This is a genomic window from Lentzea sp. NPDC054927 (assembly GCF_053610285.1).
In genome coordinates this window covers 502,967-558,936 of sequence record NZ_JBSGXZ010000002.1, presented here as the reverse complement: position 1 = coordinate 558,936, position 55,970 = coordinate 502,967, and the positions used below count along the sequence as shown (strand labels likewise).

The window sequence follows — 55,970 nt, the reverse complement described above, 5'->3', positions numbered from 1 at the left end:
GCTGTGCCGACGGGTGCGTAATGCGAGAGCGCGCGGGTGGCACGACCGTCCAGGAATTTCTCCACGCGTTCCCGCGCCTTCACGAGCAGCAGTCCGACAGCGGTGAGCGTGGCGGCCATGCCGAATCCGTAACCGACGACCAGCAGGACGCCGAACCACGTGCGGCCCAGTGCCATGGCGCCGAGGAGCACGACGAGCGCGGACGGTGACGGAACCAGGCCGTTGGCAGCGCCCATGCCGATCAGGCTCGCGCGGCTGTACCCGTGGCCGTGCCCATGACCGTGTCCGTGGCCATGACCGTGCCCATGTCCGTGGCCGTGCCCGTGACCATGGCCGACGCCGGCCAGCGCTGGTTCGCGGGTCGTCGACAACGCGGACCGCAGCAGCATCACGCCGATCACCGCGATCAGCAGACCGCTGACCAGCCCGAGCCAGCGCAGCACCTGCTCACCGGCCAGCGCCGACGACGCACTGATGACCAGGCCGAGGACCAGCACGCCACCGGTGTGCGTGGCCGTGACCGAGGCGCCGACGATGAACGCGTCCCGCGGCCTGCCCTGACGACCGGCCAGGTAGGCGGCGATGAGCGTCTTGCCGTGACCGGGCAACGCCGCGTGCGACGCGCCGAGCAGCAACGACAGCAGAAGCGCGAGAAACCCGAGCCACGGCGTGAGTTCGTCGCTGCCCAGGATGTCGTTCAAAGCCGACGCGGTGACGCTCAACGACTGGATGGGGGATCCGGACGCCTTCTTCGGCTCCGATCCGCTGCCCGGTTCGGCGGTGAAACTGACCGAACGGACATCCATCGGGTTGCTGAGCAGGTCTTCCGGATACGTCCGCAGCTCGTTGCTGACGCTCTCGGTCGGCACCTGCGACTCGGCGAGCCTGATCCCGGTGCCGGCCGCGGTGATCTCCCGCCAGCCCACCCTGTCGACGTTCGACTCGTCGCGGAACTCGAGCTTGGCCGGCCTGTCGAGGTCGACCTTGGCGGTGAACTCGCAGACCAGCCTGGTGGTGATCAGATCGGCCTGGCCGACCGGGTGTTCCTTGATGGCGCTGGAGAGCGACCACGAGATCTGCCTGCCGTCCACCGTGGACCGGTCGGTGCGCGAGACCTCGTCACACCACTGCCGGGCGTCGCGGGTCTTCAGGTTCTCCTGCAGCGTCGGGATCTCCGCCACGTCGACCACGGATCTGAGGTCGACGCGGTCGGGGTGCAGGTGCAGCCCGTGGTAGTGGTTGACGCTGAAGTTGCCCAACGGGTGCGCGGACGCCTCACCGTTGATGAAGAAGATGCCTGCCAGCAGCAGGGCGACGACCAGGACGGGCCGGACGACCCAGCCCGACAGACTCACCGGCCGCCTCGCAGTTCAGCGAGCTTGCGACCCGCCTTCAGCGACTGCAGAGGGGAGAAGTTCGCATTCAGCCGCAACGCCTGCACCAGTGCTTCCTGTGCTTCCGCGACCCGGCCGAGCGCGGCCAGGATCATGCCGCGGTGGTAGGAGAACGTGGCGTTCTGCCAGCCCAGCGCGACGGCCCGGTCCGAGTAGCTCAACGCCTCCGCGTCGCGGCCGTTCACGTGCAGCGCCCAGGCCATGGCGTCGGCCACGAAAACGCTCTGCCGGCGGCTCCACTCGGCTTCCGCACGGCGCAGCGCCTGCATGCCATCACCGCGGTCGGCGGCGACGAGGGCCGCGGCCAGATCGTCGGAAGCACCCTGTGACTCCATCAGTCGCTGTTGCTCGGACAGCACGTCGTACTGCCTGGCGGCCTCTTCCTGCTTGCCGTTGGCCTCCAGCAGCTCCGCGTACTCCTGCAGGTACTGCGGCAGCGGCGCACGGGCCACGAGCCTGCGGTAGGCGTCCAGCGCCACCGGGGCGTCGCCCCGTGCCGCCTCGACCTTCGCCATGCCTTGAGTGAGAGTCATGTCGTCTCCTCTCGCCGCCAGTCCCTGCGCGTAGTGCTGAGCGGCTTCGTCGAGCCGGTTGTGGTCGAACGCGAGTTCGCCCAGCCGGTAACGGCAGAACGCGATCTCCTCGGGCGTCGCGGCAGCGGTCAGCGCGCGCGTCATCGCGTCGCGGGCGCCGTCGACGTCGCCGTGGAGTTCGAAGTGGAAGGAAGCGCGGGCGAACGACGCTGTGTTGGGCTTGAGGTCCAGCATCTTCTGCACCGCGTCCTGCGCGCCCGCGTCGTCGCCCAGTTGCGTCAACGCGTCGGCCAGCACGCCGTACGCCTCCGCGGAGGACGGCAGGGCGGCAATCGCTTTGTTCGCCCAGCCGCGGGCGGCGGGGAAGTCGTGGCGGGCGTTGGCCAGCGTGCCCATGCCGATGGCGGCCAGGCCCGTGTCACCCGCGTTCTTCAACGCGCCTTCCGCCTTGGCGTAGTACGTCGGGTCGGCTGTCACGCGCGCCAGCTCCACATAGGACGAACCGAGCTGCGCCCAGGCGTTCTTGTCCTGGGGCAGTTCGTGGAGGCGCTGCTGCAGCTGGTGCACCACGCGGTGCATCTGGTTCTGCTGCGCCACCGCGGGAACCACGTCGGTGACAGGGGGCGCGCCCCCGGCCCTGCTGTCGGCAGGACCGGAGGCGGCGAGGTAGGCAAGCGCCGCGGTGACCAGGAGAACCACCGCGACGGCCTGCCGTTGTTGGTACTTCACTTCGAGTGCGACCCGTACTTGCGGATCGATGCCTGACGCTTGCGCCACAGGAAGAAACCGGCGCCGAACACGAACGCCGAGCCCACCGCGGTGGTCATCGCCATCGGGTCCAGGTTGCCGATCTTGCCGACCGGGTTGACCGCGACGTCGGCCGTGGTGCCCGAGGCGTTGACGGCCGTGCCGTTGCGGGGCAGCCCCACGTACGGGAAGTTCGCCTCGAACGGCTGGTCGTTCGCGTCGACCTTGTCACCCGTGGCGAGCGCGTCGACGAGCTTGCCGGACGCCGCGGCACCCTCCATCGCCTGGACGGCGATGTCCACCACGTCGTCGGTGAGACGACGGCCGTTGGGGAAGCCCTGCGTGTCACCGGCGAGCAGGCCCAGGCGGTTCGGCTGCGGGTTCGGGTCGATCATCATGTTCAGCCGCAGCATCTCCGACGGGCGGAACCGCTTCGGGTCCACGTCGGCGTTGTTGACCTGCGAGTTGAGGTCCGCGTTGATCTGCCCGCCGAGCTTCTTCGTGATGCCGGTCAGGAAGATCTCCGCCAGGTCGTCGCGCTGACCCTGCGGTGCCGGGATCTTGTAGATCGCCTCGATCAGCTTCGGCAGCTCCGGGTTCACGACCCGGTCCACCAGCTCCTTCACGCCGGCGTCCTGGTCGGGGCGCAGGCCGTTGAACGCGTCCTTGAGACCCGCGGGGGCCACGACCTCGTTCACCAGCGGGTTGCCCAGGCGGGACACCTGCACGAAGTCGCCCTGCGCCTCCGCCTTGCCCGGCGAGAGCTTGAGCGAACGGCGCTGCGTGGTGCTCCAAATGCCGATGTTCGGGTTGCGGTGCGCGTCGTTCTTGAGCGCCAGCGCCTGCTTGGGCAGCTGGATCGCGATGGTGTTGACGTTGTAGCCGCGCAGCGTGTCCTGGCCGACCTCGCTCAGGTTGCCGCCGTAGAGCAGGTCGAACACCCGCAGGTCGGCGAAGAAAGCGTCCTCGGACGGTCCGACGTAGACCTTGCCGCCACCGGGGATCTGCACGCTCGCCTGGTCGCGCAGCTTCTTGAAGTCCGGCATCGACGCGGGACCGTTCGGTGACGGTGCCACCGGTGCGTCCTTGACGAGCTGGACCTTCTGGCCGTTCTCGTAGATGGCCTCGATGCTGTAGCGCTGCCGGAACAGCAGGTTCTCGTCGTCGAGCGAGTCCACGACACCGTTGGCGTACAGGAACGTGGTGTTCTTGCGCCGGTCGTCGTTCTGGAACTGCCAGCGCAGGACGACGTCGGCCTTCGCGTCACCGTCGTTGTCGATGTTGAAGTCGTACTGCGCGTCCTCGGCCCACGGGAAGAAGTTGGGGCCGCCGTTGGGTTCCTGGAACCCGGACCAGTTGCCGACCAGCGTCACGGTGTCCTTGTGGTCAGGACTCACGAACGCGTAGAGGTCCGTGTTGTCCACGGCCGGATCACCCGCGATGAGCGGTGCCTCGCGGTGTGACGAGGCAGTGGCGTTGGTACCGCCGAACATGGCCGCGTTGAGCAGTGTGGCGGCCACCAGCGCGGCCGCAGCCACCTGGCCGCGCCGACCGCTGAGGGCGTGCGGTGATGACATTTCTGGACAACCTTTCGGAGAAATGATTCAGGCCCAAGGGTTAGGCGCTGTGCATCAGCAGCGACGGTTCGCTGGAATGGCTTGCGTGAACGGCGTGGCTTGTCCACCTCGCTTGAGTGAAGTCGCGGATGCCTTCGACGAGTCGTTCGACGTCCTGCTCGGGCCGGACGACCAGCCGGGCGAACTTGCTGGTCATGCCGAGCTTGTTGCCGCATTCGCGGATGAAGACCTGGTGCTTGGCCAGCAGGTGGTCGCGCAGTTCGCGGCCGTCCATCCCGCCGCCGAGCTTCACGAACAGGAAGTTCGCCTGCGACGAGTAGACGGTCAGGTCGGGGATGCGCGACAGCTCCATGCCCATCCGGTAGCGGTCACGGCTGAGCAGCCGCAGGCTCTCGGCGTATTCCGCCTCGTGCTCGGCGAGCATGAACACAACGGTTTCCGCGAGAGAGTTGAGGTTCCACTTCGGCAGCGTCTTGCGCATCTTCCCGGCCAGTCCCGGGTTCGCGACCAGGTAGCCGAACCGGATGCCGTGCAGACCGAAGTTCTTGCCGAGGCTCTTCAGCACGACCACGTTGGGCCGGATGGACGCCTCAGCGGCCACGGACGGGTTGCGCTCCACCTCGACGAAGTCGATGAACGACTCGTCGATCACGATCAGGTCGAGGTCGCTGAGCTCGTCCATGAACCGGACGATCTCCCGGCGCGGCAGGTAGCCGCCGTCGGGGTTGTTCGGGTTGCAGATGACCGCGACCCTGCTGCCCCGCGTGCGGATGAACTTGATGTACTCGTCGATGTCCAGCTCGAAGTTGTTGCTCTCCTGGAGCAGGAACATGTCGACGCGCTTGTTGCTCTCCATCGGCTGGTCGGTCCACCGGCCGAAGGTGGGGATCGGGATCGCGATGCTCTCGTGGATCCACAGGTGGTCCATCCACGTGATGAGCTCGGTCGAGCCGTTGGACATCGCGAGCGTCGCCGGGTTCAGACCCAGCACCTTGGACAGCTGGTCAGCGATCTTGCTGGAGTCGCTCGGGTAGAACTTGAGCACCGACTCCAGGTTCTTCGACAGCTCCTCGAACATCTCCGGCGTCGGGAAGTACGGATTGCACGGGATGCAGAAGTCCACGAGCTCCCCGGCACCGGTCCGCGACAGCTCGAAGTAGGACGGGCTGTGCGCGGTCTGCTGGAAGAGACCCGAGTCCACACCATGCCGCACGCGACCACTCCGTCCTTCGATCCGTTACCGACAACGGGGCATACGTGCCGATGTTCATCCCGGTTCACGGGTCAGTTTCGGGAAGGTCTCGGAACGGTCTCGTACGCAACCCTGCGTAGTCCGATGCATCGTCTGATCGGACGCGGTTCGCCCCGGTGATCGAGACGCTCTAGCCGACATGGTCGATCGAGGGGGTCGTGATGCTGGGGAAGTTGCTGCTCGCGGTGTCGTTGCTGATGCCGGCGGAGCCCGCTGGACTGACTGTCCACACCGGACAGATCGACGGCGCGGAATACCGCGTCGAGGTTCCATCCCGTTGGAACGGAACGCTTTTGCTGTACAGCCACGGCACCTATCCGGCCGGCTACACCCCGCGGATCGAGATGGCGTCGCGGCCGGCGGCGCGCGACGAGCTGCTCGCTCGTGGATACGCTCTCGCGGCCTCCCGCTACCGGGTTCCGCACGGGCACGCGATCCCGGACGCGCTGCGTGACCAGCCCGCGCTGGTGTCCTGGTTCAGCCGCGAGGTCTCGAAACCCCGGCGCGTCATCGCCTGGGGGTCCTCTTTGGGCGGATTGACCTCGGTGATGCTGGGCGAGCGGTCGCGGTTCGACGGCGTCCTGGCGATGTGCGGGGCGCTCGGCGGGGCCGTCATGCGGTCCAACCAGCTGCTCGACCTGGGGTTCGTGTTCCGGACGCTGCTGGATCCCGGGTTGCAGGTCGCCCGGATCTCCGACCCCGCGGCGAACGAGACGCGGGCGGTCACGGCGATCGATTCGGCGCTGACGAGTGCTCACGGACGGGCCCGGCTGGCGTTGGCGAACGCCGTAGCGGGTATCCCGGCCTGGTCGCGGGTGCACGAGCCCCGTCCTTCCGAGGTGGTCGACGCCGTGACGCAGGCGGCCGTTCACGACCGAACGCTCGCGCGCTCCCTGGCGTGGGGGAGTGGACGGGCCGACATCGAGACCCGCGCCGGCGGCAACCCGAGCTGGAACACGGGTGTGGACTACCGGGTGTTGCTGGAGCGGTCCTCACAGAAGGAACTGGTGCTGGCGGCCTATCGGGAGGCGGGCGTGTCGTTGAACGACGATCTGGCGGCCCTTGGAGCGGCTCCACGGGTCACAGCCGATGCTGCCGCCGTGCGCTGGCTGCACTCGTTCGGTGATCCGTCCGGCCGTCCTCAGGCGCCGGTCGTGACGCTGCACGCGCTCGGTGACCCGACGGGCGTGGAGCACACCGGTGCGTACCGCGGACGTGATGTTCGCCAACTGTTCGTCAACCGCGCTGGACACTGCATGCACACGGCAGCCGAGGAACTCGTCGCTCTGCGTGTCCTGGAAGACCGGATCTCGTCCGGGCGCTGGCCGGCCTCCGACCTCAACGCCCTCGCTGGTCAGTACGGCCCTGAGATGCGGGTACTCCAGGACTGGACCACGACTCCACCCCGCGAGGAGACCGTGGCGCCCGGCTTTGTGACGCACCACCCAGGGCGGTTTCCACGTCCTTGACGGGCGTCCTGCGAAAAATTGTCGGTCCGTGCGGATACCCTGCTGGCAGTCCGCACACAACCTGGGAGAAATACCCGTGACCGCAGAGACCCTGTACGGGGCCGACGACCTTACGCATCTAGAAGGTCTGGAGGCCGTCCGCAAGCGGCCCGGCATGTACATCGGGTCCACCGACAGCCGGGGCATCAACCACCTCTTCAGCGAGATCGTCGACAACTCGACCGACGAAGGCGTCGCGGGCCACGCAACGAAGATCGTCGTCACGCTGCACGCCGACGGCAGCGTCCAGGTCGACGACAACGGCCGCGGCATCCCGACCGACGTGCACGCGAAGTCCGGTCTGTCCGGTGTGGAACTGGTGCTCACGAAGCTGCACGCCGGCGGCAAGTTCGGCGGCTCCGGCTACAAGACCTCCGGCGGCCTGCACGGCGTCGGTGCCTCGGCCGTCAACGCCCTCTCGCACCGGTTCGACGTCACCGTGCGGCTCGGCGGCAAGGTGCACGAGATGTCGTTCGCGCACGGCGTTCCCGGCGTTTTCGACGGCCCCGGCCCGAAGGCGAAGTTCACCCGCCAGGCCGGTCTCCAGGTCACCGGCAAGATGAAGCGGGGCGAGTCGACCGGCACCTCGATCCGCTATTGGTACGACGCCCGCTACTTCGAGAACAACGCCGCGCTGGACGTGGAAGCCGTCCGCACGAAGATGCGCAACACGGCGTTCCTCGTCCCCGGCGTCACCTACGTGCTGAAGACGGCGCTGGAAGACTCGATCTCCGAAGAGATCTTCCACTACCCCAACGGCCTCACCGACATGGTCGACTACCTGGCCCCGTCCGGCGACCGCGCCGTCTCCGGCACCCTGGTGATCACCGGCTCCGGCACCTACTTCGAGAACGCCGCCGACCAGAACGGCGTGATGCGGTCCAAAGTGGAGCGACAGGCCGAGGTCGAGGTCGCACTGCGCTGGGGCACCGGCTACGAACGCACCGTCGAGTGCTTCACCAACACCATCCGCAACATGCACGGCGGCACCCACCGCCGCGGTTTCGACCGCGCGGTGCTGAAGTCCGTCCAGGACGCCATCTCCAAGACCCGCGGGCTGCTCAAGCCCAAGGAGGACATGCCGACCCTGGACGACGTGCTGGAGGGCATGACGGCCGTCATCCACGTCCGCATCCCCGAACCGCAGTTCACCTCGCAGACCAAGGACGAACTGTCGACCGCCGGCATCACCAAGGTGCTGCAGGGCATCGTCGACCAGCAGGTCCGCGCGTGGACCGAGGACCGCAAGACCAAGGTCGAGGCCAAGACCGTGCTGCAGAAGGTCGTCGACGCCTCGCGCGTCCGGCTGACCCAGAAGCAGCAGAAGGACGCGGCGCGCCGCAAGACCGCGCTCGAGGGCGCGGCGATGCCCGCCAAGCTCGTCGACTGCCGCACGACCGGGGTGTCGCGAAGCGAGCTGTTCCTCGTCGAGGGCGACAGCGCGCTCGGTTGCTTCACCGCGGAGACGCAGGTCGCGCTGGCCTCGGGCAAATCGATGTCGTTCTTGGACCTTGTCGAGGACTGGCAGCGAGGCGTGACGCACTTCGGCTACGCGACCAACAAGGCCGGCCGCGTCGTCGTCGTTCCGCTGGTCGAGCCGCGAGTGACGAAGAACGACGCGCCGCTGGTTCGCGTGACGCTGGACAACGGCGAGTCGGTGCGATGCACGCCTGACCATCTGTTCCGGCTGCGTGACGGCTCTTACCGCCGCGCGGACGCCCTGCAACCCGGCGACTCGCTGATGCCGCTGTACCGGTCGGTTTCCTCGAAGGCTGAGGGGCACAACCTCGACGGCTACGAGCGGGTTTGGATGAACGACCGGCAGGAGTGGGTCTACACCCACTACTTGGCCGATGCGTACAACTTGCGCCACGGCTTCGACAGTGCTGAGGACGGCAACGTTCGTCACCACGTCGACGTGAACAAGCGGAACAACGACCCTCGCAACCTCAAGCGGATGACTTGGGAAGACCACGCAGCACTGCATGCCGCGATGATGGGCGAGCACGTGCACGCCGGCTATCGCGCATGGCTTGCTGCCGGTGGCAACGAGTTCAAGTCCGCGATGTTGTCCGAGCAGTGGAAGAACCCGGAGTTCCGGGCTTCCTGCCTGGCCAGGCTCGCGGAGCGGAACCAGGATCCGGAATTCCGTGCTCGCATCGAACAGGGCTTCCAGGACTGGTACTCGTCTCTCAGCGACGAAGAGAAGGCCGCGTACGCCGAGCGCATGCGTTCGTTGCAGGCCGATTACTGGGCAAAGCCCGAACACCGCGCAGCAGCTGCTGAGCGGGTGCGTGCGTTCTTCACACGGCCAGGCAAGCGTGAAGAGTGGCGTGAGCGCTCTTTGGCGCAATGGCAGGACGAAGCGCTGCGCGCATGGCGTTCACGCACGACGGTCGACCAGTTCTCGGATCCCGCAGAGCGGCAGCGCCAGCGTGACGCGGTTGTCGCCTGGCACGAGAACAACCCGGAGTTCGGTCGCGAGCACTCGGCACGCATGAAGGAGCGGATGGCCGACGCTTCGACCGGCCACCTGAAGAAGGTCCAGGAGGGCCGTCGCCGGTACGTGCAGTCGACTCCGCGCGCCGAGCGGGTCGCCAAGCAGGTCGAAGGCCGTCGGATCGCCGCGCTCAAGCGGATAGCGCCGATGCTGGACACGCCGTCGAACTTCGAGCTCGCGTTGTCCTACGAACTCGATCGCAAGGCGAACGCGAAGACCGGCCTGAAGTTCCTGAAAGTGCTGGCGCACTACGACGACGACTTCGCCAGGTTGCGCGAAGCGGCGTCGATGGTGAACCACTCGGTCGCTTCCGTGGAGGCATTGCCGGAGCGGGAAGACGTCTACGACCTGACCGTGGACGGCTACCACAACTTCGCTCTCGAAGCCGGTGTGTTCGTCCACAACAGCGCACGCATGGCGCGTGTGTCTGAGTACCAGGCGCTGCTTCCGTTGCGCGGCAAGATTCTCAACGTGCAGAAGGCCTCGCTGGCGGACACGCTGCGCAACGCCGAGATCGCGTCCATCGTCCAGGTCCTGGGCGCCGGCACAGGTCGCACGTTCGACGTCTCGCAGATGCGGTACGGCAGGGTGATCCTGATGGCCGACGCGGACGTCGACGGCAGCCACATCCGGACGTTGCTGATCACGTTGTTCGCCAAGTACATGCGGCCGGTGATCGAGGACGGGCGGCTCTATGCCGCGATGCCCCCGTTGCACAAGGTGATGACCCGCGGCCGCAACTCCGAGACGCACTTCACCTTCACCCAGCGTCAGATGGAGCAGAAGGTCGCGTCGCTGGAGAAGGCGGGCAAGCAGGTCGTCACGCCGGTGTCGCGGTTCAAGGGCCTGGGTGAGATGGACGCGGACGAGTTGTGGGACACCACGATGAACCCGGTCACCCGCCTCGTCCGCCGCATCACCATGGACGACGCCGAAGCCGCCGAGGAAGCCCTCGAACTGCTGATGGGCGAGAAGGTCGAGCCGCGCCGCAACTGGCTCGTCGAATCCGCCGCACGGGTCGACCAGTCGGCCATCGACCTCTAAGCCTTCCAGCGCTTCTAAGCCTTTCTGAGACAGACGGAGTTACGAAGTCATGGCACGCCGCAAGGGACCCACGACCAAGGTCGACCCCGCCGCGTTCGACCGGGCCGGCGCCCAGGTGCTCGACAACCCGCTCAAGACGGAGATCGAGGACTCGTACCTTGAGTACGCGTACTCGGTCATCCATTCGCGGGCACTGCCGGACGCGCGGGACGGCCTCAAGCCGGTGCACCGCCGCATCCTGTTCTCGATGCACGAGCAGGGTTACCGGCCCAACCACGCCTACGTGAAGTCGGCCCGTGTGACGGGTGACTGCATGGGCAAATATCATCCGCACGGTGACACGGCGATCTACGACGCGTTGGTCCGCCTGGCACAGGACTTCAGCCTCAACGAGCCGCTGATCGACGGGCACGGCAACTTTGGTAGCCCAGACGATGGACCGGCCGCGGCGAGGTATACGGAATGTCGCATGTCGCCGGTCGCCATGCAGCTCGTCGGTGAGCTCAACGAGGACACGGTCGACTTCCGGCCGAACTACGACGGCTCGCTGGAAGAGCCGGGCGTGCTCCCGGCGGCGTTCCCGAACCTGCTGGTCAACGGCACGTCCGGGATCGCGGTCGGCATGGCCACGAACATGATCCCGCACAACCTCCGCGAGGTGATCGGGGCGGCGCGGTGGCTGATCTCGCACCCGGAGGCGAGCCTCGACAAGCTGATGGAGTTCGTGCCCGGCCCCGACCTGCCGACCGGTGGCATCCTGCTGGGTCTCGACGAGGTCAGGAAGGCCTATGAGACCGGCCGCGGTGTGGTCCGGATGCGCGCGAAGGTCGAGATCGGCCTGCTCGAGGGCAGCAGGGGGCGGCAGGCGATCACCGTCACCCAGCTCCCGTACGGCGTCGGCTCGGAGCGGATCGTCGAGAAGATCACCGACGAGGTGAACAAGTCCAAGCGCCTCACCGGCATCGCGGACGTCAAGGACCTCACCGACCGCGAGAACGGCATCCGGCTCGTCATCGAGTGCAAGGTCGGCGTGAACCCGCAGGCGCTGCTCGCGGACCTCTACCGGCTGACGCCGATGGAGCAGTCGTTCGGCATCAACAACCTGGTGCTGGTCGACGGGCAGCCGCAGACGCTCGGCCTCAAGGAGCTGCTGGAGGTCTTCCTCAAGCACCGCTACGAGGTCGTCACGCGCCGCACGAAGTTCCGCCGCCGCAAGCGCGAGGAACGACTGCACCTGGTCGACGGCCTGTTGCTGGCTCTGATCGACATCGACAAGGTCATCAGGCTGATCCGGGGCAGCGAGAACGCGGCTGCCGCCAAGGACGGCCTGATGAAGCAGTTCAAGCTGTCGGAGATCCAGGCGTCCTACATCCTCGACACGCCGCTGCGCCGCCTGACCAAGTACGACAAGCTCGAGCTCGAGAACGAGCAGGAGAAGCTCCGGCAGGAGATCGCGGAGCTGACCGCGATCCTCGAGGACGAGGGCGTGCTGCGCAAGCTCGTCTCGACCGAGCTGGCCGCGGTGGCCAAGGAGCTCGGCGGCGAGCGTCGCACCAGCCTCATCGACGGTGACCTCAAGGAGGTGCTGGCGGCGTCCAAGCCCGCCGGTCCGCTGGAGGTCGCGGACGACCCGTGCCAGGTCATCCTGAGCGCCACCGGTCTCGTCGCGCGCACCGCCGCGGAGTCCGAGGAGGCGTCCGAGGGCAAACGCCGGGCGGGCCGGGTGAAACACGACGCCGTCGCGGCGACCGTGCACTCGACCGCACGCGGCCAGGTCGTCCTGATCACGAACCTCGGCCGCGCGTTCAAGACCGACGTGCTGCCGCTGCCGGTGCTGCCGGAGCAGAGCGGCACGGTGTCGTTGCGCGGCGGTATGGCGGCTTCGGAGCTGGTGCCACTGGAGAAGGGCGAGAAGGTCGTCGGCATCGCGCCGCTCGACCCGAAGGACTCGCCCGGCCTCGCGCTGGGCACCAAGCTCGGCACGGTGAAGGTGTGCGTGCCGGAGTGGCCGGTGCGGTCGGACGAGTTCGAGGTCATCACGCTCAAGGACGGCGACGAGATCATCGGCGCCACCTGGCTCACCGACGGCAGCGAGACCCTCGCGTTCGTCAGCTCGGACTCGTCGCTGCTGCGCTACGACGCGAAGCTCGTGCGGCCGCAGGGCCTCAAGGGCGGCGGCATGGCCGGCATCAACCTGTCCGGCGACGCGTACGCGGTGTTCTTCGGCGCCATCCGCACGGACGACAGCGAGCACGGCGAACCGATGGTCGTCACGTCGTCCGGGCAGAGCGTCAAGGTCACGCCGTTCAGCGAGTACCCGGCCAAGGGGCGTGCCACGGGCGGTGTGCGCTCGCAGCGGTTCCTCAAGGGCGAGACCCACCTGGTGCTGGCGTGGATCGGCACGCGCCCGGCTGGAGCGGACGACAAGGGCACGCCGGTCGAGCTGCCCGACATCGATCCGCGCCGCGACGGCTCCGGCCACGCGCATCCCGGCCCGGACGTGATCGGGCACCTGATCGAGCGGGACTAGCCGTTCAATCGGGGTGTCGACGCGGCGAGGACGAGGCTTCGGCCGATCTCCTCGCCGCCGAGCCCTGCCCGACGGTTCCATCGAGGTCGTCGATGATCGCTTTGACGATCATCTCGGGCGTCACCCCCGAGGCGTGCCAGTGCTCGATCGGTTGCAGTTCGGGCAGTCGGGTTTCGTCGAGCATGATCGGGAAGACCCGCATCTTGCCTCTCAGCCGTGCGTCGGCCATCCGCCGCACCTCGTCGAGGCAGTAGTTGCTGCCGATGTAGCTCGTCGACAGCAACGGCACGCCGATCGCCGACTGGGACAGGCTCTCCAGCAGGGACACCATCCAGTCCGAACCGAACGGGATGGTTCCGGCCACCTTGTAGTCGAACACCTGCTGGAACCGTTTCCGCAGCGCGTCGCCGATCTGTTTCGCGTACTCGGCGTCCTTGGCCGAGTAGCTGAGGAACACGGCTTCCTTCCGGGTGGACGCACGCTGGAAGTAGCGGCGAGCGTCCTCATGATCAGTGATCAGCCTCGGCTGCCTGTCGATCAGGTCGGTCACGGTTCGCAACTGCTCGCTCAGTTCGTCGACTTCGGACCAGCGCACGAGGTTCTCGTCATAGTGGTGTTGGAAGGTGCCGAACAGCGCCTTGTCCGCCTCGTGCACTGCCTCGCCCTGCCTGATGCGCACGAACGGTATGGCCTGTCCGCGCAGGTAGGCGATCAACGATCCAGACTCCGGCGTCGTGGTGTCCACGACCACCCACTCGCATTGGCGCAGCTCGACGGAGGTCTCCAGGTCCAGGGCGAGCGGCCAGTCGGGCTGCCACACCTGGTGAGCGGCTTTGAGGATCCCGGCCGCGGCCTCGCGTGGCTTGCCCGGTGGCATCACCAGTCCCACGGTGCCCTGACGCCACTCAGAAGGGGTGGCCGTCCGCGCGTGGCGTTCGAACGCGCGAACCACCCGGCGAAGTTCGTTGAGGCGGAGCGTTTCCTTGCCGCTGAGCAGCTCCTGGGCCTCGTACTGATGGCTGAAGGTGGCATCGGGGACCGGGAGCACTCCGCGCAGGCGCCGGTCCATGACGACCAGGTACGGCTTGCGGGCGCGGACGGCCATGTCCAGTTCGAGCCGGAAGTACCGGGTGATCCGCTGTGCCTCTTCCGGTGTCAGCCTCCTCAGCCGATCGCCGATCACCGGATAGACCCCGACGAACGCGTCGGCGGCGCGAATCATGCGCTCCAACCGGGTCGTGCTCGTGGCGGTGAGCCCCTCGTCCACCTCGAACTGCAGCGACAGGTGCTCGGACAACAGGTCGAACACGCGCAGGTTGACCTCTGCGGCCAGGTCGGTGTGGCTGAGGAAGCCGATGAGGTCCGGTGCGGCTACGTTCGACCCGGCGCCGAGACCTCGGCCAATCTCGCTCATGTCCAAGCTGCTTCCGGTGAACCCGCGGGAAGCAGCTCAGTGTCTACGACAGGACGAGTTGCTTCCGGCGAGTGGTTTCGACCATCGGGGGCGGTACCACTCGCACGAGATCAGGGCCGCGCGGAACGCGCGTGGAGGACACGACGAGATCGCCGGGTGGGGAGTCCGGAACAGCCTTCATCGCCAGGCCGGCGATGAGCTGCCGATGCGTGGCCGACTGCCTGGCGGAGTGAGCACGCCGTCCCAGCCAAACAAGCCGCCGCAGCACCTGAAGCAGGGACTCGAAGTGGCCTGCCAGCGCATTCTCAGCCTTGTGCAGCACGCTCGAGTACCAGGCGCGAACGTGTACAGGTACGTCGATGCTCCAGAAGTGGCGCCCCTTCGGGCGACCGGGAACGTGGGAGAAGAAGAGCCAGTGGGAGTGTGGACGTGGAGGAGAGATGCTGTCCGCCGCCGCCAGTACGCGGCGCTCGTCGTCGAGGTTCAGGAGGCGGTCGACCTCGACTTCGATGACCTGGCCGAGCTCGCGGCTGCTCAGGCCGGACGCGGCGATCGTCTCGGTGAACCAGACTCTGAAGGCGGCGTAAGCGGATTCCCAGTAGGTTTCCGGCTCCTGGGATCGAGAACTCCCGGAGAAGTACTTGCAGGTTGCGTGGACGAGTTGCGCGCCCTTGCCCGGCGACGGGCTCAGGCGGCTCCAGGGTTCGCTCGCCTCGCAGCCTGCTGCCACGGCGGCGAGTATGCCAGCCGGCGCACGACCTGCGGCACAGGACACGCCAACCGGCGCTGTCGCCGTCGACGAGCCCTGCGCCACGCGTGGGCGCAGAAGGTGCCGCTCCTCGAGATCATCACGGGCAAAGGGTCCGGCAAGCTCAAGGGCCGCGTGCTGGCGATGTTGAAGCAGCCGCGTTCGAAGCTGGCTGGACCGGGACTCTTCGGGGGTCCCGGCCCGGCCGCCGTGCCGCTAGTCCATTCTCAGACTGTCGACCTTCGCTTCCGCGATGATGCGTTCTGCTTCGTCCCGGGCCACGTTGCGCAGTTCCGCCAAAGCGCGCATGGCTTCCGCTCGGCGCGCCGACATGGCGAGCCGGAAATCTTCGCGAATCTCCTCGCGTTTGTCCGCGGCCTCCTCGTCGAGCACCCTGGCGCGTTGTTCGGCCTCTCCGACGATCATCAACGCCTTGAGTTGCGCGTCCCTGATGACGTCACGGCGCTCTTCCTCGGCCAGGGCGACCATGCGGGCCAGCCGTTCGGGCAGGCCTTTCGGGTCGATCGGGGTCAGGCAGATGCGGTGCAGGCCGTCCTGCAGTGCCGCGTTCTCCTCCTGGACCGTCATCAACCTGCTGGCCAGGGCGTCGGCCCTGGCTTCTGACGCGTCCCGGTCGGCGGTCACCAGACGCAGCTCGGCTTCCAGCTCGGCGACGTAGTCGTCCACCTCGTCGCGGTCGTAACCGCGCCAACGCAGTCCGAACCACGTGCGCAGCGGTACGAGCTCTGTCCTGCTCTCGACACTCACTTGCCGTCTCCTCTGCCTCCCGCGAGTCAGTCTTGACAAGGGGTACGTACGAGGTGCGGCATCGGTTCTAACGGGTTCACCAGGCACAATGTCGGCGTGAACAACAAACTGTGCCCGTGCGGTACCGGCCAGTCCTATGTGGACTGTTGTGGTGCGCTGCACTCCGGAGCCCGTACCGCGGGCACCGCGGAGCAGCTGATGCGTTCGCGTTACAGCGCTTTCGTGGTGTCCGATGAGGACTACCTGCTGCGGACGTGGGCCTCGAGGAACCGCCCGTCGAGCGCGGGAATCGACTCGACGGACCGCTGGTTGAAGCTCGAAATATTGGCCACGGAAAACGGCGGACTTTTTCAGAACGAGGGCGTCGTCGAGTTCCGGGCGCACTACGTCGGGGGCGTCGTGCACGAGCGGAGCAGGTTCGTCCGGGAGGACGGTCAGTGGGTTTACGCGGAGGCGGAGGCGGAGTGATGGACGCGGTGGTGAAGGTTCTGAACCGGTTCAACGGGCCGCCCGGAATGGGCAACGGCGGTTATTCGGCCGGTCTGCTCGCGGCGCACGTCGATTCCCCAGCCGTGAGTGTCCGTTTGCGCAAGCCCGTGCCGCTGGACCGCGAGATGGAGGTCCGCGGCGGGCAGCTGTTCGACGGTGAGACCGTGATCGCGTCGGCCGAGCCCGCCACGCTGGACCTCGACGTGCCCTCCGCGCCGACGCTCGACGAGGCGCGGAAGGCCGCCGCGAAGATGCCGTGGCGCGACAAGCACCCGTTCCCGACGTGTTTCGGGTGTGGTCCCGGCCGGGAGGACGGCATCGCCGCGCTGCTCGGCCCGCTGGACGGGCGCCCGGAGTGGGCCGGGGTGTGGCGGCCGTCCGAACTGCTGCCCAACGACGGGGCGACCGTGCTGCCGGAGATCGTCTGGGCCGCGCTCGACTGCCCGTCCGCGCAGCCGGTGGCTCCGGACGGCGGGCCCGCGTTCGTGCTCGGCACCTTCGTCGCGCAGGTGGAGCAGCCGGTCGAACTGGGCGTGGACCACCTGCTCATCGCGTGGGAACTTGGGCGCGATGGACGCAAGGCTTACTCCGCGTCGGCCATCATCGGCCCTCACGGTGTGTGCGGACGAGCGCGGGCCGTGTGGGTATCGATTGGATGAGGCCAAATAACCCGACTGGGTGACAAGAGTGCTCCGCGTCTTGATAGCGTGCACCCCCGTTGCCCGGTTAAGCCGAAAGGGCGAGTGAACGGGATGGCACGGAGGTGATCAGGCGCTTGATGGGCCGACGTGCCGCCGCCCATGGCGACCAGCAAACACAGACCCAGAGTGCAGGGCAGAGTTTCGGGGTTCAGGCCACGATCTCGAGCACCGACCACGACATGGATCTGTACCCCGTCGAGCAGCCCCCGGCAGCGGTGACGCCGCCGGAGCCGGTACCCCAGCGTTCGCCGTTCGCGGCGAGTTTCGTCGGGGCGACGCTCGTTGTTTCCGCACCTGAGGGCCCCAGTCAGGGGGCGTCGGGTCTCGCGCGCACGCTGCCGGTCGATCATGGCCGCACCGTGGTCGTGGTCGACTTCCCGAGCGGCGACCAGAGCACTTTCTGGCCGCACGTCGTGGCGGCCCTGAGCGGTCGCGGGCCGATCCGGCTCGCGGTGTCGCACGCCGGCACGATGCGCCCGACCGCGCCCGCGCAGTGGCTCGCCGAGCAGCTGCAGGCCGAGGTCGTGGCCCCGGACGGCGTGCTGACCACCGTGCCCGGTGCCGCGTTCGTCGTGGGCACCCAGGGCTACGGCAGCTGGCTGAAGTTCCAGCCGAACGCCTCCCCGGTGCCGTACGGCCGCCGCTTCCCGGTGCCGCAGTGGGAGGCGATGGACCCGAACTCCCCGTGGCCGACGGGCGAGATCGGCATCTCCGAACCCGTTCCGTCCGGACTGTGGCTGCGCGCGCAGCAGCCGCCGTTCGACCCGTCCGCCCAGGACTCGCGGCCGATCGTGGCGCTGCCGTGCCGCGACAACGTGCTGACCGTCGTCGTCGGCGGCCCCGGCCAGTCGGCGATCCCGACCGAAGAGGTCGTCCGGTTGCTGACCGCGCTGCCCCAGGCGGCCCGGTCGCGCGTGCGGCTCGTCCCGTACGGCATCGACACCGCTCTCGGGCAGTTGGTCGCGGACCAGGTCGGCGAGCCGATCGCGATGTTCACCGGCCTCCCGGTCGGCAACCTGCGCACCGGCGGGCCCGCGGTGATCGCGGTCGACCCGCGCGGGCAGCAGACGTGGCGGCCGTTCGTGACCGAGGTGACGTGCACGCCGAACGAGAGCGTTCCGGCGGTCTCCGGCTATCGCACGCCGGTGCAGGGCCTCTCCGAGGTCGCGCCCGGCGTGTTCTCGCTCGGTGACGGCGTTGTGCTCGAGGTCGTGCCGTCCGGTCTGTGGGTGCGTGAGCAGGAAGAGCCGTACAACGCGGCTGAGGTGCGTTCTCAGCCCGTTGACCCGGAGTGGGCGCGTCTGACTGTGGGCACGCCTGGGCGCACCACGCCCGGTGCGGTCGCGGTGCACGGCGCTGCTCTCGTGGAACGTCTCGAGCCCGAGGTGCGCAAGCTGCTGCGTCTCGTGTTCTGCGACTCCAAGGTGATCGCACCTCCGCCGCCTCCACCACCCCCTGCTCCCGCGGCTCCGGCGAACAACTCGCTCACCGGCAGTCCCGCGCAGATCGCGTCGGCGCTGGGTGCGGCCGCGCACGCGTTGTCGACGCGGGACACGCCGGACAACGGCACCGGCTTCTTCACCGCCGTGACGCCGGCCGAGCCCGAACCCGCCTACGCCACCATGGACCCCGGTCCGGCGATGGCGGCCGTGACGTCGCACGCGCTGGACGACCCGGACGAGGCCGCGTTCCCGTCGGACGACCCGGACTCCGCCCCGGTCCGGTTCCGCGTGGACGGCCCGCTGCCTCTCCAGCCGCTGGCCTCGTGGGAGGCCCCGCCGGAGAACAACGGCGAGCGCGAGACGGTGCCGCCCGACCACAGCAGCTCGGACGTGGAACGTGACACGGTCCGCAGGGCTCTGGGCGAGCGCTATGGCGCGCACGCGGCGACGGTCGTCCGCCTGCTCTCCCAGCGCCCGGACGCGGAGGAGGACCCGACCGCGTTCGAGGCCATGGTCACCGACCTGACGGCGCTGCTCGCGTGCGTGTCGCAGGACGAGGAAATGGTCGTCGACACGCTGCGCATGGGCCGCCTCGGCCGCTTGCGCCCGTACGTCGCGTGCATCGTCTCGGGCCTGAACCGCCTGCCCACGCACCAAGGCGTGGCGACGGTGTGGGGCATGAGCGGACCGACGGGCCCGCGTCGTTTCCGGTCCGGCGATGTGCTGGTCGAGCACGGCCTGCTCGACGCCATCGCGAACCCTGCCTCGCGCATCGAGGGCGCCACCGAGTTCCTGCTGTGGTCGGTCACCGGCCGCAGGGTCGAGGTGGCCGATCGGGTCGCCGTGGCCACCGAGGAACGCGTGGTCTTCCCGCCTGGCACGCCTTTCCGGGTGCTGGCGGTGGCCGAGGCCGAGGGCGATCACCCGCAGCAGGTGTTGCTGCAGGAGATCGCCGGGGCGGCGGCGGACCAGGAGATCGCGGGGATGCGGCCGAGCGTGCTGTCGCAGCTGGAGCGGGCGGCGGCGAACCTGCGGGTGCTGCCGGTGTCGCACCGGGTGACGGTGGAAGCCTGACCGCGCAGAAATTGTCAGACCTGCCTGAGACGATAGGAGTGGGGACTCGCCGCCCCCTGGAGGGGGTCGAGTCGGGATCGATTCCGAAGAGGGGCGGACGGTGAACGCGCACCTGGGCATCCGGTACGCGGAGCCACCGTCCGGCTCGCTTCGCCTTCGACCCCCGGTGGACTGTGACGGCGAGCCGGCGGGCGAGTTCGGCGACGCGCACACGCTGAACGTCTGGTCCCCAGAGGACGCCACAGTGGACGGTGCGGCGCCGGTACTCCTGTGGATTCACGGCGGCGCGAACACCGTTGGCTCGTCAGCACAACCGGAGTACGCCGGCGACGTGCTCGCCGGCCTCGGCGTGGTGTTCGTGAGCTGCAACTACCGGCTCGCGGCCGACGGATACGGTGCTCTGGAAGGCTTCCCGCACAACCGCGGGCTGCGTGACGTCGTCTCCGCGCTCAGGTGGATCCAGCGGAACATCGCACGATACGGCGGAGATCCGGGAAACGTCACGGTCGCCGGGCAGTCGTCCGGCGCGCAGACCGTCGCGAGCCTGATGGTGATGCCCGAGGCGAAAGGCCTGTTCCACCGGGCGATCGCGCACAGCCTGGCCGGGCGGTTCTTCACGCCCGCCGAAGCCGTCGAGGTGCAACGGAAAGCAGAACCGGGCGTCGTGCTGTACCAGCCGATCGTGGACGGCGACACCCTGCCGCGCACGCCGCTGGAAGGCCCGTACGACGTGGATCTGCTGGTGTGCCACACGGCGGACGAGGACCCCGAGCTGTTCCAGAAGCCGACCATGCGACTGGCGGACGAGCACGGCAGGGCGTTCCGGTCGATCTACGCCAAGGAACCGGCCCACCACGGCGCGGACGTCCCGGACATGTTCCGCGGCGACATCGCGCGGGCGTGGGCGAGGTTCGCCCGCGACGGGGATCCCGGGTGGCCGCGGCACGAGCTGCAGCGCTGGGTCAGCTCTCCGTCGTGAGGCCGAGCGTGCCGTCGAGTCGTGGCACGCACGCGCCGTCGCGTTTGTCGGCGGCCAGGAACTCGGTCAGGCAGCGGCCGAACTGCTCGTGGCCGCGGGCGTTGGGGTGGAAGGACTCCTGCAGCGCGTGTGAGGAGCGCTTGTCGTTCGTCAGGCCGTCCCAGTCGACGGTCAGCCTGGTGAACCACTCCTCGTCCTGATGGTCGGAACCACCCCGGCACGCCTCGTGACCCTCACCGGCACGGGAGAGGTCGAGGAAGCGGGCGTTGACCTTGTCCGCGGCCGTGCGCAGGCCGTTCGAGAGCTCCGGCACGGCCTCCTCGACGACCCATTCGAGGTCGGAGGTGCGCAGCGGGCAGCCGGAGAGGTTCTGCAGCGAGCGCGGCATCTTGGGGGAGACCGGCGCCGCGTACGACTGGACGATCAGCTGGTACGAGGAGTCGAGGTAGCTGGAGTCGCGCATGGTCTGGCGGACGGCGCGCAGCGTGTTCTCGACCTTGGGGACCATCCGGCGCACGCGCTTGGACCACTCCGCGGCGACCGACGACGTGCAGTCGCTGCGCTTGCCCCACGCCTCGAAGCACTTGTTGAGAACCTCGGCGAAGTGCGGGTCGTCGTTCGCGCCGATGGCCACGACGATCGCGACGACCTTGTTCGCGCCGGCGATCTCGCGCAGCTTGGGCAGCTGCTCGTTGCGCAGCTTCTCGGAGTTCGCGCCGGAACAGGCCAGGTTGATCTTCTGGTCGGCCTCGACGGCGGTCTTCATGATCGACGCCTCGCGTGAGCGGTGGCACCAGTTGCCGCCGTCCTCGCCGTTCGTGCCCTGCTCGTAGTCGCCGGCGCCCTCACCGGACATCGTGCTGTCACCGAGCGCCACGACCGCGGTTCTGGTCTCGCGGTCCGGTTCCGAGGGTGGCGGGAACGGGTGGTCGCTCACGATCAGCAGGATCGCGAGCAGGCCGATCGTCACGAGAGCAGGGACTTTCCGCATCGCGCGTCAGTTTACCGATCAACTTCCCGCGGTGTCCGGATCCGAGGGAGTTATGGCGTTGCCGCCACGCCCCGCAATGAGGAAGGTGGAGGTGTGGGGAAACTGAGGGAAATAGTGGTTGTTGGTTATGACCGCACTGCGTTGCTGGACCTGGCGGGACCGGTCGAGGTGTTCCAAGCAGCGAACCACGTGGAGCAGAGGTACCAGGTCACGATCGCCACGCTGGGGGGCGAACCGTTCACCGCGACCGCAGGGGTGCGGATCGAGGCCGGAGAAGATCTCTGCACGCTGGACCGCCCGATCGACACGTTGCTGGTCGTCGGTGGCTGGGGCTACGACGCGGCTGCTGCCGACCCGATGCTCACGACGAACCTGCGTCGGCTCGCGCTGAAGTCGCGCCGGATCGCCGGGGTGTGCACCGGGGCGGTGGTGCTGGCCGGCGCGGGGTTGCTCAGAGGCAAGAAGGCGACCACGCACTGGGCGTTCACCAACGAGCTGACCAACCGCGGCGTCGAGGTGGAGCCGGACGCGATCTTCGTGTGCGACGGGCAGGTGTCGACGTCAGCAGGGGTGACGGCCGGCATCGACCTCGCGCTCGCGATGGTCGAACAGGACCACGGACCCGCGCTGGCCCGCCGGATCGCCCAGTACCTGGTCGTGTTCCTGCAACGGTCGGGCGGGCAGTCGCAGTTCAGCGTGCACACCCGCACGCGGCCGGTGTCGGACGGTTCGTTGCGGGCGCTGCTCGACGACATCCACGCGGACCCGACCCGTGAGTGGACGGTGCCGGTCATGGCACGCAAGGCGATGATGAGCGTGCGGCACTTCGCCCGCGTCTTCTCTCGCAGCGTGGGCATCTCGCCCGCGCAATACGTCGAACGAGCCCGCGTCGAGGCCGCCGCCGACCGGCTGGCGAGCACCGGCGACTCGTTGGACCTCGTCGCCCGCGAATCGGGTTTCGGCTCCGCCGAGACCCTGCGCCGGGCCTTCCTGCGCGTGCTCGGCGTGTCGCCGGGCAGCTACCGCGCTCGCTTCCGGACAACTGGGGTTGCCTGATGGATGCCACTTTCGTGCTCTACCCGAACATGACGGCGCTCGACTTCGTCGGCCCGTTCGAGGTGCTGGCCAGCGTGCCGGTGATCTCGGCGCGGTTCGTCGCCGCGACGCTCGACCCGGTGAAGTCCGACAACGGGCTCGTCGTGACGCCGACCGACACGTTCGCCTCGCTGAAGTCGACGGACATCGTCGTGGTGCCGGGTTCCGGGCACTGGCGCGAGCTGCTGAAGGACTCCGGCGGCGTCGTCGAGTGGCTGCAGGAGGTCCACCCGACGACGAAGTGGACGACGTCGGTGTGCACGGGGTCGACGTTGCTCGCGGAGGCCGGGCTGGTGTCGAAGGCGACCACGCACTGGGCCGCGCGCGAGGACCTGGAGGTGCGCGGCGTCGAGGTCAGCACGGACCGGGTGGTGTTCGACGGCAAGGTCGTCAGCGGTGCGGGCGTGTCGGCGGGCATCGACATGGCGTTGCAGTTGGTCGAGGCCGAGTTCGGGGAGATGGTGGCGCAGGCGGTGCAGGTCGGCATCGAGTACGACCCGCAGCCGCCGCGCGCCTACGACTCGATCCCGCCGGAGATTGCGCAGGGCCTCAAGGCCGCGTTCGACTCACGTCAGGCCTGACTGGACGGCGAACACGACGAGCTGGGCGCGGTCTCGTGCGCCCAGCTTCACCATCGCCCGCGACACGTGCGTGCGCACCGTCGCGGGCGAGATCACCAGCACGGCGGCGATCTCGTCGTTGGACGCGCCGGACGCGACGTGCCGCATGATCTCCCGCTCGCGTTCGGTGAGCTTGTCCAGGTGCGGCACGGGCCTGGCCGAGGCACCGGACGCGAACCGGTCGATCACCCGGCGCGTCACGGACGGCGAGAGCAGCGAACCGCCGTCGGCCACCACGTGCACGGCGCGCAGCAGATCGGTCGGGTCGGAGTCCTTCACGAGGAACCCGGACGCGCCGGTCCGCAGCGCCTCGAACACGTACTCGTCGAGGTCGAACGTCGTGAGCATGACGATCCTCACCTCGGCGCACGCGGGATCGGCGCTGACGCGGCGCAGCACCTCGAGGCCGTCCATCAGCGGCATCCGGATGTCCAGGAACACCACGTCGGGCTTGGTGGACTGGATCAGCGACAGCGCCTCGCGGCCGTCGGCGGCCTCACCGGCGAACTGGACGCCGTCCTCGGTCTCGATCAACGTCCGCAGTCCCATCCGGACCAGCGGCTGGTCGTCGGCCACCACCACGCGAATCATGAGGGCAACGGTATCCGGGCGATCACCGCGAAGCCGTGCGATCCGTCGACCTGGAGCGTGCCGCCCAGCGCCTCGGCCCGTGAGCGCATGCCGGTGATGCCGTGGCCTTCGGCGAACTGGCCGGGCGTGCCGGTGTCGGCGACGTGGACGACCAGCTCGCCGCGCACGGTGTACACCTTCACCGACGCGGTGGCGCCGGGGGAGGAGTGCCGCAGGACGTTGGTCAGCGACTCCTGCACGATCCGGTAGACGGCCAGCTGGTAGGTGTCCGGCAGCTCCACCTCGTCGACCTCGACCGACAGGTCGAGTCCTGCCTCGCGCATCCGGGTGGCGAGGGCGGGGATGTCGGCGAGGGTGATGGTCGGCGTCAGCGGAGCCGACCCGCGCAGAGTGTCCAATTCGGACCGCAGACCGTCGAGGGCCTCCTTCGACGTGTCGCGGATCGCTTCCAGTGACGCGCGGGCCTTCGCGGGGTCCTTGTCCAGCACGTACAGCGCGACCCCAGCCTGCATGGCGATCACCGAGAGGCCGTGTCCGACGACGTCGTGGACCTCCTGGGCGAGCCGCAACCGTTCGGAGATCACGGCGCGCTCGCGAACGTCCACAACGGACCGGCGGCGCAACCTCATCAGCACACCGGCGGCGGCGGGCAGCAGGATCCAGCCGGCCGACCAGGTGATCCACGAGGTCACCGAGTCGTTCCACCACGGCAGGATGGCCAGCGCGTACACGAGGGCGCACACGGCGGCGTATTCGATGCGCGCGTACACCGCCACCGCGTACATCGCCGCGACGCCGCTCATCAGGATCGGCCCGAACGGGTAGGTCATCGCCAGGTAGATCGCGATGGACACGGTGGTCAGCCCGAACGTCCACAGCGGACGGACCGAGCGGAACAGCAGGCCCGCGGCCGCCACGGTGATGAGCACGTAAGCGAGGACGTCGAGGTCTTCCGCGCCGCCTTGCAGGCGTGCCGCGAAGCGCGTTCCCGCGAGGCCGAAGAAGAGCAGCGCCAGCGTCAGCGCCACGTCCTGCCATTTGATCCTGAACCGCATGGTGCCGACGATACGACCGGGGACGTACGCAGATGTGCGTATCTTGATGACGCTCCGGTGCGGACGACCCCGACGGTTCCGGGGAACACGATTGGTCCCATGATCGTGACGACGGAGAAGCTGACGAAGCGCTACGGCGACCGCGCCGTGGTGGACGAGGTCAGTCTGTCCGTGCGGCGGGGCGAGGTCTACGGGTTCCTCGGTCCCAACGGCGCGGGTAAGACGACCACGATCCGCATGCTGCTGGGGCTCGTGAAGCCCACCAGCGGTTCAGCCAGTGTCCTCGGTGAGGCACCGGGCACCCCCAAGGCGTTGCTGAAGGTCGGGTCGCTGATCGAGGGACCGGGTTTCTACCCGTACCTGTCCGGCCGCGACAACCTGCGCGTGCACGCTCACCGCAGGGGAGTGGGCAGGACGCACGTGGAAGCCGCTCTCGAGCAGGTGGATCTGGTCGGGGCGGCGGACGAGAAGTTCCGCCGGTACTCGCTCGGCATGAAGCAACGGCTCGGCGTGGCCGCGGCCCTGCTCGGCCAGCCCGAGCTGCTGATCCTCGACGAGCCGACCAACGGCCTCGACCCGGCGGGCATGGCCGACATGCGCGACCTGGTGCGGGCGTTGGCCGCACAGGGGCAGACGGTGCTGCTGTCGAGCCACCTGCTCGGCGAGGTCGAGGAGATCTGCGACCGGGTCGGCGTGATCTCGCAGGGCAAGTTGGTCGCCGAGAGCACGGTCGAAGAGCTGCGCGGCGACACCGTGCTGCTGATTCGCGCCGATCCGATCGAGAAGGCGCACGTGCTGATCGAGGGCAGCGAAATGCACGGCGATGTGCTGCACGTGCGTGAGACGGACGCGGGCGTGTTGATCCGGACCCTGGTCCACGCCGACGTGGACGTGCAGGAAGTCCGGCCGCTGCGCCGGACGTTGGAAGAGGTCTTCTTCGAGATGACGGGAGCGGCGTGATGGGCAGCGTCAAAGCAGAGCTGCTGCGACTGTGGAAGTGGCCGGCGACGTGGGTGCTGATCGGTGTCTGGCTGGTGATGACGCTGACGTTCGGCTACGTGTTCAACTACCTCGCGCTCAACGGCGGCACCAACACGCGTGACCTCTCGCAGCAGCAGCTGATCAGCTCGATGCAGCCGGAGAACGTGGGCGCGGCCGTCGTGCGCGGCCTGCCGATGTTCGGCGGCGCGATCATCCTGGTGCTGGCCGCGCTGGCGGTCGGCAGCGGATACGGCTGGGGCACCTGGAAGACGACTCTCACCGCCGGCCCGCGCCGGGTGTCGGCGATGGCCGGCACGCTCGGCGCGCTGGCCGTCATCGTGGTGGTTCTGGTGGCGCTGACCTTCGTGGTCGACCTGGGTGCGGCGATCACCGTGGCGTCGGTGGAGGGCTGGGACTGGAGCCTGCCCGGTGTTGACGCCTTGGAGGCGTTGGGGGCGTCACTGCTGATCGCCGCCATGTGGACGGGGTTCGGAGTGTTCCTCGGCGTGGTCACCAAGGGTCCCGCGCTGGCCGTCGGGCTCGGGCTGATGTGGGCGATCGTCACGGAGAACCTGTTGCGGGGCGTCGGTTCCCTGCTCGGGCCGGTCGAGTCGCTGACCAAGGTCCTGCCTGGTGGTTCCGCCGGCAACCTCGCCGGTGCCGTCGGCGGATCCGGCGCGCCCGGCGTGCTGAACGACCTGAGCGGCACCACCGCGGCGCTGTTCCTCGCCGGGTACGTGGTGTTCTTCCTGGGAGCGGCGACGCTGCTGAAGGTGCGCCGCGACCTCGTATAGGGCCACGGCGGCCCAGATCACGCCGAGCACGACCGCGACCCCGACGGGGTAGTCGCGGTCGTGCAGGCCTGGGTTGACCGGACCGCTGTACTCCCGCCACAGCAACGGAATCGCGAGGATCGTGACGATTCCGGTGGTGACCAGGCCGATGCCGATGGACGCGCGTTTGACGACGAGGCCGGACGCGCCGACGAGCGGGGCGATCAGGAAGTCGTGGAGCACCACTCCGCCGCCCAGCCAGGCCAGCAGTTCGACGGTGATCTGGGGGAGGAGCAGCCAGGCGCCCCAGGCCGCCAGCGCCACACCGGCCGCACCCAACGCGAACCTGATGCCGGTCATGCCTGTACCTCCAACGACGTGACCCACTTCGTCTGCAGGACACCTGGGCGGTTCGGGGCGATGAGCCGGCAGGGGTAGCCGTGGTCGAGGGTCAGTTCCTCGCCGTCGAGCCGGAGCGCCAGCAACGTGAGCGGGTCCTGGGCGAACGCCCCGGGCAGCGTGGTGGCCCGGTAGAGCCCGTCCTTCTCCAGCGACTCGACCCTGATGTCGCCCTTGTCGACCAGGTCGGCGACTCGGACACCGGTCCAGGTCGCGTTCTGGCTCCAGCCCTCGACGCAGGCGATCGGCAGCTCGACCGTGGTCTGGGGCATCGCTCGCAGGTCTGCCAGCGAGTAGCTCTTCGCACCGACCTTCAGGCGCCAGTCCTGCGGCACCACGATGTTCGCGGCTTTCGCCGTGCGGTTCACCGGCAGCGCGCCCGGTGATCGCCAGGCCAGCGCCGAGACGTTGCGCAACCATGGCACCGTGACACCCGCCGTCGCGACGACCGCGACACCCGTCGTCAGCGCGGTGGTGCGCAGGAAAGCCCGGCGGGACAGGATGGTCTTCTGTTCGGACGCGGGTTCGAGCGTGCGGCGGATGAGCGGGATCTTGACCGCGATGTGGACCAGGAGCGACCCGGCCACGATCCACGCGACCGCGTAGTGGGCGGTGGGGAAGTAGAACGACCACGGGTAGTTCTGCGCCGCGTTGAACAGCCCGGTGACCAGCTCGAAGAACGACGCCGCGATCAGCACGAAGATCGAGGCGCGCTCCAGGGCGTGCGGCACGTTCCTGATGAGCGGCCGTTCGAACAGCTTCGGGTAGACGCTCCACAACTTGGCCAGCAGCAACGGGATCGACGCGACCCCGGAGATCACGTGCACCCCCTGCGTGACCCGGTAGAGGTCGACCGGGCGGGTCGGCCACGGCCAGTCGTGCTGCACGCCGTGGCTGATCAGCCCGGTGACGAAGCACAGCCCGAACGTGATGCCGAGCCACGTGCCGACCCGGCTGGTGACGCCGGTGTGGTGGGCGGGAGCCTTGAACTCCGGTTGCTTCTCGAGCAGCTTCGCCGGGAGTTTCGCCGGGGGTTTCACAGCCGCTCCCAGCAGGCGAACCAGCGTCCGGCGCGTTCTGCCTGCCACAGCAGGAAGAACCCGTCCGCCGGCACCGACTCGGCGTCGCTCCAGGCCCACGGGAACCACTGACCCTTGCTGCCGAGCGTCCGCACCCGTGCCTGGCCGATCGTCAGCCCGGAGCCGGGTTGCTCGACCTCGACGACGACGGTGCCGCTGGGGCGCAGGAGTTGCCCGACACGACGCAGGAGCGCGGCCGGGTCGCCGCCGATGCCGATGTTGCCGTCGGCGAGCAGCACGTGCTGCCAGCGGCCTTCGCCGGGCAGGAGGTCGAACACGTCGCGGCGGATCGCGATGCCGCCACGGGCCGTGGTGCGCCGGACGGCTTCCGGGGAGACGTCGACGCCGAGCGCTTGGACGTTGCGGGCCAGGAGGGCGGCGACTAGGCGGCCGGGGCCGCAGCCGACGTCGAGGGTGGGGCCGGTGCAGGCGTCGAGGAGGACGTCGTCGCCGCCGTCGGCGTCGGCCTGCCAGCGGTCGACGGAGAGCTCACGCGGGGCCGTTCCGACGAGGTCGAGCCAGCTGGGGGTGCCGCGGAGGGCTTGGTCGAACATCATCGGGCCACCGCCGCGATCTGGGTCAGCGTGGCGGCGAACCGGCTGTGCGGTACGTGCGCGGCCACCGCGCGGGCGTCGACCATGGTGTCCACATCGGACAGGATCGGCAGGTTCCGCACGCGCAGTCCGTCGGGCGCTCCGGGGGTGCGCGTCCAGCCCTGCAACGCTTCCAGCGTCCGCAGTCCGGTGTCCGCCTGCGACATCGGCACGTCCCGCAGCACCTCGGCGCGCAGGGGGTCCCGCAACCCGAGTGCCCACCAGCCGCCGTCGAGCGCGAACCCGAGCGCGGCCTCGTCGAACTCGGCGCAGGACTCCAGCAACTCCGGCGTCACCTGCGGGGTGTCCATCCCGATCTGCAGCACCGGCATCCCGAACCGCGCGATGTCGGCGTGCGCGTGCACCAGCCGGTCGGCGAACGTCCAGCCGCGCTGCGGGATCACCACGCATTCCGCCAGCGCGTCCCGCACGTCCTCGCGTCGCACCACTCCGGCCAGCGCCACCACGGGCACCGCGCCGGACGTCGAGAGCGCGGCGTCGAGCGTGTCGAGCAACGAGGCCGCCGCCACGTCCGCGGCTTCCTCCGCGGTCAGTGGCGGGCACAGCCGGGTCTTCACCTGGCCGGGCACCGGTGACTTGGCCATGATCAGCAGGCAGAACCTCATCGCAGCACCCCCGCCATGTCGCGGGCCGCGCGCAGCGTGCCGCGCACCGAGCCCGACACCTTGGAACGCGTACCTGCGGCCCGCGGTCCGTAGGTCACGTCGACCTCGCGCACGCGCCAGCCCGCCTCGCCCGCGCGGACCAGCAGTTCCAGCGGATAGCCGAACGCGCGGTCCTGCAAGTCCAGCGCCAGCAACGCTTCCCGGCGGCACACGCGCAGGGGCGCGATGTCGTGCACGTTCAAGCCGCGGCGCCGCAACAGGCTGGAGATCACGGCGTTGCCGGCCCGCGCGTGCCACGGCCACACGCTCGAACTCACCGGCACCCGGCGGCCCACCACCAGGTCGGCGTCCGTCAGCAGGGCGGCCATGCGGGGCAGTTCGGCCAGGTCCAGCGAGCCGTCGGCGTCCGCGAACGCGACCAGTTCGGAAGTCGCGGCCAGCAGGCCGGTGTGCACGGCGGCGCCGTAGCCGCGGCGTGGTTCGTGCACGACGTGAGCGCCGAGAGAAGACGCGATGGCAGGGGAGCCGTCGACCGAACCGTTGTCCACGATGATCGCGCGGTATCCGGGAGGCAGGGAGGCGAGGACGGCCGGCAGTGCGGCGGCCTCGTCCAGACAGGGCAACACGACATCCATGTGTCCACCCTGGACCATGGGAAAGTGTTGTGGTGCTTACGGAATTGTGACGCACGAAAGAGTTCTTACGGTTGTCTTGCGTGCTCGGCGAGCACTCGCGCGAACCCCTAAGTTGGGCGCGGTGCGTCTAGTCATCGCCGGTCTGCTCGTCGCCGCCGCCATCATCGTCGGGTTCGTCGTCAACGCCCACGACCCGAGCCTCATCTTCGCCGCGGCGGCGCCACTTTTCGGCGACTGGCAGCCACACGTCGGCCTTGGCACGCCCATCGCGATCCTGATCGCGGTTCTCGTCGTCGCCAAGGGACCGGAGCTCGCTCAGCACCGGTTCGCGCTGCCGATCGCCTATGCCACCTCGGTGGCGTTCACCTTCAGCCTGGCGATGATCGACGGCTGGGGCCGGTTCGTCACCAGGCTCACCACCGACGACGAGTACCTGCACGAGGTGCCGGGCATCACCGACGTCCCGGCCGTGCTCCGCGGGTTCGCCGCGCGCATCCCCGACTTCCAGCCCGACTCGTGGACCACGCACGTCTCCGGGCACCCGCCAGGAGCGCTGCTGACGTTCGTCGCGCTGGACCGCGTCGGGCTGGGCGGGGGAGCGGCGGCGTCGCTCTTCTGCGTCCTGGTCGGGTCGCTCGCCGTGGTGGCGATTCCGTTGGCGATCAAGAACAACGCGGTGCTGCCGTTCCTGGTGCTGTTTCCCGGCGCGGTGTGGGTCGGGGCGTCGGCGGACGGCATGTTCATGGGCGTCGCGGCCGTCGGGCTCTACCTGCTCACCAGATGGCCGCTGCTGGGCGGCGTCGTGCTGGGCTGGTGCCTTTTCCTGTCGTACGGCCTGGTCCTGCTCGCACCACTCGCGCTCGCCGCCGTCTGGCGTCAGGGCGAGCTCGGCCGCCGGATCGGGCTGGCCGTCGTGGGTGCGCTCGCGGTCGTGGGGGCGTTCGCGCTGGCGGGATTCTGGTGGTACGAGGGCTACGAGCTCGTGAAACTCCGTTACTACCAAGGCATCGGCGACACCAGGCCGTACTGGTACTGGGTGTGGGCGAACCTCGCGGCGCTCGCGCTGGTCATCGGCCCGGCCGGCATCAAGGGCCTGCGCAAGGACAAGTGGGTCATCGGTGCGGCCGCCGCGATCCTGGCGGCCGACCTGTCCGGGCTGAGCAAGGCGGAGACCGAACGGATCTGGCTGCCGTTCGCCGTCTGGCTCCTGGTGGGCACGGCGCAGCTGGACAACCAGAAGAGGTGGCTCACCGCGCAGGCCGTCACGGCCCTGGCGGTGAACCACCTCGTGCTCACGAACTGGTGACCGGCTCCCGCTGCGCCGCGAAGGCGAACTCCCGCACGCCGTCCTCGAAACCGACTTGAGCCTCGAAACCCAGCACGTCCAACGCCTTCGCGGGGGAGGCGACGACGTGCCGGACGTCGCCGGCCCGCGCTCCGCCGACGATCGCGGGCGTCGGGCCGTTGCATGCCTCCGCGAGGGCGAAGGCCAGGTCACCGATCGTGTGCGGCGAGCCGGAGCAGACGTTCACGGCCTCGAAGCCGGGACGCGGGGACGACAGGGCCAGCGCGTTGGCCCTCGCCACGTCGGTGACGTGCACGAAGTCGCGGCGCTGCCGGCCGTCCTCCATCACCCGAGGGGCGACGCCGTTCTGCAGAGCCGACCGGAAGATCGACGCGACACCGGCGTACGGGGTGTCGCGCGGCATCCGGGGACCGTAGACGTTGTGATAGCGCAACGCCCACACGCTGCCGCCGGTCTGCCGGGCCCACGCCAGCGCGAGGTGTTCCTGCGCCAGCTTCGTCGCGGCGTAGGTGCTGCGCGGCTCCAGCGGAGCGTCCTCGGGCACCAGCTCCGGCACGACGAAGTCGCCGCAGAAACACCGAGGCTCGTACACACCCCGAGCCAGGTCGTCGGCGGACCGCTCGGCCCGGACGATCCCGTGCGACAGGCAGCGGTACCGCCCCTCGCCGTAGACGACCATCGACGACGCCAGCACCAGCCGGGACACACCCGCCCGGTACATCTCGGCGAGCAGCACCGCCGTGCCGAGGTCGTTGTGCCGCGCGTAGGAAGGCGCGTCGAACGGATCCACGCCGTGGCCGACCATCGCGGCCTGGTGGCAGACCGCGTCCACAGTGGACAAAAGAGGTCGTAGCACCTCGGGTGAGGTGACGTCGCCGACCACCAGTTCGTGGTCCAGCAGAGGAACAGTGCCGTGCGCCTCGGGCAGCAACGCGTCGAGCAGCACGCAGTCGTGGCCCTGTGCGGCCAGCTCGTCCGCGACGTGCGACCCGATGAACCCGGCCCCGCCGGTGATCAGTACTCGCATGCACCGACCGTAGGACCGCGCGGGGCAACCGGCGCCCCCGAGCGGCTAGCCGTCAGAACTCCGTAAGACCAGTTCGACGACGAACCGCGCGCCGCGAGGCGCACGATCCTCCACCCACACCCGCCCACCCAGCCGCAGGACGTGCTCGCGGACCAGCGCGAGCCCCAGCCCGCTGCCGGTGTCGTCACCCCGGCTGCCCGCCATCACCCCGCGCGCGAACCGTTCGAAGATCTGCTCGCGCAACGGCTCCGGCACCCCCGGCCCGGCGTCCTCCACCTCCAGCCGCACCTGGGGGCCGACCGCCCGCACCGACACCAGCACCGCACCACCCGCGTGCCGTTCGGCGTTGTCCAGCAGGTTCGTCAGCACCCGGTCGAGCCGCCGCCGGTCACCCTGCACGACCGCGGGCTCCAGTTCCAGAGCGACCGGCGACCGAGTCGCGATCACGTTGCGCACCAACGCGTCCAGCGCGATCTCCTCGGGCGGTGGATCGTCGGTCTGGTCGGCCCGGGAGATCTCGAGCAGGTCGACGACCATCCGCGCGAACCTGTCGACCTCGGAGGTCAGCAGTTCCAGCGCGGTCCCGGCGGTGCCGGGCAGGTGCTCACGGCGCCGGCGCAGCACCGCGCCCGCGTTCACCATCGTCGTCAACGGCGACCGCAGCTCGTGCGACACGTCCGAGGCGAACCTGGCGTCCCGCAACGCCCGTTGCTCCAACGCGTGCGCGGTCGAGTTGAACTTCGCGGCCAGTGCGGCCAGGTCGGGGTCGTCCTGGTCCGGCAGCCGGGCCCGGAGATCACCGCCGGCGATGCGCACCGCCGCGGAGCTCAACTCCGCCAGCGGTCTCAGCGCCCGTTTCGACGCCCACGAGCCCAGCGCCGCGCCGAGCAGCGCGGACCCGATCGTGCCCGCGATCAGCACCGCGCCGAGGAACCCGAACGTCCGGTCGAGCTGCTGCAACGGGAACAGCTCGACGTAGACGGCGTTGCCCGCCACCGGACGCGCCACGGCGATGACCGGGAGCCCGCCGACGGTGACCCTGGTCCGGCCGGGAGGGTGCTCCACCAGCTCGTCGGGCAACTGGGACGGCTCGACCATGCGGCCGGCCGTGACCATGCCCTCCGGGCTGAGCACCAGGATCGACGAGTCAGGGCCGGTGGTGAGCCCGGTCAGCAGCTCGTCGAGTCCCGGCGAGGACAGCGACTTCTCGACCAGCCGCACGTTCACCTCGGCCTGCCGGGTCGCGCTCGCCTCCCGTTGCCGCAGCATGTAGCCGGACGCGAGGTTCCACGTCGCGAACGCCAGCACGCTCGTCACGACCAGCAGGCCGAAGCCGAACGAGAGGGTGACCCGGCAGCGCAGCGTGAGTCTCACGAGCGGATCCGATAGCCGGTGCCGCGCACGGTGAGCAGGAGCGCCGGATCGTCGGGGTTGGCCTCGATCTTGCGGCGGAGTCTCCTTATGTGCACGTCGAGCAGGCGAGTGTCACCAAAGTAGTCATATCCCCAAACCTTTTGCAGCAACTGTTCTCTGGTGACGATTCGTCCACCCGCACCAGCGAGTTCCAGCAACAGGCGAAATTCCGTCCTGGTGAGATGAACGCGTTCACCCGCACGGTGCACAAGTCCTTCCTGCGGACGGATTTCCAGATCGCCGATCCGAACGGCGTCGTGGCCGGGACCGCGCCTGCGCAACAACGCGCGGATCCGGGCCGCGAGAACGCTGGCCATCAACGGTTTCGTGACGTAGTCGTCCGCTCCCGCCTCCAGCCCGGCGATCATGTCACGGGCGTCGGTGCGCGCTGTCACCACGATAATCGGCAGGTCACCGCGTGATCGGAGGGTGCGCACGACCTCCAGGCCGTCGACGCCGGGCAGGGTGAGGTCCACCAGCACCACGTTGAACTGTTCTGTCTCCAAACGCCGTAATGCCTCTTCGCCCGAACCCGCCTCGTCAAGAGTGAATCCCTCATCGGACAAGGCAAGGCTCAACGCCTGCCGGATTCGCTCGTCGTCTTCGACCAGTAGGACCCGTACGCACACAACGACTCCACTGTGTGAGAGCCGCGGCGACGGCGTCTCACACAGTGGAGTGAAAGTCGATCAAAAGCAAGAACGTTTCGGATCAGAATGCGGTTAGCGTGACTTTTGCCGAACGCGGGTTCGGTTCGTGGACAAGTGACTCGAACGCGCCGACGTCATCGAACGCGAACCCGTACGCCTTCCCGTCCACCATGTTCTGGTGCACGATCTTCGAGAACTGGTTCGTGGTCGCACGGGTGTAGAACTCGCTCGCGTTGTACGTCGGCGCCGTGTGGATGAAGCCGAGCGTCGACCGGTTGAGCGCCGCGCACAGCGACCGGGAGATCGCGCCGACGTCGTTGTTCGGGGCCGCGAGCCGGCCGTCGCAGTTGAAGACGTCACGGGTGGACGGCTGCTGGAACGACGCGACCTGCTGGCCGGACGTGTTGGTGAAGTTGAGGACCCCACCGCTGGTGCGGCCGGTGAACCTGCGGTTCGGCTCGTTCTGGAACGGGACCACGGTCAGTGGGGTGTTCTGGTAGGTCGCCCATGTGCTGCTGACGTAGTTGGCGTAGTACGACCCGGAGAACACGCCCGCGTCGAGACCCTTGCTCGGGTTCAGGACACGGAGCCGGGTGCCGTCACCGCGCGTGTAGACCAGCCGCGACCAGTCGCCGCCGAGTTGCTGGTGCTGGTCGAAGACGCGGTTGCGGCCGTTGGAGACCAGCTGGCCGGTGCGCTTGGTGGCGCCGGCCTGCGAGGTCGCCTCGACCGCGTGGGGCACCGAGAACATGTCCACCTGGGAGCTGTTCAACCACAACCCGCCGCCGTTGTAGGTGAACTCGCTCCAGTCGAACAGGATGTCGCGGTTCGGGTCGCCCGCGGCCCACGGCGCCGGTTGCACCAGGCCGTTCGGCACCAGGGAGAACTTCAGCTTGTCCCGGAAGGACATGTAGAGCCGGCCGCCGGCGAGGTTGAGCGGGATCTGCAGGGTCCGGCTACCACCGTTGCCGGGGCCGGGGATCGACACGTCCGGCGCGGGCGTGGGCGGGATGCCGCCCCCGGACCACGCGGTGAACTGGCCGTTCGCGTTCACGTACCCGAGCCGGCCGCCCATCTCGCCGAACACGTACAGGTGGACCGCGTCGCCGCGGCCGGAGTTGTTCGTGACGGTGAGCGGGAGCAGGTTCGGTGGGGCGGCTTGCACAGGCGCAGACATCGTTGTCAGCCCAAGTAGGGCCGATGTCGCGAGCAGCAGGAGCTTGCGCATCGACTATCTCCTCACTGAGACAGGGTTGTCGTGAGAGCGCTCTCATACCAGCGTGATCGTGTTGATATGTCAAGAATGGTCTTCATGCGCGCGCTGACGGTGGATCTTGCACGAGCCGGGTCGTTGTCGTTGACCGAACTGTCCGATCCGGTGCCCGGACCGGACGAGCTGCTGGTGGAGGGCGTGGCGATCGGGATCTGCGGGACGGATCGCGAGATCGTGCGCGGCGAGTTCGGGGTGGGAAGGACTCTCGTGATCGGGCATGAATCGCTGGGCCGCGTGATCAGCGGACCGGGGTTCGAGCCCGGCTCGCTGGTCGCGGGGGTGGTGCGGAGACCGGATCCGGTGCCCTGCGCGGCGTGCGCGCGCGGCGAGTTCGACATGTGCCTGAACGGTCAGTACACCGAGCGCGGGATCACCGGCCTCGACGGCTACGGCTCGACGTTGTGGACGGTTCCCGCTGCTTATGCCGTCGCTGTCAGTTCCTCGACAGGGGTGCTGGTCGAACCGGCCTCGGTGGTGGTCAAGGCCTGGGAGCAGCTCGATCGGCTGGCGCGGTTCCCGTTCGAGAGCGTGCTGGTGACCGGGGCGGGGCCGATCGGGCTGCTGGCGGCGTTGATCGGGGTGCAGCGCGGGCTGGACGTGCACGTGTTCGACCTCGCCGCCGACGGGCCGAAGCCGGCGCTCGTGGAGTCGCTGGGCGCGACCTATCACCGGACGCTGCCGGAGCACCGGGTCGTGATCGAGGCGACCGGGGCGCCGTCGCTGGTCGCCCAGGTGCTCGGGCGGGACCTGGTGTGCCTGACCGGGGTGCCGTCCACTGAGGTCGTTCCCGTCGATCTCGGGCAGGTGAACCGGGATCTGGTTCTGCACAACGGAATCGTGTTCGGGACGGTCAACGCGAACGTGCGGCACTACCGGGAGGCGTCGGCGGTGCTCGACCGCGCGGACGATGCCTGGTTGTCGGCGATGATCACTCGGCGAGTTCCGCTCGAGTCCTACGCGGAGGCGTTCGAGTCGCGGCCCGGCGACGTGAAGGTAGTGCTGGAGCTGTGAGTGCGGCCGCCGCCACGATCCCGGCGGCGAGCAGCAGTGCCTGGTGGTAGCCGTGGTGGAGCAGGGGAGTGGCGAGGAGCGGGCCGATGATCTGACCCGCCGAGTAGCCCGTGGTCAGCACCGCGGCCGCGCGCGGGAAGCCGAGTTCGGCACCGGCCTTCAGCGAGGAGCCCGCGACGACGAGGAACGTGCCTCCGAACAGGATCACGGAGAGCAGCGCCGCCGTGGTGCCGCCGATCAGCGCGGGCAGGGCGATCCCCACGGCCTGCACGGCGAGGATCGCCGCGAGCGGGATCCGGCCGTTGACCAGGACGGAGAGGGCCGCGGCGACGCCGACGAGTATCCAGGCGGTGCTGCCGAGCGGTCCGCCGATCGCGGCGACCAGGAACGTGCCCGCGATGATGTAGCCGACGCCTTCGAGGGTGTAGCTGGTGAACAGCGCGCCGAAACCTTCCTTCCTGGTTCCGGCGGCCTGCGGCTTCTGCGCTTTGGGCTGTAGCGGCCAGGCGAGAACGGTGAGCAGAGCGGACAATGCCGCGGCCACCCACCAGGCGAACTCCCACTGGGCGTGCACCAGCACGATCAGGCCGGACAGCGCGATGCCGATCCCGACGCCGCCCAGGCCCCAGCCCGGGCCCGCGTTCACGGCGGCCACGAACACCACCGCGCTCGCGATTCCGGCCAGCAGCCGCAGCACGAACCACGCGGCCATGCTGTGCGTGAGCGGCATGCCGGCGAGGCTGGCGACGAGCAGCACTAGCGACACGCGGTTCGCGGTCCGTGACGGCGCCCGGACGATCGTGGCCAGCGCGCCGACGAAGTAGCCCAGGTAGTTGGCGGTGGCGAGGCTCGCCGCCGAGGCGGCGCTCAGACCGGCCTGGCTGGTCATCAGCGGCAGGATCGGGGTGTAGACGAACCTCCCGACGCCCATGGCCGCCGCGAGCGCCGCGCCGGCCTGACGGGCGCTCACGAACGTCCGGGGTCGTTCGGGTGGGACTGCACAGCGGTCACCGCGAACGTCATCCACGGGCTCAGCGGCAGGGTGCCGAGGACGTTGGCGTGGAGGTCGTCCTCGTCCTCGGCGCGCCACAGGCCGATGCTGCGCGTCTCGCCGATCGGCCGCCACAGCCGGACCAGGTTGCCGGACGTGGTGAGTTCCTTGGCCCGCACGGCTTCCGCCGCCCGCCGGTCGTCCACTTCGGACTGGCTGGTGCCGTCGGGGATCGCGGTGGTGATCTCGACGATGAACTCTCTCATGCCCTCATCGTCCGACCGGGGCGCGGCGGGCGCCACGACCGGCTTTCTCCTGTGTGAGAGCTTCAACCTCCTAAGATGCGGAACGTGGAACTGCGTCAACTCCGGTACTTCCTCGCGGTCGCCGAAGAGCTGCACTTCGGCCGGGCCGCGAGCCGTCTGCTGATCGCGGGGCCGTCGTTGTCGCAGCAGATCAAGGCGCTCGAACGCGACCTCGGCGTGCCGCTGTTCGCCCGTGACCGCCGCACCGTCGCCCTCACCTCCGCGGGCGCCGCGCTGGTGCCGGAAGTGCGGGCGCTGCTCGAACGGGCCGATGAACTGCAACGTCACGCACGGCAGCTGTCCGGATCACGGCCGGTGCGGATCGGGTACGTGAACTGGCTGCCGCCCGACCTGTCCGCGCGCACGGCCGGTGTCGCACAGCTCTACGTGGACGCGTGGGTCGTGCCGTCGCACCAGCAGGCCGCCAGGGTCGCCGACGGCAGCCTGGACCTGGCCGTGTGCTGGGTCCGCCAGGACGACCTGGCCCAGCTGGGGCTGACCGCGCGGCTGATCGGGGCGGACCGGCTCTACGCCGTGGCCGTCGGCACGGACACGAGCCCGGTGCGGGCCAAGGACATCGCGGTGCTGGTGGACGACGACGTCACGTCATGGCAGTCCTGGAACGACTACGCCGAGGAGTTCGCCGAGGACACGGGTGCCGTGGTGCGGCGCATCCACAACGGCGCCATCACCGGGCCGGCGTTCTTCGACCACGTCAGGGTGTGCACGACCCCGGTCCTCAACTCACCGAAGGGACAGACCACGCCGTTGCCGCCGGATCTGGTGCAGCGCCCGGTGATCGACCCCGAGGTGCTCTGGACGTGGTCGCTGGTCCGCCGCACCGACGAGGTTCGTGCGGACGTCATCGCCGCGGCGGAGGCCATCGCGGCCGGCGCGGGCGACCTCGGGCTGGCCCGCGACGGCGTGTGGCTGCCCGCCGACGACCCCTGGCGTGCACTGGGAGGCTGAGCCTTTCACGAGGGAGGAAACGGGTCGCAATTCCGCGAAATGAACTCGCGGGTGCGCGCCGTTGTGGCTGTCAGTTCCACTTCTTCTCCTTCGAAAGCGAGACCGGAAATGAGCAAGGTTGCGATCGTCACGGGTGCGTCGCAGGGAATCGGTGCGGCTCTCGTGCCGGCTTATCGGAAGCTCGGCTATTCGGTCGTAGCGGTGTCGCGGTCCATCGATGCCTCGGATGATCCCGAGGTGCTCGCGATTCGCGCCGACCTCTCGAAGCCCGGCGAGGGCGCGCGGGTCGTCCAGGAGACGCTGGCGAGGTTCGGCCGGGTCGACAGCCTGGTGAACAACGCGGGCATCTTCGTCGCGAAGCCGTTCACCGAGTACACCGACGAGGACTTCGCCACCGTCACCGGCACGAACCTGATCGGCTTCTTCGACATCACCCGCAGCGCTGTCGCGGCGATGGAGGCGAACGGCGGCCACGTCGTGAACGTGTCCACGAGCCTCGTCGACCACGCGCTGTCGGCCGTGCCGTCGGCCCTCGCGTCGCTGACCAAGGGCGGTCTGAACGCCGTCACCAAGTCGCTGGCGGTCGAGTACGCGGCGCGCGACATCCGCTTCAACACGATTGCGCTCGGCATCATCAAGACGCCGATGCACGCCCCCGAGACCCACGAGGCGCTGGCCGGACTGCACCCGGTCGGCCGCATCGGTGAGATCGAGGAGGTCGTGGAGGCGATCACCTTCCTGGAACAGGCCGGCTTCGTCACGGGCGAGATCCTGCACGTCGACGGCGGCCAGAGCGCGGGGCACTGACATGAGCATCGAGACCGTCATGGACCGGTGGAAGGACGCCGTGGACGCGCACGACCCCGAGCGCGTGGCGTCGAACTTCACCGAGGACGCCATTTTTCAGGGCCTCAAGCCGTACGGGGTCGGCCGTGCGGCAATCGCCGAGTACTACAGTCACCAGTCGATCGGTTTGAAAGCCGACTACAAGGTGCTGGAAACGCGCCGGCTGGCCGACGATCTGACGCTCGGCTATCTGGAAGTCGATTTCTCGTTCATCGACAAGCCGACGATCAACGTGAACCTGAGCGTGCTGATCAAGGGAGACCTGATAGCGCACTACCAGGTCTCCCGGCTCTGATCAGTGCCTGCGCGGCTCCCGGCCGAACGGCGAACTCGGCCGTTCGAGTTCGGGAGCCTTGGGGATGGGCATCGTCACGGGCTGATCCGCCGTGATCGTGATCGGCTCGCCGTGGTGCCGCGTCTTGAGCTCGGTGCCGTCCACGATCCGGTAGGTGGCCTCGGTCTCGCACACGTCGATCGAGATCCTCGTGCCCCGGAAGGCCATCCGGAACGAGAACCTGGTCAGAGCGGCCGGCAGCCGCGGCGCGAACGTCAGCTCGCCGCCGTGGTCGCGCATACCGCCGAACCCGGCCACCAACGCCATCCACGCGCCGGCGAGCGACGCCATGTGCAGGCCGTTGTTGACGTTGTTGTGCAGGTCGTGGAGGTCGGTGTACGCCGCCTCCACGAGGTAGTCGAACGCCAGGTCCAGGTGCCCGACCTCGGCCGCCAGCACCGCCTGCGTGCCCGCCGACAACGACGAGTCGCGCACGGTCCGCGCCTCGTAGTAGGCGAAGTTGCGGGCCTTCTCCTCGGGCGTGAACGCGTCGCCGCGCAGGTGCATCGCGAGCACCAGGTCCGCCTGCTTCACCACCTGGCGGCGGTACAGGTCGAAGTACGGGAAGTGCAGCAGCAGCGGGTACTTCTCCTCCGGCGTGTTCTCGAAGTCCCACTCCGCGTGCTTGGTGAAGTTGTCCGCCTGCGGATGCACCTGGAGCATCTCGTCGAACGGCACCGCCATCGCGTCCGCGGCCTTGCGCCAGGCCGCGATCTCCTCCTTCGACGCGTTCGCCTTGTCCGGGTGGCGTTCCGCGGCGTCGGCGGCGGCACGCAGGTTCTGCTGGGCGATCAGGTTGGTGTAGACGTTGTTGTCCACGATCGCGGAGTACTCGTCCGGGCCGGTGACGCCGTCGATGCGGAACCCGTCGTGGCGGTCGTGGTGGCCGAGTGACATCCACAACCGGGCGGTCTCCACAAGAATCTCGGTGGCTTCGTCGAGGTCGAAGCACTCGTCGTTCGTGGCGTTGAGGTACTGCTGGGTGGCGTAGGCGACGTCGCCGGAGACGTGGAACGCGGCAGTTCCGGCGGGCCAGTACGCCGAGCACTCGGCGCCGTTGATCGAACGCCACGGGAACGCGGCGCCCTTGAGCCCCAGCACCTTCGCGCGATCCCGGGCCTTGTCCAATGTGGAGTGCCGCCACCGCAGCGCGTCACGGGCCGCGTCCGGCAGCGTGTAGGTGAGCACCGGGAGGACGAACGTCTCGGTGTCCCAGAACGCGTGCCCGTCGTAGCCGGGACCGGTGAGGCCTTTTCCTGGAATGGCACGGGTTTCCCCGCGGGCCCCGGCCTGCAGGATGTGGAACAGCGCGAACCTGATCGCCTGCTGCAGCTCGTCGTCGCCGTCGATCTCGATGTCGGCGACCTGCCAGAAGTCGTCCAGGAAGGCCCGCTGCTCTCCGACGAGCCCGTCCCACCCGGTCTGGCAGGCACCGGCGAGCGCGGCCTCGACCTGGGCGCGCAGAGCAGGTGTCGAACGCTTGCCCGACCAGCCGTAGCCGAGGTACTTGGTGAGCTTCAGGCAGCTGCCCGCCTTGACGTCGACCGCCGCCGTGTACCGGGCCAGGTCGGCTTCCACGCGGATGTCTGTGCGGAGGTCGTTGTACCGCTCGTGTTCCGGCCCCACGACCTCGATCTCGTGGTCCATCGCGGCGGCCATCCGCAGCCCGGAGGCCTTGGTCTGATGGCACAGCACGGCCCGCGACTTCTCGGCCATCATGAACTCGTTGACCAGCGGGGCGTCCAGCGCCGCGGCCACACGGGGATCGTTGGTGCGGTGGATGGTCGGCTCGTTGGCCAGCAGGTCGGACTGGACGACGAGCTGCACGTCGTCCATCGGCTCGACCTCGTAGCGGATCGCCGCGACCGCGCGTTGGGTGAACGACACCAGCCGCTCGCTGCGCACGATCACCCGGCGGCCGGTCGGGGATTCCCAGACGGTGCGGCGGCGCAGCGTGCCGGTGCGGAAGTCGAGCGTGCGTTCGTGCTCGATCGCGTTGCCGTAGCGCATGTCCAGCGGCTCGTCCTCGACCAGCAACCGGATGATCTTGCCGTCGGTCACGTTGACGACGGTCTGACCGGCCTCGGGATAGCCGTAGCCCGCTTCCCCGTACGGCAGCTGGTGCTCTTCGTAGAAACCGTTGAGGTACGTGCCCGGCAGGCCGCGAGGCTCACCCTCGTCGAGCGTGCCGCGCATGCCGATGTGGCCGTTGGCCAGGGCGAACGTCGACTCGGTCCGGTGCAGCTGGTCCACGGCGAGGCCCTGCCAGCGCAGTTGCCACGGTTCGGTCGCGTAGCTCATGAGAGGAGTTCGTCCAGTTCGTTCACGACCACGTCCGCACCGTTGGTCTTGAGGGCCTCTGCCTGGTTGCCCCGGTCGACACCGACGACATGCCCGAAACCGCCGTCGTGTCCCGCTTTCACCCCCGAGAGCGCGTCTTCGAAGACGGCTGCGTTTTCTGGTGCCACACCGAGTCTTCTGGCGCCCTCGAGGAACGAGTCGGGTGCCGGTTTGCCGTTGAGGTGCTGGTCGGTGATCACGTTGCCGTCGACGAGTGCGTCCACGAACTCGGTGAGGTTGCCCGCTTTCAGCACCTTCGTGGCGTTCGCCGACGACGTGACGACGCCGATCGGGAAGCCGGCCTCGCGCGCGGCCCGCAGGTAGCGGACCGAGCCGGGGTAGGGCGTGATGCCCTCCTCGTCGATGATCTTGTTCACGACGTCGTTCTTCTCGTCGCCGATGCGGCGGATCTCTGGTTCTGGCGGGGTGAGACCGCGCGAGGCCAGGAAGCTCCTGACGCCGTCGTAGCGCGGTTTGCCGTCGACGTAGGTCAGGTAGTCCTGCTCGCTGAACGGCTGGCCCATGTTCTCGAACGTCTGCCGCCACGCCTTGCGGTGCAGGACCGCCGTGCTGGTGAGCACGCCGTCGAGGTCGAACAGCAACGCCGTGATCTTCTCCGGGATGCCGAGGCTCATGCTTCGATCATGCACCCGTCTCGCCGACATCGCTTCGTTCTTCTTTGAGGCGTTCGTCGAGCGGTCGCGGGTGGGCCTGCTCGTATTCGGTCATCCCGTACTTGTTGGACTCGGCCCAGCCTTCCTCCGGCTCGGTCTCCAACGGGTCGTGCTTGAGGTTGTCCTCGTCGAGGGCCTCGAAGCTGTCGGTGTCTTCGGACACGTACGCGCCACGTTCTTCACTCATGTCCGAGGCAATACCCAGTTCGGCGCTATCCGATGCTTTGGCCGACCAGCGAACCGATGGCGTAGGTGACGCCCATCGCGATCAGGCCACCCGCGACGTTGCGGATGATCGCCCGCTGCCTGTTCGCGCCGCTCAGTCGTGCGCTGATGAAACCGGTGAGGGCGAGGGTGACGATGGCGGCGACGACCGTGACGGGGACGCGGAGGCTCGTCGGGGTCAGTGCGATCGCGGCGAGGGGGAGCAGCGCGCCGATGGTGAACGAGATGAAGCTCGCGATGGCGGCGCCCCACGGGTTGGTCAGCTCGTCCGGGTCGATGTGCAGCTCGGCCTCGGCGTGGGCGCCCAGGGCGTCGTGCTTCGTGAGCTGCTTGGCGACCTCCTCGGCGGTTTCCGGGTCGAGGCCCTTGTTCTCGTAGATCTCCGCGAGTTCTTCGAGTTCCTCGTCCGGCATCTCCCGCAGCTCCTCGCGCTCCTTGGCGAGGAGGGCGCGTTCGGCGTCGCGCTGGCTGCTGACGGAGACGTACTCGCCGCTGGCCATGGACATCGCGCCCGCGAATAGCCCGGCCAGGCCCGCGACGAGGATCTGGGCCCGGTCGGTGGTGGCACCGGCGACGCCCACCACGAGGCTGGCGGTCGAGACGATGCCGTCGTTCGCGCCCAGAACACCTGCTCTGAGCCAGTTCATCCGGTCGCCGGTGACCTCGTCGTGAGGCTCGTGGTGGGCCATTTCGGCAGGCTAACTCGGAGACAGCGCTTTCCGGCGCCGACCACGCCGCTGACCCGGTCAGGCGTACTCCAAACGAGGTGTTTTGCCTGATCAGAGGCCGTGAGTTCAGTTTTTGTCAGACCCCCGTGGCACCATGTCGAACAGATGTTCGTGTTGCGTGCTAGAGGAGGTCAGTCCCGATGCAGATCGATCCCCGCCGCTGGCCGGGCCGCGTGGTGCCTGCCACCAACGCCGACGTGGACATCGCCGTCGAGTCGCTGTGCACCCGTGCCTCCTGGCCGGACGCCGACCGCCGCTGGGTGCGCCGCCTGCTGGAGCCGTGGTTCCTGGCGGGCTGGAGCGTCGACGCGCTGCTGGTGGCCGTCGACACCAAACCCGACGGCACCCGGCAGGGCAGGCCCCGCTCCCGCGCCCAGGTGGCGCACGAGTTCCTGCGCGCCCGCCTGCGCACCTGGACCACGGACGGCTCCACTCTCGCCCGCCCGCCGCTGGCCGGCATCTCGCTGGGCGAGTGGTTCCGGGTGAACCGCCGCAACGCCGCGCTGCACGCGCCGCGCTCACGTGAGGCCCTGACGTCGGACGGCGAGCGCGCACGGGCGGAGTCGCGCGCCCTGGCGCACCGCCGCGACCCGGTGGAGCGCAGCCGCGAGAAGGGCCGCCGTCGTCAGGAGGTGCTCGACAGCCTGCTGGTGCCGGGTCAGGAGGTGCCGTCGTTCGCGGACTCGTGGCGTCTGGTCGCCGAGCTGATTCCGGTGCCGCGGGTGTGCTCGGCGTGCGGGCACGTGCGCAACGAGGTGACGCGGCAGGCCCACCGCGTGGCTTAGTACATGGTCTGGAGGCTGTTGACCTGCGTCTTCGACGAATGGTGGTTGAAGTCGGCGCAGGCAGGGAACACGGAACGAGTTTCTTGTTTCCTGCCGAAGGGGCCGACATGCTCGAAGTCACGCCGATGGCTGCCGAGGTCATCAACGAGCTGACGTCTCAGTCAGAGGGTGCCGCCGACGACGTCGGTCTGCGTTTCGCCCTCGCCGCCGACCAGAACAGTCAGGCCGCGCTCGAACTGTCGCTCAGCGAGGCCGCCGACGGTGACGAGGTGGTTGCGGCTCCCGCGGGCGCCAAGGTCATCATGGAACCGGCGGCCGCCCAGTACCTCGAGGACAAGGTTCTCGACGTGCGTGAGGACTCCGAGGGCAACCCTGCCTTCGCCATCGCCCGCCAGGAGGGTCAGGCCACCACCTGATTCTCCCGCCGCGAGCGCGAAAAGGGCCGGACCCACAACGGTGTGGGTCCGGCCCTTTTCGGAAACGGGGTGGAACGCGGGTCGTCAGCCTTCGAGCCGTCAGCCCTCGATGCGACGGACGACGCTGATCGGGCCGATCGACTGGATGTCGGCGATCTTCACCGGCACTCCCTCGGTGGACGCGTGCACCGCGCGGATGCCGTCCACAGCCATGGCCACGTGGGACTGGCTGGAGTAGTAGACGATGATGTCGCCGGCCTTGATCTCGTTCACGCTGACCTGGCGACCGGCTGCCGCCTGGGCGTAGCTGGTGCGCCCGATGGACACGCCCGCCGAACGGTACGCGGCCTGGATCAGCGAGGAGCAGTCCCAGGTGTCCGGGCCGTTGGAGCCGTAGACGTACCTCTTGCCGCGCTGGTCGAGCGCGAACTGCAGCGCACGGCCCGCGGTGCCCGCGGGCACCGAGATGTTCGACATGTCGCCGGACGCGGCCAGCTGGTTGCGGACGCTCGCGCTCAGCGACCTGTACTGCGTCTGCGCCTCGGCGAGCTGCTTGTCGAGTTCGGTCTTCTTGACCTCGATCTCGGCGAGGAGCTTCTTCGAGGCCTCGGTGGCCTCGTTGGCCGTCTTCGTCGCGTTGTCCGCGGTGTTGACGGCGTCGGTGAGCTTCTGCAGAGCCTCTGCGTTGTCGGCCGCGAGGATGTTGATGGCCGACATGCGGTTGAGGAAGTCCTGCTGCGAGTCGCTCACCAGCAGTGCGGAGATCTGGCTGAAGCGCGCGCCGGAGTTGGTGGCCTCGGTGAGGAGGTCGACCTGACCGCGGAGGGACTCCTCGGCCTTCTGCGCGGCGGCCAGGTCACCCTTGGCCTTGTCCAGTTCCCCCTGCTTGGCCGCGAGGTCGCCCTGAGCCTTCAGGTGGTCCTGGTTGAGCTTGGACGCCTGCTCGGACAGCTCGTTGTACTTCTTGAGCGCGTCCGCGGCGTTGGGCTGTGCGGTGGCCGGCGTTGTGGGGATTACCGCCGCGACGACCGCTGCCGTCGCCACGAGTGCTCCACGCACGGTGCGGCGTGAGGGTTGCGACACCACGTCGCGGGTCCTCCTTTGTCCTGGCAGCCGCCCCGCGAGAACTACTGCGCGTAAGGCGGCAACCTTGGCGTGTGCCCCGAGTGGGTTAACTGCTGGGCCGAAGGTCTCGGACAGGTTACGGAATGACCTTGTGTTCGTCCACCACCGGGTCCCCAACAGTTCACCGAGCAGCACGCTCTCACAGACGTCTACGTCGGTTTATCGCGGGGTGGGAGAGAAGCGTCACCCGACGACCCGGCGAATCACCGAAATGGGTCCGATCGAGTCGATGTTGGCGATTTTCACCGGCACGCCCTCGGTGGACGCGTGCACCGCGCGAGTGCCGTCCACGGCCATGGCCACGTGCGACTGCCCGGAGTAGTAGATGATCAGGTCACCCGGCGCGACCTCGCCGCGGCCGACTCCGCGGCCCACCTTCGCCTGGTCGTAGGTGACGCGGGGGATGGACACCCCGGCGGCCCGGTAGGAGGCCTGCATCAGCGACGAGCAGTCCCACGAGTTGGGGCCGTTCGAGCCGAACACGTACGGCTTGCCCTGCTGGCTCAGCGCGAAGCTCAGCGCCGCTCCCGCCGCGCCGGCGGGCACCGACACGTTGACCGTCGGGCCGGGAGCCGCCAGCGTCTGCTTCTGCGGCGCGGACAGCGACTGGTACTTGGTCCGGGCGGCCGTCACCTGCTGGTCCATGGCGACCTTGCGGGTGGAGACGTCCGTGGCGAACTTCTCGGCGGCCGTCGCGGCGGTGGTGGCGTCGGTACGAGCCTTCTGCGCCGCGGTCAGGGTGGCGTTCATGCGGTCCACCGCCGCGTTCTGGTCGGTGGCGATGATGTTCATCGCCTGCATCCGCTCCAGGAAGTCCTGCTGCGACGTCGACGTCAGGAACGCCGACAGGTTGTTGAGCCGGGCGCCCTCGAACGACGCCTCGGTCAGCACGTCGACCTGTCCGCGGTACTGCTCGGACTCGGCCAGCGCCTTCTTCTCCGCCTCGGTGGCGGCGATCACGATCGCGTTCGCCCTGGACAGGTCGCCCTGCGCCTTGAGGTGGTCCTGGCTGAGCTTCTCCGCCTCCCGCGTCAGGTCGGTGTAGGTCTGCAGCGCGTCGTTGGCGGGCTGGGCGTGCGCCGAAGGCATCGACACCACCGTCGCGGCGACCACGGCGGCCAGAGCGGTTGTCCTTGCAGCACGTCGGCCGGGCACGCGGCCTCCTCAGGAGTCGGAAACAACTACTGAGGAGGCGTACGGCCGAACAGCCGACAGGGTTCAGTCCTGGCCGTGATTGAGCACGTTGCCGTTGACGCAGTGGTTGAAGGTGTCGCCGATCCACGGCGCGCCCGTCGGCACGACGGCGAGCTCCTGGAAGCACACCGAGGCGGCGGAGAAGGCCCAGTTGTTCGCCGCGTTCACGCCGGGACCGAAGTTCGAGTCGTTGTCGGCGAGAGCGGGAGAAGCGGCGGCGAGCGTGGCGCCGGCGGCGGCGAGGACGGTGGTTGCAATACGTGAAGAGTTGAACACGCCACGCAACATAGTCGGCCGCGCAGGCCGAACCGGTCGTTCTCACCTGATCAGGCGACGCGGTGTGTTGGGCCTCGAACTCAAACGGCTGATCGAGTCACTTCAGCGGCGTTGCCGGAGCGCGAATCGGGTGGATCACCAGACGGGAAACGTACGTTCGAGCCGTGATCGTGTGAAGCTGGTCGACCGGAGAATGTCCTTCTCTGCGTGAGCCCCAACGCCATCCCCTGGGCTGGTCGTTGCCGTGTATGCCGTGTCAGCATCGAACGACTGACACGAGGGGGCAGGGGTGTGGCGTCGTCGCTCGGGGACGTGGGGGACGCGCTGCGGCGCGTGTTGGACAAGATCGACCAGTCGATAGCCGCCCATCACACTGCGGCTGATCTGGCTGAGCAGGCGCGTGATCTGCTCGCCACGGCGGCGACCGGAAGCAGGGCAGTTCTCGACCCTGGCGACTGTCGCTGATGCGATCCGCGCCTACCTGCACAGTCATGAACTCGGTCACGAAACCGGTGGGGTGCCGAACGCGGCCCGCTCACCCGCTCCCACCACGGTGCCGCAGGCGCGTGGCGAGCCAGGAGATCCGCCTGTCATCCCTGCCGAACGACTCGATGTCCTTCGTCGTGAGCTACCGCCTCCGATGAAGAGCACCGATTCTGGCAGGAAGACCCACGGCCGGTGGATCGGCCCCGATGGGGTAGCTCAGCCGATCGTCAGCGGTGTGGACGATGACTCACGCGCGGCCGACCAACGCTTGCGGCAGCTTGGGATTCCCATGCGTCCGGCGAAAGCCTCTGACGTGGAGATGAAGGTGGCCGCCCGCATGGTCCGGGACGGCATGACCCATGCCACCGTCTTGATCAACAACACGCCGTGCCGGGGACGTCTGGGCTGTGACACCCTTGTACCGATCATGCTGCCCGACGGTGCCACGCTGACCGTCCACGGCGTGAACGAGGACGGCACGCTGTTCCGGAAGCGATACACAGGAGGTGCCCGCCCGTGGTGGCGCTAGAAGCGTGGTTCGACCGCGACGCGGAAGACCCGACCGTCGTGCGCACCGCGGAGGAGTTGGACGCCGTGCTGGACGCGGTCGCGGCGTTGCCGCGTCCGAGCACCCTGCAGCTGCTCATCGCCGACAACCTCGGCCGCGCGGTGCTCGATGTGGGCATGGACGGCGCGCACGCGCGTGGAGTTCTCTACTACTCGTCTGGAGCGGAATGCCCGGACGGGTGCGCCAGTCAGGGCGCCGACACCGCCGAGGTGCTGCCGATCTACTACTACATGGGATCGGACACCGAGTATCCGGCGACGGCGGAGATCTCCTCGGCCGACGTGCGTCGTGCCGCGCACGAGTACATGGCCACCGGGGGCGAACGCCCGACCGGGATCAAGTGGCAGCCCTGGTTCGACTAGCTCCGGCAGAACCCCGATCCAGCGCACGACAACGGCCGTGAGCGCCCGCTGTGGGTGTTCACGGCCGTTGAGCGAATGAAAGGGCCCCGCGTGCCGGCGCCGGTCAGGCGGCCCGATGTGCCTCGATCGAGGCACGGCACGCGGCGATCAGGCGGGCGGTGGCGGCGCTGCCCCCGCGCCCACAGCGGGGGCAGCGCATCGCGACGTCGCCGGTGAGCTCGTCGACCACGACGCCGAGTTCGGTGTCGCAGCCGCGGCACCAGCGATGCCGCGTGACCGGGTTGACGTGCACGGGAGAGGCCACGCACCGGTGGATCCAGCCTCCGTGCACGTGGCAGGTCAGGCGGTCGTCGGGCGCCAGCGCGCCTTCGTCCTCGGCGTGGTCTTCCTCGACCAGCGTTGCGATCAGCGTGGCGATCATGGCGTCCTCCGATTCCATTCCCTGCCTCTGCTACCTCGTCGAACCAGCGAGGCCCGAATCGACACGGGACGCCAGCTTTTTCAGGGCCGACGCACAACCGAGGCCCACGCACGTGAGAGCGAGCCAGGGCATCCACGGCACGCCCGCGCGCGCAGCGGCGTCGAACGCGATCCCGGTGAGCAGGTTGCCGAGCAGGATCCCGACGCCCACGACCGTGTTGTAGAGGCCGTAGTGCGTCGCCACGAGCCGGTCACCCGACAGCGAGACGATCCTGTCCATCTCGAACGGGAACACCACCATCGTCCCCAGCGCGAGCAGCGCCGCGCACAGCAGCAACCCCGGCCAGCCGCCGAGGATCGCGGGGAGGAACGCCGCCGCCATCGTCAGCACGCCCACCACCAGCGACCGGTCGGGCCCGAAGCGCGCCCGTGCCCACGCGGTGACCCGCAACTGCCCGGCGATCGCCAGCACGCCCGACACGGCGAACAGCGCGGCGGTCAGCACCGTCGACCCCGAGGCCAGCGGCAGTGCCAGGTAGACCTGGAACGACAACACGTAGGACCCGGTCATGGCCAACGCGAACAGCACGAACTGCCGGTTCGAGAACACCACCCGCCAGTCCGCGAGCACCGATCCGCCGGACGACCCACCGGCCCGCGCCGGCAGCGAACGCCACTGCAGCACGGTCAGCACCAGGAACACGAACGCCGCGACCAGGCAGGTGAGCCGGAAGTCCACTGCCGTCAACGCGAGCCCGATCAGCGGCCCCAGCAGGATCCCGGTCTGATAGAAGACGTTGAACAACGCGAACGCCTCAACCCGCCGCTCGCCGGCATCGGCCGCCACGTAGGCGCGCACCGCCGGGTTGAACAACGCCCCGGCGAACCCGGTGGCCGCCGACGCGATCACCAGCGCCGGCAGTCCGTCCACGAGTCCGAGCAACGCGAACCCGCCGGTCCGCAGCGCGCAGCCCGCCACGATCAACGGCTTGTACCCCAGACGATCCGCGAGCGTGCCGCCGATCAGGAACATGCCCTGCTGCGCGAAGTTCCGCACGCCCAGGACGAGTCCGACGGCCCACCCCGCCAGCGCCAGGGTCACCGACAGGTGGGAGGCGAGGTACGGCATCAACATGTAGAAGCCGATGTTGATGGTGAACTGGTTGAGCATCAGCAACCGCACGCTGCGGTCGAACGAGCGGAACTGCGTGATCACGCCTTCACCGCCAGCGGGTCCACAACGGACCGGCACATGGACCAGGACAGGACTTCACGCTCTCCCGGCGAAGAGATCTCCACCGGCTCCAGTGCCGGAACCGCGTCCAGCAACCCGTGGGCGCCGCAGTACTCGTCGCTGAACACGGTGTCGAAGTACCGCTGAGGCCCGTCCGGGAACACCGCCGCGATCCGCGTGCCCGCAGCGGAGGTCCGTGCCAGCCAGGAAGCGACGAGAGCGACCGCGCCGACGCTCCAGCCGCCGCTCGCGTAGTGCCGCGAAGCCAGCGTCCGGCACGCCCACACCGCTTCGGCGGGACTCACCCAGTGCACCTGGTCGAACGCCGGGTAGTCGACGTTGCGCGGGAAGATGCTCGACCCGAGCCCGCGCATCAGCCGGGTCCTGGCCGGCTGCCCGAAGATCGTCGACCCCACGGCGTCGACGCCGACCAGCCGCAGCGACGGGAAGTGCGTCCGCAGCACTGAGGCCACCCCGGCGGAGTGGCCGCCGGTGCCCACCGCGCACACCAGCACGTCGACCTGTCCGAGCTGGTCCGCGAGTTCGTGAGCGAGTGGTGCGTAGCCGGCCACGTTGTCCGGGTTGTTGTACTGGTCGGGGCAGTAGGCACCCGGCAACGAGCTCAGCAACGCCGCCACGCGTTCCCGCCGCGCCTCCTGCCAGCCTCCGGTCGGATGTGGACGGTCGACGAGGTCCACGGTCGCCCCGTAGGCGCGCAGCATCCGCCGGATGATCGGTTCCAGGCCGGGGTCGGTGACCAGGGTGACCGGGATGCCGTGCACGATCCCGGCGAGCGCCAGGCCGAGGCCGAGGGTGCCGCTGGTCGACTCCACGACGTGGCCGTCGGGCCGCAGGTCACCTCGTTCCAGCGCGCGGCCGATCATGTGCAGCGCGGCGCGGTCCTTCATGCCGCCGCCGGGGTTGGCGCTCTCGAGTTTCGCCCAGAAACCGGACGAGGAAGTACGGGACAGCTCGTCGATCCACAGCACGGGCGTGTTGCCGACGATGCCCGCGGGCGTGTTTCGACGCAGCACAGGTACAGACATGGGAATCCCTCGAAGAAAGGTGACAGGTCCGGTGCGAAAAGCGCGCCGGCCTACGTTCGGGAGATGCCGATGTCGATCAGCACTGTGCGTCCCGAGCGGGAATGCCCGGAGCGCGATGGACACGACCGCACCGTGGCCGCGGGACGTGCGATGGACACGACGTCCACGTCCGGCAGGGTGAGCGAGGCGGGGCTGGCCTGAACGGCGGTCTGGGTGTGCGCGGCGGCCGACAGGTGGTGGGTGTCGCCGTGATGGCAGAACTCCCCGGAGACGCCCGGCGTGAACGCGCCGTGGTGGGCGGGCTCCGGTGGGCAGGCGGGATGCAGCGCGAACACGGCGAGCAACGCGAGCGCGATGGCGACGGCCGTTCGACGCACCGTCGTCAGCTGGTTTCGCACGGTCACCAACCTACCGGTAATGCGGATCTTGTAAAGCCTCTTGATAGGTTAGGCAAGCCTAAACTCAGGAGGTGGACAAGTGCGCAGGACAGTCGCCGCGGTTCTGCTGCTCGGCCTGGTGGCCGGGTGTGGCGGGAACGCTCCCACGGAGCAGCAGGGTGGCCAGTGGTCGTTCAAGGACGACCGGGGCAAGGAGGTCACCGCGCCCCAGCGGCCGGAGCGCGTCGTCGCGCAGGTCTCCGCCGCCGGTGCGCTCAAGGACTACGGGATCAATGTGGTCGGCACGTTCGGGCCGCTCAAGCGCCCGGACGGCAGCACCGATCCCGAGGCGGGCAGCATCGACCCGAGCAAGGTCACGGACATCACCGGTCCCGGCTACGGTGAGATCGACTTCGAGAAGTTCGCCGCGCTGAACGCCGACCTGGTCGTCGCGGGCTACTACCCGGAGGTCGCCGGGCTCTGGCACCTCACCGCCGAGTTCGAGGAGAAGGTGCTCAAGGTCGCCCCGACCGTCGGCATCGGCCAGTCCAAGATCCAGCTGCCGGACGGTATCAAGCGCTTCCGCGACCTCGCCAAGTCGCTCGGCGCCGACACCGAGTCCGCTCAGGTGAAGGCCGACGAGGAGGCGTTCACCAAGGCCGCCGACCGGCTGAAGGTCATCGGCAAGAAGATGACGGACGCCAAGCAGAAGATCCAGGTCGTCGGCGCTGACCCGAAGCTGTTCTACGTCGCGGTGCCCGCCCGCAACCCCGACCTCGACTGGTACGCCAAGGAACTCGGCCTGCCGCTGCTCACGCCGGACCCGCCCGACACCGAGGGCGGCGGCTACTTCCAGTCGCTGTCGTGGGAGAACTCCGGCACCTACAAGGAGCACGTGATCATGTGGGACACCCGCGCGCACGTGCTCGGCCCGGAGAAGATGAAGGAGGGCCACCCGGTCTTCCAGGCGCTGCCCGCCGTGCAGGCCAACCGGTTCGTCGAGTGGAACGCCGTGGCGCCGCTGAGCTACTCCTCCTACGCCAAGATCATGAACAAATTGGCTGACCAGCTCGAACAGGTGTTGGCACGATAGCCGTGTGCTGACGCTTCTGAAGGACAACGGCCCGTTGCGCGTGCTCAGCACCGCACGGGTCGTTTCTGTTGTGGGGGACGCGCTCAGCCTCGTCACGCTGATGCTGCACGTGCAGTCCGTCGCGGGGAAGGCGATCGCGGTGGCCGCGCTGCTGCTGGTCGGCGACTTCGCGCCGTCGTTGCTCAGCCCGGTCACCGGGCTCATCAGCGACCGGTTCGACCGGCGCACGGTGATGATCGCCTGCGAGGCCGCCCAGTGCGCGCTGCTCGCGGTCATCGCGTTCACGCTGCCGCCGTTGCCGGTCCTGCTGGTGCTGGTCGGCGTCCGCGCGATGCTCGGGCAGATCTTCATCCCCGCGTCGCGGGCGGCCGTGCCGAGCCTGGTCGCGGAGAAGGACCTGCCACAGGCGAACACGGTGCTGGGCTTCGGATCCAACAGCGCGGACGTCCTCGGGCCGTTGCTCGCAGCCGGGCTCCTGCAGTTCATGAGCACCCGTGGCGTGCTGCTGGTGGACGCCGTGTCGTTCGGGGTGTCGGCGTTGTTGCTGTTGCGGCTGCCGAAGATGATCGTGCCGGGGGAACCGGGCGGTTCGGTGTTCACGGACGTGAAGGAAGGGCTCGGCGCGATCTGGCACGGACGGGCGTTGCGGATCATCTTCCTCGGCTTCTGCGGGGTCGTCGCGTGCACCGCGATCGACGACGTCGCGATCATCCAGCTCTCGAAGGACACGTTCCACGCGTCGGACAGCACGGCCGGAGTTCTCCTTGCAGCGGTGGGCATTGGTCTGCTGGCCGGGTTCGCGTTGCTGGCCAGGGGAGCCACCAGGATCGGCATGGTCGCGTTGCTCGTGACGGGTTTCGTGGTCAGCAGCGCCGGCAACCTGCTGACCGGCTTCGCCTGGGGCGTGGCGGCGGCGTTCGCGGTGCAGACGGTGCGCGGGCTCGGCATCGCGGCTATGGACGTCGCGCACAGCACGCTCATCCAGCGCCTCGCGCCGGCTGACAAGGTGGGCAGGGTCTTCGGCAACTTCTACGGCGGAATCGGTGTGGCGGCGGCGATCGGCTACATCGGCGGTGGTCTGCTGCTGGACGCCGTCGGCCCCGAGCTGACCTTCATCCTCACCGGCGGCGCGGGCGTTTTGGTGGCCGTTTGGGTGGTTGCCGCTTCACCAGGAAGAGGTGTTGAGTGGGAATCAGCCTCTTGAGGGGAGAAGGCGATGTGGGGGAAACGCATTGCTGTCTTGGCAATTTCACTGTTGTTAGCTGTTGGAACGACGTCCGTCGCGCAAGCCGCGACCGGGGTCGTGCCCGCGTCGACGTCTTGGGTGTCCGCTGATCGCGGCTGGGTGCTGGGCCTCGACACCCTGTGCCAGACCGCGAAATGCCCGCAGCTCGTCCGCACGCTCGACGGCGGGGCGTCGTGGACTCGGGTGAAGACCCCGGCGCTGTCCGTGCCGGAGACCGACCGGTTGCGGGTGGTCTTCGCGAACGACGCCGTCGGCATGGTGACCGACGGCGAACAGCTGTTCGTCACCAACGACGGCGGCACCCGCTGGACACCGTCCGGCATCAAGGGAACCGTTGGGGCGCTGGGGTTCGACAACTCAGGGTTCCTCGCGGTGATCTACGACGGGGCCTCGTCGCGGCTGTTCCACCGCGAGCTGTGGTTCGGCCCGTGGCAGCCGGTGCCGGGCATCGAGGTCAAGGGTCAGGCGTTCGGTGCCATCGCGGACGGCCAGGTGTCGCTGGCGACGTTCGGGGTGGAGAACCGGTACTGGACGCGGTCACCGGCGGGGTGGCTGGAGGAACCCGCGCCGTGCACCGAGTTCTCGGCGACGCGGCTCGGCACGGTCGGCACCGACCGCTATGCGTTGTGCAGCTTCGATCCCGGCTTCGGGAACATGACCAAGGAGCTGCGCAAGTCCGAGGGCGGGCCGTTCAAGACCGTGAGCGTGCCGCCGCGTGAGGGCATCACGACGGGCTTCGCGATCTCACCGGAGGCGGCACTCGTGGCCGCGACCGGGCGGGACTGGTCGTTCGTGCACCGCGGTTCCGGCGAGAAGTGGGACACGCTGCTCACCCTCGGCGGACCGTCGTTCGAGGACCTGGCCTTCTCCGACGCGCGGCACGCCACGCTGGTGCGCGGCGGTCCTGGGCAGGAGTTCGCCGAGGTCTACCGATCCGACGACGCCGGTGTGAACTGGAAACTGCTCAAGATCTAGTGGTGTGGCGCGGAACGTTGCTGGGGGAATTCGCGGTCAGACGGGTGCATCGTGGTGCCGCCCCCACGTCCTCGTACTGGTTGTACGGTGGGGTGGGGGGCGCGCCGCGCGGTGGCCAGGGGTAAGTGGTTTCACGA

General features: G+C 68.8%; 54 protein-coding genes (1 of these 54 cut by a window edge). 23 read left to right on the top strand and 31 right to left on the bottom strand.

What is annotated here, in order from left to right; translation table 11 throughout:
• The 4 genes in view from ACWGE0_RS06065 to ACWGE0_RS06050 are tightly spaced (at most 40 nt apart) and all read right to left on the bottom strand, a layout consistent with a single transcriptional unit that may run on beyond the window.
• Positions 1-1,355 carry the 5' portion of a nickel/cobalt transporter gene (locus ACWGE0_RS06065; protein ID WP_452259804.1) on the bottom strand. It extends 49 nt beyond the left edge of the window, so 1,355 of the gene's 1,404 nt are visible here — the first part of the coding sequence; it begins with the start codon at positions 1,353-1,355; the stop codon falls past the left edge of the window.
• Entirely contained in the window at positions 1,352-2,656 is a 1,305-nt protein-coding gene (locus tag ACWGE0_RS06060; RefSeq protein ID WP_452259803.1) for a tetratricopeptide repeat protein, read from the bottom strand. Before ACWGE0_RS06060 ends, ACWGE0_RS06065 begins: the two co-directional genes overlap by 4 nt.
• Positions 2,653-4,251, bottom strand: a complete 1,599-nt coding sequence (locus ACWGE0_RS06055) for a DUF4331 domain-containing protein (protein ID WP_452259802.1) — start codon at positions 4,249-4,251, stop codon at positions 2,653-2,655. The genes ACWGE0_RS06060 and ACWGE0_RS06055 overlap by 4 nt, the downstream gene beginning before the upstream one ends.
• Before the next feature lie 40 nt (positions 4,252-4,291).
• Complete coding sequence (locus ACWGE0_RS06050; protein WP_319963762.1) at positions 4,292-5,464, bottom strand: pyridoxal phosphate-dependent aminotransferase; 1,173 nt, start codon at positions 5,462-5,464, stop codon at positions 4,292-4,294.
• Positions 5,465-5,664: 200 nt separating this feature from the next.
• Here ACWGE0_RS06050 and ACWGE0_RS06045 point away from each other — a divergent pair, with 200 nt between their 5' ends.
• The 3 genes from ACWGE0_RS06045 to ACWGE0_RS06035 all read left to right on the top strand — a co-directional run bounded on the left by ACWGE0_RS06045 (position 5,665) and on the right by ACWGE0_RS06035 (position 13,085).
• Positions 5,665-6,972, top strand: coding sequence for a hypothetical protein (locus ACWGE0_RS06045; protein WP_452259801.1), 1,308 nt, complete (start codon positions 5,665-5,667; stop codon positions 6,970-6,972).
• A gap of 76 nt (positions 6,973-7,048) precedes the next feature.
• The gene (locus tag ACWGE0_RS06040; RefSeq protein WP_452259800.1) at positions 7,049-10,555 is read left to right on the top strand and encodes an ATP-binding protein; all 3,507 of its coding nucleotides are present in this window, start codon (positions 7,049-7,051) and stop codon (positions 10,553-10,555) included.
• A 49-nt stretch (positions 10,556-10,604) separates the two neighbouring features.
• Positions 10,605-13,085, top strand: a complete 2,481-nt coding sequence (locus ACWGE0_RS06035) for a DNA gyrase/topoisomerase IV subunit A (protein ID WP_452259799.1) — start codon at positions 10,605-10,607, stop codon at positions 13,083-13,085.
• A gap of 4 nt (positions 13,086-13,089) precedes the next feature.
• On the opposite strand, the gene ACWGE0_RS06030 is transcribed toward ACWGE0_RS06035, so the two are convergent.
• The 3 genes from ACWGE0_RS06030 to ACWGE0_RS06020 form a co-directional block, all read right to left on the bottom strand.
• The gene (locus ACWGE0_RS06030; RefSeq protein WP_452259798.1) at positions 13,090-14,499 is read right to left on the bottom strand and encodes a toll/interleukin-1 receptor domain-containing protein; all 1,410 of its coding nucleotides are present in this window, start codon (positions 14,497-14,499) and stop codon (positions 13,090-13,092) included.
• Between the two features lie 43 nt (positions 14,500-14,542).
• Complete coding sequence (locus ACWGE0_RS06025; protein WP_452259797.1) at positions 14,543-15,229, bottom strand: hypothetical protein; 687 nt, start codon at positions 15,227-15,229, stop codon at positions 14,543-14,545.
• 234 nt (positions 15,230-15,463) lie between these two features.
• Entirely contained in the window at positions 15,464-16,015 is a 552-nt protein-coding gene (locus ACWGE0_RS06020; RefSeq protein ID WP_452259796.1) for a DivIVA domain-containing protein, read from the bottom strand.
• A gap of 96 nt (positions 16,016-16,111) precedes the next feature.
• On the opposite strand from ACWGE0_RS06020, the gene ACWGE0_RS06015 reads away from it, so the two are divergent.
• From ACWGE0_RS06015 to ACWGE0_RS06000, 4 genes are all read left to right on the top strand, one after another.
• Positions 16,112-16,483, top strand: coding sequence for a YchJ family protein (locus tag ACWGE0_RS06015; protein WP_452259795.1), 372 nt, complete (start codon positions 16,112-16,114; stop codon positions 16,481-16,483).
• An 11-nt stretch (positions 16,484-16,494) separates the two neighbouring features.
• Positions 16,495-17,163 carry a hypothetical protein gene (locus ACWGE0_RS06010; protein WP_452259794.1) on the top strand — a complete coding sequence of 223 codons (669 nt, stop codon included), beginning with the start codon at positions 16,495-16,497 and terminating at the stop codon, positions 17,161-17,163.
• Between the two features lie 221 nt (positions 17,164-17,384).
• Complete coding sequence (locus ACWGE0_RS06005; protein ID WP_452259793.1) at positions 17,385-19,721, top strand: hypothetical protein; 2,337 nt, start codon at positions 17,385-17,387, stop codon at positions 19,719-19,721.
• Positions 19,722-19,821: 100 nt separating this feature from the next.
• The gene (locus ACWGE0_RS06000; RefSeq protein WP_452259792.1) at positions 19,822-20,700 is read left to right on the top strand and encodes a carboxylesterase family protein; all 879 of its coding nucleotides are present in this window, start codon (positions 19,822-19,824) and stop codon (positions 20,698-20,700) included.
• Here ACWGE0_RS06000 and ACWGE0_RS05995 read toward each other — a convergent pair.
• Positions 20,684-21,691, bottom strand: coding sequence for a GDSL-type esterase/lipase family protein (locus ACWGE0_RS05995; RefSeq protein ID WP_452259791.1), 1,008 nt, complete (start codon positions 21,689-21,691; stop codon positions 20,684-20,686). The two genes, ACWGE0_RS06000 and ACWGE0_RS05995, sit on opposite strands and share 17 nt — an antisense overlap.
• A 93-nt stretch (positions 21,692-21,784) precedes the next feature.
• Here ACWGE0_RS05995 and ACWGE0_RS05990 point away from each other — a divergent pair, with 93 nt between their 5' ends.
• Together ACWGE0_RS05990 and ACWGE0_RS05985 are read left to right on the top strand one after the other, a co-directional pair.
• The gene (locus ACWGE0_RS05990) at positions 21,785-22,747 is read left to right on the top strand and encodes a GlxA family transcriptional regulator (protein ID WP_452259790.1); all 963 of its coding nucleotides are present in this window, start codon (positions 21,785-21,787) and stop codon (positions 22,745-22,747) included.
• Positions 22,747-23,367, top strand: coding sequence for a DJ-1/PfpI family protein (locus tag ACWGE0_RS05985; RefSeq protein WP_452259789.1), 621 nt, complete (start codon positions 22,747-22,749; stop codon positions 23,365-23,367). Before ACWGE0_RS05990 ends, ACWGE0_RS05985 begins: the two co-directional genes overlap by 1 nt.
• Here the strand turns inward: ACWGE0_RS05985 and ACWGE0_RS05980 are convergent.
• Both ACWGE0_RS05980 and ACWGE0_RS05975 read right to left on the bottom strand, forming a co-directional pair.
• Complete coding sequence (locus ACWGE0_RS05980; RefSeq protein ID WP_452259788.1) at positions 23,353-23,997, bottom strand: response regulator; 645 nt, start codon at positions 23,995-23,997, stop codon at positions 23,353-23,355. The genes ACWGE0_RS05985 and ACWGE0_RS05980 overlap by 15 nt on opposite strands.
• Entirely contained in the window at positions 23,994-25,052 is a 1,059-nt protein-coding gene (locus ACWGE0_RS05975; protein WP_452259787.1) for a sensor histidine kinase, read from the bottom strand. The genes ACWGE0_RS05980 and ACWGE0_RS05975 overlap by 4 nt, the downstream gene beginning before the upstream one ends.
• A gap of 99 nt (positions 25,053-25,151) precedes the next feature.
• On the opposite strand from ACWGE0_RS05975, the gene ACWGE0_RS05970 reads away from it, so the two are divergent.
• Both ACWGE0_RS05970 and ACWGE0_RS05965 read left to right on the top strand, forming a co-directional pair.
• Complete coding sequence (locus ACWGE0_RS05970; RefSeq protein ID WP_452259786.1) at positions 25,152-26,012, top strand: ABC transporter ATP-binding protein; 861 nt, start codon at positions 25,152-25,154, stop codon at positions 26,010-26,012.
• Positions 26,012-26,827 carry a hypothetical protein gene (locus ACWGE0_RS05965; RefSeq protein WP_452259785.1) on the top strand — a complete coding sequence of 272 codons (816 nt, stop codon included), beginning with the start codon at positions 26,012-26,014 and terminating at the stop codon, positions 26,825-26,827. Before ACWGE0_RS05970 ends, ACWGE0_RS05965 begins: the two co-directional genes overlap by 1 nt.
• A 335-nt stretch (positions 26,828-27,162) precedes the next feature.
• On the opposite strand, the gene ACWGE0_RS05960 is transcribed toward ACWGE0_RS05965, so the two are convergent.
• Genes ACWGE0_RS05960 through ACWGE0_RS05945 form a run of 4 tightly spaced genes read right to left on the bottom strand, consistent with a single transcriptional unit; the run spans position 27,163 to position 30,138 of the window.
• On the bottom strand, positions 27,163-28,245 hold the full coding sequence (locus ACWGE0_RS05960) for a molybdopterin-dependent oxidoreductase (protein ID WP_452259784.1): 1,083 nt from the start codon (positions 28,243-28,245) through the stop codon (positions 27,163-27,165).
• Positions 28,242-28,841: a class I SAM-dependent methyltransferase gene (locus ACWGE0_RS05955; protein ID WP_452259783.1), complete on the bottom strand. Its 600-nt coding sequence runs from the start codon at positions 28,839-28,841 to the stop codon at positions 28,242-28,244. Before ACWGE0_RS05955 ends, ACWGE0_RS05960 begins: the two co-directional genes overlap by 4 nt.
• Positions 28,838-29,503, bottom strand: a complete 666-nt coding sequence (locus tag ACWGE0_RS05950) for a TIGR04282 family arsenosugar biosynthesis glycosyltransferase (protein WP_452259782.1) — start codon at positions 29,501-29,503, stop codon at positions 28,838-28,840. The genes ACWGE0_RS05955 and ACWGE0_RS05950 overlap by 4 nt, the downstream gene beginning before the upstream one ends.
• Positions 29,500-30,138: a glycosyltransferase family 2 protein gene (locus ACWGE0_RS05945; protein WP_452259781.1), complete on the bottom strand. Its 639-nt coding sequence runs from the start codon at positions 30,136-30,138 to the stop codon at positions 29,500-29,502. The genes ACWGE0_RS05950 and ACWGE0_RS05945 overlap by 4 nt, the downstream gene beginning before the upstream one ends.
• 121 nt (positions 30,139-30,259) lie before the next feature.
• Here ACWGE0_RS05945 and ACWGE0_RS05940 point away from each other — a divergent pair, with 121 nt between their 5' ends.
• A complete protein-coding gene (locus tag ACWGE0_RS05940) occupies positions 30,260-31,444 on the top strand; it encodes a hypothetical protein (RefSeq protein ID WP_452259780.1) in 1,185 nt (394 codons plus the stop codon).
• Here the strand turns inward: ACWGE0_RS05940 and ACWGE0_RS05935 are convergent.
• The 4 genes from ACWGE0_RS05935 to ACWGE0_RS05920 all read right to left on the bottom strand — a co-directional run bounded on the left by ACWGE0_RS05935 (position 31,431) and on the right by ACWGE0_RS05920 (position 35,711).
• Complete coding sequence (locus ACWGE0_RS05935) at positions 31,431-32,471, bottom strand: NAD-dependent epimerase/dehydratase family protein (protein ID WP_452259779.1); 1,041 nt, start codon at positions 32,469-32,471, stop codon at positions 31,431-31,433. The genes ACWGE0_RS05940 and ACWGE0_RS05935 overlap by 14 nt on opposite strands.
• 45 nt (positions 32,472-32,516) lie before the next feature.
• Positions 32,517-33,845 (bottom strand): HAMP domain-containing sensor histidine kinase, encoded by a 1,329-nt coding sequence (locus ACWGE0_RS05930; protein ID WP_452259778.1) that lies wholly within the window; start codon positions 33,843-33,845, stop codon positions 32,517-32,519.
• Complete coding sequence (locus ACWGE0_RS05925; protein WP_452259777.1) at positions 33,842-34,513, bottom strand: response regulator transcription factor; 672 nt, start codon at positions 34,511-34,513, stop codon at positions 33,842-33,844. Before ACWGE0_RS05925 ends, ACWGE0_RS05930 begins: the two co-directional genes overlap by 4 nt.
• Before the next feature lie 82 nt (positions 34,514-34,595).
• Positions 34,596-35,711 (bottom strand): beta-1,3-glucanase family protein, encoded by a 1,116-nt coding sequence (locus tag ACWGE0_RS05920; RefSeq protein ID WP_452259776.1) that lies wholly within the window; start codon positions 35,709-35,711, stop codon positions 34,596-34,598.
• Between the two features lie 135 nt (positions 35,712-35,846).
• Here ACWGE0_RS05920 and ACWGE0_RS05915 point away from each other — a divergent pair, with 135 nt between their 5' ends.
• Positions 35,847-36,818 carry an alcohol dehydrogenase catalytic domain-containing protein gene (locus ACWGE0_RS05915; protein WP_452259775.1) on the top strand — a complete coding sequence of 324 codons (972 nt, stop codon included), beginning with the start codon at positions 35,847-35,849 and terminating at the stop codon, positions 36,816-36,818.
• On the opposite strand, the gene ACWGE0_RS05910 is transcribed toward ACWGE0_RS05915, so the two are convergent.
• Together ACWGE0_RS05910 and ACWGE0_RS05905 are read right to left on the bottom strand one after the other, a co-directional pair.
• A complete protein-coding gene (locus tag ACWGE0_RS05910) occupies positions 36,736-37,788 on the bottom strand; it encodes a YbfB/YjiJ family MFS transporter (RefSeq protein ID WP_452259774.1) in 1,053 nt (350 codons plus the stop codon). The genes ACWGE0_RS05915 and ACWGE0_RS05910 overlap by 83 nt on opposite strands.
• Positions 37,785-38,075, bottom strand: coding sequence for a muconolactone Delta-isomerase family protein (locus tag ACWGE0_RS05905; protein ID WP_452259773.1), 291 nt, complete (start codon positions 38,073-38,075; stop codon positions 37,785-37,787). The genes ACWGE0_RS05910 and ACWGE0_RS05905 overlap by 4 nt, the downstream gene beginning before the upstream one ends.
• A gap of 75 nt (positions 38,076-38,150) precedes the next feature.
• Here ACWGE0_RS05905 and ACWGE0_RS05900 point away from each other — a divergent pair, with 75 nt between their 5' ends.
• The 3 genes from ACWGE0_RS05900 (at position 38,151) to ACWGE0_RS05890 (ending at position 40,224) form a co-directional block, all read left to right on the top strand.
• Complete coding sequence (locus tag ACWGE0_RS05900; RefSeq protein ID WP_452259772.1) at positions 38,151-39,083, top strand: LysR family transcriptional regulator; 933 nt, start codon at positions 38,151-38,153, stop codon at positions 39,081-39,083.
• A gap of 108 nt (positions 39,084-39,191) precedes the next feature.
• A complete protein-coding gene (locus ACWGE0_RS05895) occupies positions 39,192-39,890 on the top strand; it encodes an SDR family NAD(P)-dependent oxidoreductase (RefSeq protein ID WP_452259771.1) in 699 nt (232 codons plus the stop codon).
• A gap of 1 nt (position 39,891) precedes the next feature.
• Entirely contained in the window at positions 39,892-40,224 is a 333-nt protein-coding gene (locus tag ACWGE0_RS05890; protein ID WP_452259770.1) for an SgcJ/EcaC family oxidoreductase, read from the top strand.
• Here ACWGE0_RS05890 and ACWGE0_RS05885 read toward each other — a convergent pair whose 3' ends face one another.
• The 4 genes from ACWGE0_RS05885 to ACWGE0_RS05870 are packed head-to-tail and all read right to left on the bottom strand — an operon-like array spanning position 40,225 to position 44,191.
• On the bottom strand, positions 40,225-42,564 hold the full coding sequence (locus tag ACWGE0_RS05885) for a glycoside hydrolase family 65 protein (RefSeq protein ID WP_452259769.1): 2,340 nt from the start codon (positions 42,562-42,564) through the stop codon (positions 40,225-40,227).
• Complete coding sequence (locus ACWGE0_RS05880) at positions 42,561-43,238, bottom strand: HAD family hydrolase (RefSeq protein ID WP_452259768.1); 678 nt, start codon at positions 43,236-43,238, stop codon at positions 42,561-42,563. The genes ACWGE0_RS05885 and ACWGE0_RS05880 overlap by 4 nt, the downstream gene beginning before the upstream one ends.
• A gap of 7 nt (positions 43,239-43,245) precedes the next feature.
• A complete protein-coding gene (locus tag ACWGE0_RS05875; protein ID WP_452259767.1) occupies positions 43,246-43,464 on the bottom strand; it encodes a hypothetical protein in 219 nt (72 codons plus the stop codon).
• 25 nt (positions 43,465-43,489) lie between these two features.
• The gene (locus tag ACWGE0_RS05870) at positions 43,490-44,191 is read right to left on the bottom strand and encodes a VIT1/CCC1 transporter family protein (protein ID WP_452259766.1); all 702 of its coding nucleotides are present in this window, start codon (positions 44,189-44,191) and stop codon (positions 43,490-43,492) included.
• 179 nt (positions 44,192-44,370) lie between these two features.
• Between ACWGE0_RS05870 and ACWGE0_RS05865 the strand changes: the two genes are divergently transcribed.
• Both ACWGE0_RS05865 and ACWGE0_RS05860 read left to right on the top strand, forming a co-directional pair.
• Positions 44,371-45,015 carry a hypothetical protein gene (locus tag ACWGE0_RS05865; RefSeq protein WP_452259765.1) on the top strand — a complete coding sequence of 215 codons (645 nt, stop codon included), beginning with the start codon at positions 44,371-44,373 and terminating at the stop codon, positions 45,013-45,015.
• 107 nt (positions 45,016-45,122) lie between these two features.
• The gene (locus ACWGE0_RS05860; protein ID WP_452259764.1) at positions 45,123-45,431 is read left to right on the top strand and encodes an iron-sulfur cluster biosynthesis protein; all 309 of its coding nucleotides are present in this window, start codon (positions 45,123-45,125) and stop codon (positions 45,429-45,431) included.
• Positions 45,432-45,530: 99 nt separating this feature from the next.
• Here the strand turns inward: ACWGE0_RS05860 and ACWGE0_RS05855 are convergent, their stop codons facing one another.
• The 3 genes from ACWGE0_RS05855 to ACWGE0_RS05845 form a co-directional block, all read right to left on the bottom strand.
• Positions 45,531-46,475, bottom strand: a complete 945-nt coding sequence (locus ACWGE0_RS05855) for an NlpC/P60 family protein (RefSeq protein ID WP_452259763.1) — start codon at positions 46,473-46,475, stop codon at positions 45,531-45,533.
• A gap of 264 nt (positions 46,476-46,739) precedes the next feature.
• A complete protein-coding gene (locus tag ACWGE0_RS05850; protein ID WP_452259762.1) occupies positions 46,740-47,711 on the bottom strand; it encodes a C40 family peptidase in 972 nt (323 codons plus the stop codon).
• Between the two features lie 63 nt (positions 47,712-47,774).
• The gene (locus ACWGE0_RS05845) at positions 47,775-48,026 is read right to left on the bottom strand and encodes a hypothetical protein (protein WP_452259761.1); all 252 of its coding nucleotides are present in this window, start codon (positions 48,024-48,026) and stop codon (positions 47,775-47,777) included.
• 400 nt (positions 48,027-48,426) lie between these two features.
• Between ACWGE0_RS05845 and ACWGE0_RS05840 the strand changes: the two genes are divergently transcribed.
• Both ACWGE0_RS05840 and ACWGE0_RS05835 read left to right on the top strand, forming a co-directional pair.
• Entirely contained in the window at positions 48,427-49,041 is a 615-nt protein-coding gene (locus tag ACWGE0_RS05840; RefSeq protein ID WP_452259760.1) for a DddA-like double-stranded DNA deaminase toxin, read from the top strand.
• The gene (locus ACWGE0_RS05835; protein ID WP_452259759.1) at positions 49,029-49,442 is read left to right on the top strand and encodes an Imm1 family immunity protein; all 414 of its coding nucleotides are present in this window, start codon (positions 49,029-49,031) and stop codon (positions 49,440-49,442) included. Before ACWGE0_RS05840 ends, ACWGE0_RS05835 begins: the two co-directional genes overlap by 13 nt.
• A gap of 103 nt (positions 49,443-49,545) precedes the next feature.
• On the opposite strand, the gene ACWGE0_RS05830 is transcribed toward ACWGE0_RS05835, so the two are convergent.
• Genes ACWGE0_RS05830 through ACWGE0_RS05815 form a run of 4 tightly spaced genes read right to left on the bottom strand, consistent with a single transcriptional unit; the run spans position 49,546 to position 52,540 of the window.
• Complete coding sequence (locus ACWGE0_RS05830) at positions 49,546-49,863, bottom strand: hypothetical protein (RefSeq protein WP_452259758.1); 318 nt, start codon at positions 49,861-49,863, stop codon at positions 49,546-49,548.
• Positions 49,864-49,893: 30 nt separating this feature from the next.
• Positions 49,894-51,033: an MFS transporter gene (locus ACWGE0_RS05825; RefSeq protein ID WP_452259857.1), complete on the bottom strand. Its 1,140-nt coding sequence runs from the start codon at positions 51,031-51,033 to the stop codon at positions 49,894-49,896.
• Positions 51,034-51,074: 41 nt separating this feature from the next.
• Entirely contained in the window at positions 51,075-52,142 is a 1,068-nt protein-coding gene (locus ACWGE0_RS05820) for a PLP-dependent cysteine synthase family protein (protein WP_452259757.1), read from the bottom strand.
• 50 nt (positions 52,143-52,192) lie between these two features.
• The gene (locus tag ACWGE0_RS05815) at positions 52,193-52,540 is read right to left on the bottom strand and encodes a hypothetical protein (protein WP_452259756.1); all 348 of its coding nucleotides are present in this window, start codon (positions 52,538-52,540) and stop codon (positions 52,193-52,195) included.
• A 79-nt stretch (positions 52,541-52,619) separates the two neighbouring features.
• Here ACWGE0_RS05815 and ACWGE0_RS05810 point away from each other — a divergent pair, with 79 nt between their 5' ends.
• Genes ACWGE0_RS05810 through ACWGE0_RS05800 form a run of 3 tightly spaced genes read left to right on the top strand, consistent with a single transcriptional unit; the run spans position 52,620 to position 55,833 of the window.
• Positions 52,620-53,612 (top strand): ABC transporter substrate-binding protein, encoded by a 993-nt coding sequence (locus ACWGE0_RS05810; protein ID WP_452259755.1) that lies wholly within the window; start codon positions 52,620-52,622, stop codon positions 53,610-53,612.
• A 4-nt stretch (positions 53,613-53,616) separates the two neighbouring features.
• Positions 53,617-54,816, top strand: coding sequence for an MFS transporter (locus ACWGE0_RS05805; RefSeq protein ID WP_452259754.1), 1,200 nt, complete (start codon positions 53,617-53,619; stop codon positions 54,814-54,816).
• A gap of 51 nt (positions 54,817-54,867) precedes the next feature.
• Positions 54,868-55,833 carry a WD40/YVTN/BNR-like repeat-containing protein gene (locus ACWGE0_RS05800; protein ID WP_452259753.1) on the top strand — a complete coding sequence of 322 codons (966 nt, stop codon included), beginning with the start codon at positions 54,868-54,870 and terminating at the stop codon, positions 55,831-55,833.
• Positions 55,834-55,970: the final 137 nt, after the last annotated feature.

Coding starts and splice junctions, on each gene's coding strand:
- ACWGE0_RS06055 (WP_452259802.1), bottom strand. CDS start 4,251: ATGTCATCACCGCACGCCCTCAGCGGTCGGCGCGGCCAGGTGGCTGCG.
- ACWGE0_RS06045 (WP_452259801.1), top strand. CDS start 5,665: ATGCTGGGGAAGTTGCTGCTCGCGGTGTCGTTGCTGATGCCGGCGGAG.
- ACWGE0_RS06035 (WP_452259799.1), top strand. CDS start 10,605: ATGGCACGCCGCAAGGGACCCACGACCAAGGTCGACCCCGCCGCGTTC.
- ACWGE0_RS06030 (WP_452259798.1), bottom strand. CDS start 14,499: ATGAGCGAGATTGGCCGAGGTCTCGGCGCCGGGTCGAACGTAGCCGCA.
- ACWGE0_RS06005 (WP_452259793.1), top strand. CDS start 17,385: ATGGATCTGTACCCCGTCGAGCAGCCCCCGGCAGCGGTGACGCCGCCG.
- ACWGE0_RS05995 (WP_452259791.1), bottom strand. CDS start 21,691: ATGCGGAAAGTCCCTGCTCTCGTGACGATCGGCCTGCTCGCGATCCTG.
- ACWGE0_RS05985 (WP_452259789.1), top strand. CDS start 22,747: ATGGATGCCACTTTCGTGCTCTACCCGAACATGACGGCGCTCGACTTC.
- ACWGE0_RS05980 (WP_452259788.1), bottom strand. CDS start 23,997: ATGATTCGCGTGGTGGTGGCCGACGACCAGCCGCTGGTCCGGATGGGA.
- ACWGE0_RS05975 (WP_452259787.1), bottom strand. CDS start 25,052: ATGCGGTTCAGGATCAAATGGCAGGACGTGGCGCTGACGCTGGCGCTG.
- ACWGE0_RS05970 (WP_452259786.1), top strand. CDS start 25,152: ATGATCGTGACGACGGAGAAGCTGACGAAGCGCTACGGCGACCGCGCC.
- ACWGE0_RS05965 (WP_452259785.1), top strand. CDS start 26,012: ATGGGCAGCGTCAAAGCAGAGCTGCTGCGACTGTGGAAGTGGCCGGCG.
- ACWGE0_RS05955 (WP_452259783.1), bottom strand. CDS start 28,841: ATGATGTTCGACCAAGCCCTCCGCGGCACCCCCAGCTGGCTCGACCTC.
- ACWGE0_RS05950 (WP_452259782.1), bottom strand. CDS start 29,503: ATGAGGTTCTGCCTGCTGATCATGGCCAAGTCACCGGTGCCCGGCCAG.
- ACWGE0_RS05945 (WP_452259781.1), bottom strand. CDS start 30,138: ATGGATGTCGTGTTGCCCTGTCTGGACGAGGCCGCCGCACTGCCGGCC.
- ACWGE0_RS05935 (WP_452259779.1), bottom strand. CDS start 32,471: ATGCGAGTACTGATCACCGGCGGGGCCGGGTTCATCGGGTCGCACGTC.
- ACWGE0_RS05920 (WP_452259776.1), bottom strand. CDS start 35,711: ATGTCTGCGCCTGTGCAAGCCGCCCCACCGAACCTGCTCCCGCTCACC.
- ACWGE0_RS05915 (WP_452259775.1), top strand. CDS start 35,847: ATGCGCGCGCTGACGGTGGATCTTGCACGAGCCGGGTCGTTGTCGTTG.
- ACWGE0_RS05905 (WP_452259773.1), bottom strand. CDS start 38,075: ATGAGAGAGTTCATCGTCGAGATCACCACCGCGATCCCCGACGGCACC.
- ACWGE0_RS05900 (WP_452259772.1), top strand. CDS start 38,151: ATGCGGAACGTGGAACTGCGTCAACTCCGGTACTTCCTCGCGGTCGCC.
- ACWGE0_RS05895 (WP_452259771.1), top strand. CDS start 39,192: ATGAGCAAGGTTGCGATCGTCACGGGTGCGTCGCAGGGAATCGGTGCG.
- ACWGE0_RS05890 (WP_452259770.1), top strand. CDS start 39,892: ATGAGCATCGAGACCGTCATGGACCGGTGGAAGGACGCCGTGGACGCG.
- ACWGE0_RS05885 (WP_452259769.1), bottom strand. CDS start 42,564: ATGAGCTACGCGACCGAACCGTGGCAACTGCGCTGGCAGGGCCTCGCC.
- ACWGE0_RS05880 (WP_452259768.1), bottom strand. CDS start 43,238: ATGAGCCTCGGCATCCCGGAGAAGATCACGGCGTTGCTGTTCGACCTC.
- ACWGE0_RS05875 (WP_452259767.1), bottom strand. CDS start 43,464: ATGAGTGAAGAACGTGGCGCGTACGTGTCCGAAGACACCGACAGCTTC.
- ACWGE0_RS05870 (WP_452259766.1), bottom strand. CDS start 44,191: ATGGCCCACCACGAGCCTCACGACGAGGTCACCGGCGACCGGATGAAC.
- ACWGE0_RS05865 (WP_452259765.1), top strand. CDS start 44,371: ATGCAGATCGATCCCCGCCGCTGGCCGGGCCGCGTGGTGCCTGCCACC.
- ACWGE0_RS05860 (WP_452259764.1), top strand. CDS start 45,123: ATGCTCGAAGTCACGCCGATGGCTGCCGAGGTCATCAACGAGCTGACG.
- ACWGE0_RS05830 (WP_452259758.1), bottom strand. CDS start 49,863: ATGATCGCCACGCTGATCGCAACGCTGGTCGAGGAAGACCACGCCGAG.
- ACWGE0_RS05825 (WP_452259857.1), bottom strand. CDS start 51,033: ATGCTCAACCAGTTCACCATCAACATCGGCTTCTACATGTTGATGCCG.
- ACWGE0_RS05820 (WP_452259757.1), bottom strand. CDS start 52,142: ATGTCTGTACCTGTGCTGCGTCGAAACACGCCCGCGGGCATCGTCGGC.